Source organism: Streptomyces humi (assembly GCF_001005085.2).
Taxonomy (GTDB): Bacteria; Actinomycetota; Actinomycetes; order Streptomycetales; family Streptomycetaceae; genus Streptomyces; species Streptomyces humi.
Genome location: NZ_LBMU02000108.1, coordinates 1 through 55,928, shown reverse-complemented (window position 1 = coordinate 55,928; position 55,928 = coordinate 1). Strand labels below are relative to the sequence as shown.

General features: G+C 69.1%; 52 protein-coding genes and 8 pseudogenes (1 of these 60 running past the window's edge). 30 read left to right on the top strand and 30 right to left on the bottom strand.

The genetic code is table 11. The features are described from left to right. Positions 1-1,974 carry the 5' portion of a Helicase associated domain protein gene (locus tag AAW13_RS39755; protein WP_046730763.1) on the bottom strand. 501 nt of this gene lie to the left of the window's left edge, so only the first 1,974 of its 2,475 coding nucleotides appear in the window; its start codon is at positions 1,972-1,974; its stop codon lies beyond the left edge, outside the window. A gap of 101 nt (positions 1,975-2,075) precedes the next feature. Next, entirely contained in the window at positions 2,076-2,756 is a 681-nt protein-coding gene (locus AAW13_RS39750; RefSeq protein ID WP_052768607.1) for a GntR family transcriptional regulator, read from the bottom strand. Positions 2,757-3,417: 661 nt separating this feature from the next. Between AAW13_RS39750 and AAW13_RS47240 the strand changes: the two are divergent. After that, a pseudogene (locus AAW13_RS47240) lies at positions 3,418-3,665 on the top strand (MFS transporter); the annotation flags it as partial. A 339-nt stretch (positions 3,666-4,004) separates the two neighbouring features. Here AAW13_RS47240 and AAW13_RS39740 read toward each other — a convergent pair. From AAW13_RS39740 to AAW13_RS39730, 3 genes are all read right to left on the bottom strand, one after another. Continuing rightward, positions 4,005-5,297, bottom strand: a complete 1,293-nt coding sequence (locus tag AAW13_RS39740) for an amidohydrolase family protein (RefSeq protein ID WP_046730762.1) — start codon at positions 5,295-5,297, stop codon at positions 4,005-4,007. Between the two features lie 77 nt (positions 5,298-5,374). Then, positions 5,375-6,199, bottom strand: coding sequence for an amino acid permease (locus AAW13_RS39735; RefSeq protein ID WP_079179151.1), 825 nt, complete (start codon positions 6,197-6,199; stop codon positions 5,375-5,377). Positions 6,200-6,350: 151 nt separating this feature from the next. Continuing rightward, positions 6,351-7,535 carry a trans-sulfuration enzyme family protein gene (locus AAW13_RS39730; RefSeq protein WP_046730761.1) on the bottom strand — a complete coding sequence of 395 codons (1,185 nt, stop codon included), beginning with the start codon at positions 7,533-7,535 and terminating at the stop codon, positions 6,351-6,353. Positions 7,536-7,689: 154 nt separating this feature from the next. Here AAW13_RS39730 and AAW13_RS39725 point away from each other — a divergent pair, with 154 nt between their 5' ends. Beyond that, positions 7,690-8,133 (top strand): Lrp/AsnC family transcriptional regulator, encoded by a 444-nt coding sequence (locus AAW13_RS39725; RefSeq protein ID WP_046730760.1) that lies wholly within the window; start codon positions 7,690-7,692, stop codon positions 8,131-8,133. A gap of 103 nt (positions 8,134-8,236) precedes the next feature. Here the strand turns inward: AAW13_RS39725 and AAW13_RS39720 are convergent, their stop codons facing one another. The 7 genes from AAW13_RS39720 to AAW13_RS39690 all read right to left on the bottom strand — a co-directional run bounded on the left by AAW13_RS39720 (position 8,237) and on the right by AAW13_RS39690 (position 16,775). After that, complete coding sequence (locus AAW13_RS39720; protein ID WP_240528872.1) at positions 8,237-9,058, bottom strand: PhzF family phenazine biosynthesis protein; 822 nt, start codon at positions 9,056-9,058, stop codon at positions 8,237-8,239. Positions 9,059-9,340: 282 nt separating this feature from the next. Then, a complete protein-coding gene (locus AAW13_RS39715; RefSeq protein WP_046730758.1) occupies positions 9,341-10,960 on the bottom strand; it encodes an amidohydrolase in 1,620 nt (539 codons plus the stop codon). Between the two features lie 234 nt (positions 10,961-11,194). Next, positions 11,195-12,151 carry an RNA polymerase sigma factor gene (locus AAW13_RS39710; RefSeq protein ID WP_046730757.1) on the bottom strand — a complete coding sequence of 319 codons (957 nt, stop codon included), beginning with the start codon at positions 12,149-12,151 and terminating at the stop codon, positions 11,195-11,197. 99 nt (positions 12,152-12,250) lie between these two features. Next, on the bottom strand, positions 12,251-13,606 hold the full coding sequence (locus AAW13_RS39705) for a carotenoid oxygenase family protein (protein WP_046730756.1): 1,356 nt from the start codon (positions 13,604-13,606) through the stop codon (positions 12,251-12,253). After that, complete coding sequence (locus tag AAW13_RS39700; RefSeq protein ID WP_046730755.1) at positions 13,603-14,301, bottom strand: alpha/beta hydrolase; 699 nt, start codon at positions 14,299-14,301, stop codon at positions 13,603-13,605. Before AAW13_RS39700 ends, AAW13_RS39705 begins: the two co-directional genes overlap by 4 nt. A 43-nt stretch (positions 14,302-14,344) precedes the next feature. Beyond that, the gene (locus AAW13_RS39695) at positions 14,345-14,926 is read right to left on the bottom strand and encodes a hypothetical protein (protein WP_046730754.1); all 582 of its coding nucleotides are present in this window, start codon (positions 14,924-14,926) and stop codon (positions 14,345-14,347) included. A 388-nt stretch (positions 14,927-15,314) separates the two neighbouring features. Then, entirely contained in the window at positions 15,315-16,775 is a 1,461-nt protein-coding gene (locus AAW13_RS39690; protein WP_046730753.1) for a carboxylesterase/lipase family protein, read from the bottom strand. A 116-nt stretch (positions 16,776-16,891) separates the two neighbouring features. Between AAW13_RS39690 and AAW13_RS39685 the strand changes: the two genes are divergently transcribed. The 8 genes and pseudogenes from AAW13_RS39685 to AAW13_RS39645 all read left to right on the top strand — a co-directional run bounded on the left by AAW13_RS39685 (position 16,892) and on the right by AAW13_RS39645 (position 22,436). Then, positions 16,892-17,869, top strand: coding sequence for an Lrp/AsnC family transcriptional regulator (locus tag AAW13_RS39685; RefSeq protein WP_046730752.1), 978 nt, complete (start codon positions 16,892-16,894; stop codon positions 17,867-17,869). A gap of 191 nt (positions 17,870-18,060) precedes the next feature. After that, complete coding sequence (locus tag AAW13_RS47710) at positions 18,061-18,447, top strand: transposase (RefSeq protein ID WP_338059081.1); 387 nt, start codon at positions 18,061-18,063, stop codon at positions 18,445-18,447. 250 nt (positions 18,448-18,697) lie between these two features. Continuing rightward, entirely contained in the window at positions 18,698-19,135 is a 438-nt protein-coding gene (locus AAW13_RS39670; protein WP_071659839.1) for an ankyrin repeat domain-containing protein, read from the top strand. A 213-nt stretch (positions 19,136-19,348) separates the two neighbouring features. Continuing rightward, on the top strand, positions 19,349-19,471 hold the full coding sequence (locus AAW13_RS47555) for a hypothetical protein (protein ID WP_276207637.1): 123 nt from the start codon (positions 19,349-19,351) through the stop codon (positions 19,469-19,471). 99 nt (positions 19,472-19,570) lie between these two features. Continuing rightward, the gene (locus AAW13_RS39660) at positions 19,571-20,743 is read left to right on the top strand and encodes an MFS transporter (RefSeq protein ID WP_143145080.1); all 1,173 of its coding nucleotides are present in this window, start codon (positions 19,571-19,573) and stop codon (positions 20,741-20,743) included. 110 nt (positions 20,744-20,853) lie between these two features. After that, positions 20,854-21,213 (top strand): annotated as a pseudogene (locus tag AAW13_RS39655) (ATP-binding protein); the annotation flags it as partial. Between the two features lie 129 nt (positions 21,214-21,342). Beyond that, positions 21,343-21,912 carry a hypothetical protein gene (locus AAW13_RS39650; protein ID WP_046730749.1) on the top strand — a complete coding sequence of 190 codons (570 nt, stop codon included), beginning with the start codon at positions 21,343-21,345 and terminating at the stop codon, positions 21,910-21,912. 335 nt (positions 21,913-22,247) lie between these two features. Further along, the gene (locus AAW13_RS39645; RefSeq protein WP_338059080.1) at positions 22,248-22,436 is read left to right on the top strand and encodes a hypothetical protein; all 189 of its coding nucleotides are present in this window, start codon (positions 22,248-22,250) and stop codon (positions 22,434-22,436) included. An 8-nt stretch (positions 22,437-22,444) separates the two neighbouring features. Here the strand turns inward: AAW13_RS39645 and AAW13_RS39640 are convergent, their stop codons facing one another. Then, positions 22,445-24,004, bottom strand: coding sequence for an ISL3 family transposase (locus AAW13_RS39640; protein ID WP_240528875.1), 1,560 nt, complete (start codon positions 24,002-24,004; stop codon positions 22,445-22,447). A 435-nt stretch (positions 24,005-24,439) separates the two neighbouring features. Beyond that, positions 24,440-24,619, bottom strand: a pseudogene (locus tag AAW13_RS44460) (IS5/IS1182 family transposase); the annotation flags it as partial. 90 nt (positions 24,620-24,709) lie between these two features. On the opposite strand from AAW13_RS44460, the pseudogene AAW13_RS39630 reads away from it, so the two are divergent. Next, positions 24,710-25,647, top strand: a pseudogene (locus AAW13_RS39630) (MerR family transcriptional regulator). A gap of 59 nt (positions 25,648-25,706) precedes the next feature. Here AAW13_RS39630 and AAW13_RS39625 read toward each other — a convergent pair. Both AAW13_RS39625 and AAW13_RS39620 read right to left on the bottom strand, forming a co-directional pair. After that, positions 25,707-26,204, bottom strand: coding sequence for an HAD domain-containing protein (locus AAW13_RS39625; protein WP_046730747.1), 498 nt, complete (start codon positions 26,202-26,204; stop codon positions 25,707-25,709). Beyond that, positions 26,201-27,455, bottom strand: a pseudogene (locus tag AAW13_RS39620) (IS256 family transposase). Before AAW13_RS39620 ends, AAW13_RS39625 begins: the two are co-directional and overlap by 4 nt. A gap of 174 nt (positions 27,456-27,629) precedes the next feature. Here AAW13_RS39620 and AAW13_RS39615 point away from each other — a divergent pair. The 4 genes and pseudogenes from AAW13_RS39615 (at position 27,630) to AAW13_RS45675 (ending at position 30,826) form a co-directional block, all read left to right on the top strand. Further along, positions 27,630-28,193, top strand: a complete 564-nt coding sequence (locus AAW13_RS39615; RefSeq protein WP_079179148.1) for a GNAT family N-acetyltransferase — start codon at positions 27,630-27,632, stop codon at positions 28,191-28,193. Further along, positions 28,190-28,787 (top strand): annotated as a pseudogene (locus AAW13_RS39610) (transcriptional regulator). The gene AAW13_RS39615 and the pseudogene AAW13_RS39610 overlap by 4 nt, the downstream one beginning before the upstream one ends. Positions 28,788-29,901: 1,114 nt before the next feature. Continuing rightward, positions 29,902-30,258 carry a hypothetical protein gene (locus AAW13_RS39605; RefSeq protein WP_240528871.1) on the top strand — a complete coding sequence of 119 codons (357 nt, stop codon included), beginning with the start codon at positions 29,902-29,904 and terminating at the stop codon, positions 30,256-30,258. 76 nt (positions 30,259-30,334) lie between these two features. Further along, positions 30,335-30,826: a hypothetical protein gene (locus AAW13_RS45675; RefSeq protein ID WP_143145079.1), complete on the top strand. Its 492-nt coding sequence runs from the start codon at positions 30,335-30,337 to the stop codon at positions 30,824-30,826. A gap of 329 nt (positions 30,827-31,155) precedes the next feature. Here the strand turns inward: AAW13_RS45675 and AAW13_RS39595 are convergent, their stop codons facing one another. After that, a complete protein-coding gene (locus tag AAW13_RS39595) occupies positions 31,156-32,082 on the bottom strand; it encodes a LysR family transcriptional regulator (RefSeq protein ID WP_046730745.1) in 927 nt (308 codons plus the stop codon). Between the two features lie 945 nt (positions 32,083-33,027). Between AAW13_RS39595 and AAW13_RS39590 the strand changes: the two genes are divergently transcribed. Together AAW13_RS39590 and AAW13_RS39585 are read left to right on the top strand one after the other, a co-directional pair. Next, positions 33,028-33,747, top strand: coding sequence for a hypothetical protein (locus tag AAW13_RS39590; protein ID WP_143145078.1), 720 nt, complete (start codon positions 33,028-33,030; stop codon positions 33,745-33,747). 31 nt (positions 33,748-33,778) lie between these two features. After that, positions 33,779-34,051, top strand: coding sequence for a hypothetical protein (locus AAW13_RS39585; protein WP_143145077.1), 273 nt, complete (start codon positions 33,779-33,781; stop codon positions 34,049-34,051). Between the two features lie 179 nt (positions 34,052-34,230). Here the strand turns inward: AAW13_RS39585 and AAW13_RS47225 are convergent. Together AAW13_RS47225 and AAW13_RS39575 are read right to left on the bottom strand one after the other, a co-directional pair. Then, a pseudogene (locus AAW13_RS47225) lies at positions 34,231-34,885 on the bottom strand (NF041680 family putative transposase); the annotation flags it as partial. 483 nt (positions 34,886-35,368) lie between these two features. Next, complete coding sequence (locus AAW13_RS39575) at positions 35,369-35,809, bottom strand: MarR family winged helix-turn-helix transcriptional regulator (protein WP_476756035.1); 441 nt, start codon at positions 35,807-35,809, stop codon at positions 35,369-35,371. A 79-nt stretch (positions 35,810-35,888) separates the two neighbouring features. Between AAW13_RS39575 and AAW13_RS39570 the strand changes: the two genes are divergently transcribed. From AAW13_RS39570 to AAW13_RS39560, 3 genes are all read left to right on the top strand, one after another. Further along, positions 35,889-36,668 carry an oxidoreductase gene (locus tag AAW13_RS39570; RefSeq protein ID WP_046730743.1) on the top strand — a complete coding sequence of 260 codons (780 nt, stop codon included), beginning with the start codon at positions 35,889-35,891 and terminating at the stop codon, positions 36,666-36,668. A gap of 71 nt (positions 36,669-36,739) precedes the next feature. Further along, positions 36,740-37,195 carry an SRPBCC family protein gene (locus AAW13_RS39565; RefSeq protein WP_046730742.1) on the top strand — a complete coding sequence of 152 codons (456 nt, stop codon included), beginning with the start codon at positions 36,740-36,742 and terminating at the stop codon, positions 37,193-37,195. Positions 37,196-37,303: 108 nt separating this feature from the next. Beyond that, entirely contained in the window at positions 37,304-38,194 is an 891-nt protein-coding gene (locus AAW13_RS39560; RefSeq protein WP_046730741.1) for an MBL fold metallo-hydrolase, read from the top strand. A gap of 259 nt (positions 38,195-38,453) precedes the next feature. Here AAW13_RS39560 and AAW13_RS39555 read toward each other — a convergent pair. After that, positions 38,454-38,988: pseudogene (locus AAW13_RS39555) on the bottom strand (IS701 family transposase); the annotation flags it as partial. A gap of 181 nt (positions 38,989-39,169) precedes the next feature. Then, positions 39,170-39,649: an SRPBCC family protein gene (locus AAW13_RS39550; RefSeq protein WP_046730740.1), complete on the bottom strand. Its 480-nt coding sequence runs from the start codon at positions 39,647-39,649 to the stop codon at positions 39,170-39,172. 97 nt (positions 39,650-39,746) lie between these two features. Between AAW13_RS39550 and AAW13_RS39545 the strand changes: the two genes are divergently transcribed. Then, positions 39,747-40,454 carry a TetR/AcrR family transcriptional regulator gene (locus tag AAW13_RS39545; RefSeq protein WP_046730739.1) on the top strand — a complete coding sequence of 236 codons (708 nt, stop codon included), beginning with the start codon at positions 39,747-39,749 and terminating at the stop codon, positions 40,452-40,454. A 170-nt stretch (positions 40,455-40,624) separates the two neighbouring features. On the opposite strand, the gene AAW13_RS39540 is transcribed toward AAW13_RS39545, so the two are convergent. After that, positions 40,625-41,236, bottom strand: coding sequence for an RBBP9/YdeN family alpha/beta hydrolase (locus AAW13_RS39540; RefSeq protein WP_052768603.1), 612 nt, complete (start codon positions 41,234-41,236; stop codon positions 40,625-40,627). Between the two features lie 239 nt (positions 41,237-41,475). On the opposite strand from AAW13_RS39540, the gene AAW13_RS47910 reads away from it, so the two are divergent. Next, a complete protein-coding gene (locus tag AAW13_RS47910) occupies positions 41,476-41,838 on the top strand; it encodes a transposase (RefSeq protein ID WP_420855521.1) in 363 nt (120 codons plus the stop codon). A gap of 55 nt (positions 41,839-41,893) precedes the next feature. After that, positions 41,894-42,289: an IS3 family transposase gene (locus AAW13_RS47905; protein ID WP_420855520.1), complete on the top strand. Its 396-nt coding sequence runs from the start codon at positions 41,894-41,896 to the stop codon at positions 42,287-42,289. On the opposite strand, the gene AAW13_RS39525 is transcribed toward AAW13_RS47905, so the two are convergent. Together AAW13_RS39525 and AAW13_RS39520 are read right to left on the bottom strand one after the other, a co-directional pair. Further along, positions 42,228-43,247 carry an aldo/keto reductase gene (locus AAW13_RS39525; protein WP_046730737.1) on the bottom strand — a complete coding sequence of 340 codons (1,020 nt, stop codon included), beginning with the start codon at positions 43,245-43,247 and terminating at the stop codon, positions 42,228-42,230. The two genes, AAW13_RS47905 and AAW13_RS39525, sit on opposite strands and share 62 nt — an antisense overlap. A gap of 27 nt (positions 43,248-43,274) precedes the next feature. Continuing rightward, the gene (locus AAW13_RS39520) at positions 43,275-44,171 is read right to left on the bottom strand and encodes a helix-turn-helix transcriptional regulator (RefSeq protein WP_046730736.1); all 897 of its coding nucleotides are present in this window, start codon (positions 44,169-44,171) and stop codon (positions 43,275-43,277) included. A 282-nt stretch (positions 44,172-44,453) separates the two neighbouring features. Between AAW13_RS39520 and AAW13_RS39515 the strand changes: the two genes are divergently transcribed. From AAW13_RS39515 to AAW13_RS39495, 5 genes are read left to right on the top strand one after another with little or no spacing between them, the layout of a single operon-like run. Further along, entirely contained in the window at positions 44,454-45,959 is a 1,506-nt protein-coding gene (locus AAW13_RS39515; RefSeq protein WP_206306359.1) for an MFS transporter, read from the top strand. 11 nt (positions 45,960-45,970) lie between these two features. Next, the gene (locus tag AAW13_RS39510) at positions 45,971-46,855 is read left to right on the top strand and encodes an aldo/keto reductase (protein ID WP_046730735.1); all 885 of its coding nucleotides are present in this window, start codon (positions 45,971-45,973) and stop codon (positions 46,853-46,855) included. 33 nt (positions 46,856-46,888) lie between these two features. Further along, entirely contained in the window at positions 46,889-47,956 is a 1,068-nt protein-coding gene (locus tag AAW13_RS39505; protein WP_046730734.1) for an NAD(P)-dependent alcohol dehydrogenase, read from the top strand. Beyond that, complete coding sequence (locus tag AAW13_RS39500; RefSeq protein WP_046730733.1) at positions 47,953-48,747, top strand: NAD(P)H-binding protein; 795 nt, start codon at positions 47,953-47,955, stop codon at positions 48,745-48,747. The genes AAW13_RS39505 and AAW13_RS39500 overlap by 4 nt, the downstream gene beginning before the upstream one ends. A 10-nt stretch (positions 48,748-48,757) precedes the next feature. Further along, positions 48,758-49,804, top strand: a complete 1,047-nt coding sequence (locus AAW13_RS39495) for a zinc-binding dehydrogenase (RefSeq protein WP_046730732.1) — start codon at positions 48,758-48,760, stop codon at positions 49,802-49,804. A 70-nt stretch (positions 49,805-49,874) separates the two neighbouring features. On the opposite strand, the gene AAW13_RS39490 is transcribed toward AAW13_RS39495, so the two are convergent. The 3 genes from AAW13_RS39490 to AAW13_RS39480 all read right to left on the bottom strand — a co-directional run bounded on the left by AAW13_RS39490 (position 49,875) and on the right by AAW13_RS39480 (position 51,799). Next, complete coding sequence (locus AAW13_RS39490; protein WP_276207638.1) at positions 49,875-50,273, bottom strand: nuclear transport factor 2 family protein; 399 nt, start codon at positions 50,271-50,273, stop codon at positions 49,875-49,877. After that, positions 50,245-50,853, bottom strand: coding sequence for a nucleotidyltransferase domain-containing protein (locus AAW13_RS39485; RefSeq protein WP_107483518.1), 609 nt, complete (start codon positions 50,851-50,853; stop codon positions 50,245-50,247). Before AAW13_RS39485 ends, AAW13_RS39490 begins: the two co-directional genes overlap by 29 nt. 70 nt (positions 50,854-50,923) lie before the next feature. Further along, on the bottom strand, positions 50,924-51,799 hold the full coding sequence (locus AAW13_RS39480) for a GNAT family N-acetyltransferase (RefSeq protein ID WP_046730729.1): 876 nt from the start codon (positions 51,797-51,799) through the stop codon (positions 50,924-50,926). Positions 51,800-52,315: 516 nt separating this feature from the next. On the opposite strand from AAW13_RS39480, the gene AAW13_RS39475 reads away from it, so the two are divergent. Continuing rightward, entirely contained in the window at positions 52,316-52,651 is a 336-nt protein-coding gene (locus AAW13_RS39475) for a YnfA family protein (protein WP_046730728.1), read from the top strand. Positions 52,652-52,665: 14 nt separating this feature from the next. On the opposite strand, the gene AAW13_RS39470 is transcribed toward AAW13_RS39475, so the two are convergent. From AAW13_RS39470 to AAW13_RS39460, 3 genes are all read right to left on the bottom strand, one after another. Further along, on the bottom strand, positions 52,666-53,448 hold the full coding sequence (locus AAW13_RS39470; protein ID WP_046730727.1) for a sulfite exporter TauE/SafE family protein: 783 nt from the start codon (positions 53,446-53,448) through the stop codon (positions 52,666-52,668). A gap of 79 nt (positions 53,449-53,527) precedes the next feature. Further along, positions 53,528-54,244 (bottom strand): cation efflux transmembrane domain-containing protein, encoded by a 717-nt coding sequence (locus AAW13_RS39465; protein ID WP_046730726.1) that lies wholly within the window; start codon positions 54,242-54,244, stop codon positions 53,528-53,530. Continuing rightward, positions 54,244-54,579 carry an ArsR/SmtB family transcription factor gene (locus tag AAW13_RS39460; RefSeq protein ID WP_046730725.1) on the bottom strand — a complete coding sequence of 112 codons (336 nt, stop codon included), beginning with the start codon at positions 54,577-54,579 and terminating at the stop codon, positions 54,244-54,246. Before AAW13_RS39460 ends, AAW13_RS39465 begins: the two co-directional genes overlap by 1 nt. 108 nt (positions 54,580-54,687) lie before the next feature. Between AAW13_RS39460 and AAW13_RS39455 the strand changes: the two genes are divergently transcribed. Continuing rightward, positions 54,688-55,050, top strand: coding sequence for a hypothetical protein (locus AAW13_RS39455; protein ID WP_046730724.1), 363 nt, complete (start codon positions 54,688-54,690; stop codon positions 55,048-55,050). Positions 55,051-55,928 lie beyond the last annotated feature (878 nt).

The window sequence follows — 55,928 nt, the reverse complement described above, 5'->3', positions numbered from 1 at the left end:
CCCGGTGTAAGGGATGCCCGTTTCCCCGCTGTCCCGCCGTCCGGCGTTCTCAGCCGCCTTCCGGGCCGCAGCACGCTGGTTCTTGACCCAGGTCCCGATGGGGAAGCCGTCCCACACCGCGCTGGTGGGCGGGAGCAGATGCCCGTGCGCCTCGGCGTAGGCGCGGGCGACGGCGAGCCCGGCCTCCCACGCGGACGCCTGCACCGACCACACCATGCCGAGCGCCTCCAGCTCGCGCACCCGCGCGGCTTCCAGCGTCCCGGCCGCGTAGTACCGACGCTGATCCGCCACCCACACCCCCAGCGGATGCCCGCCCGCCGCGCCCCAGCCCTCCGGGGACACGTACGTGTAGGGCACGCGCAGCTCGGCGTCGCCGCTCTCGCGCAGCCACCGCGCGGCCACCTCGATGCCGCGCCGCCAGTACGCCTTCTCGGGGTCGATGACCCGCAGCCGGACGAACTGGGCGAGTGCGGCGGGGTCGCGTTCCTCGCTGAACCTGAGCACCCCGGCCGCCGCCGCGCCGACCGGGATGACGTCCTCCTGGTCGGCGTCCTCGAGGTCGGCGTCCTGCTCCTGCTCGTGGTCCTGGTAGTCGCCGGGCTGGGGGCGGGCGTTGCGGATGCGGGGGTCGGCGAGGGCTTCGATGGTGTCCGCGTCGTGCGCCTGCAAGGCGCCCAGGATCTTGCTGAGGGTGCCGTACGCGTCCGAGGTGAGCAGTTCGTTCGCGTCCTCGTCCGCACCGAGGAACACCGGGACGATCAGCGTGGCCAGCTTCCCGACCCCGGGCCGCATCCGCAGCGCACGCCCGACCATCTGCACGATGTCCACCATCGAGCCCCGGGCATCGGCGAACAGAACGGCATCGCACTCCGCGGTGTCGACACCCTCGCCGAGGACCCGCACCGAGGAGAGCACCCGCAACTCGGCGCGCACGTCCGAGCCGCTCAGGAAGTCGGAGGCGAACTCCTCCAGCACGCTGTGGCGATGGGCGGGGGCATGCTCGCCGTACAGCCAGTCCGACCACACCCGTGCGGCCGGCGGGAAGGCCTCGGGGGCGTCCTCGGCGAGCCGGCCCGCCGTCACGGGCACGGCCGCCGCCATCGCCTCTGCCTCGCCGACCCGGCTGTGGAAGGACAGCACTCGCCGGAACCGCTCCTCCACCGCGGCCCGCATGAGCCCGGTCTGCACGGCCGCCAGCCGCGCCCCGCGTACCACGTCGGACCCGGTGGCCTCGGTGGTGAGGGCGGCGTGGAGGTCGGGGTCACGGATGTCCAGACACAGCACCTGGTACGGCGCCACCAAACCCAGCCGGATCGCCTCGGACAGCTTCAGTTTGTACGCGACCGGTCCGAACACGGGGGAGTCCTCGTCCATGGACGCCACCAGCCGAGGCCGGTCCCCATCGGCCTCCCACACCCGGGCGGTGGCGGTCATGTACAGCCGCCGCACGGCGGGAACCTGGGTCTGGTCGTGCACGGCCGCCCACGGCTTCAGCCCGTCACCACTCACCCGGTGCGCCTCGTCCACCACCATCAGGTCCCACACCCCGAGCCCGGCCGCATGAGCCCGCTGGAGCGTGCCCATGCCGACCGACGCGTAGGTCGCGAACACGGTGACCACCTCCGGCCCCGCCGTCCACGCGATCAGTTCGTCAGGGTCGGTCGTGCACGGCACACCCTGGCTGTCCGCGCCGCGCAGCGAGCAGACACCGATCATCGCGCCGCGCCGCCCGCCCGCCCGCCACGCGCCGGCCATCTGCAACAGCAGGTCCAGCGTCGGGACCAGGACCAGCACCCGCCGCGCGGACAGACGGTCGGCGGCCGCCACCCCGATCAGGGTCTTCCCGGACCCGGTCGCGGCGACGACCTGCGTACGCAGACCCTCGGGCGGGATGCCCTGACCGGGTCGCTCGGAGAGGTGGCGCAGCACCGCGTCGACGGCTTCGACTTGATGCGGGCGAAGAGCGACGGCCACGATGAAATCCTCCTGGTCTGTGAGCTCGGGTGACTGCTGCGCACGGGCGGCCGTGCGCGGACAAGTGGACGGCCGCCCCGCTGGGCTGAACAGGGCCGGGGCTAGGACGGCGGGCCGTCCGGGTCGCGCGGCTCACCGCGCTCGGGCCAGATCCGCAGGACGACGTCCTCATCGGCCGGTGCCGGGCCCGCTGACAGTGCGATGCCGGGCTGTCCGGCGGGGCGCCGGCCGCCGTCCCGGAGGATCGCGCGGGCGGACTCGATCAGGTGCCGGTCGGCGTCGGTCACGCCACGCGCCACGAGGCGGCGGGCGGCCGACAGGAACGCCTCGCTCATCCACCGCAGGACGTGCCGATCGAGCACGGTCAGGACGCCGACGTCGAGCCGGCGGGCCGGCAGGGTCTCGTCGTCTTCCCGCACCGCCCCCCGGCGCGGGCTGCCGCCGATGGGAAGGGCCGGCGGGTCCAGCTCGTCGGAGCCGAACTCCTGGCCTGCGAGCGTCCGGCAGACGGAGGCCGCCGCCATGACGTCGAGCACCGGGTTCCGTTCGGCGGGGCTCGGGCGGGAGGTGGCGTAGGTGCCGCTGCCCGGCGCGGTCCGGATGAGGCCGGCGGTCGCGAGCCTGGCCAGCGCCGCGGCGGCGGTGCCGGACGACACCCCGTAGGACTGTGCCAACCTGGCCTGGGACGGAAGCCGTTCCCCGTCGCGGATGGCCCCCTGGTGGATGGCGACGGCGAGGTCCCCGGCGATCAGGCCGGGGGAGTTCCCGGTGGATACGGTCATGGATCAAACCTAGCGCAGACCTGTCAAAAAAAATGACAGCCTGCCCGTCCCGTCCCGTCGCCAGCCGGACAGGACTCCGGCAACGCCCTCGGCAGCTCGAATACTTTCGGACAGGACCTATCCGGGTGGCCGGTTCGTGGTGCATGGTGTGCGAACGGGCACCGAGCCAATCCCCCAGGTGAGGGCCCTGATGGGCCCTGCCGTCCCACCTCGTGACGGCGAGGCCCGCCGCCCCTCCCGCCCTCCCCACGGGAGGGTCTGCGGCTGCCCGCGCACGACCCACCGACACGGCCTGAGGCTCGAACGACAGTCAGGACGGAGGGCTGTAGGCCCGCGGCCGGATCCGCCGTCACGAGTCCCTCCGCCGCCACCGCCATCACCCCCACCACGCGCGGTACTCCCTGCCGCTGCCGCCCACACCGCTGGACCCGCGCAGGGTGCGTGCCGCCCACAACGGCCCCACGCTTCGAGGCCCTTCAGCGGGTATCGGATACGCAGTTCTGCCTGGCAGTGCGTTCGGCTCGCCCGTCGGCGAAGCGCCGGGCTACAGCAGCCTCATTTCGCGACCGCGTGGCGCGAGCGCCCCACTCTTGATGCTCCTGGCCCTCACCACCACCCTCGCTCTCGGTGCCGCCGAGTACTCCAGCTGTAGATCGCGATCTTGCTGGTCGGGGCTGGTCCGCGAACAGGTGCGGCCACTGGTGATCATCGGTTGTTCGGCTCCACCGACCTGGCGGGCCTGCCCAGCGCCCTGTTCACCGCCGGCTCGGCGCTCGCCGCCGTCACCCCATCGGCCGCATCTCCCAGGCCCGGGGCCGCCGGCCCGGCCTCGCCGCGGGATACCTGACCGGCGCCGTCGGCAGCGCCGGTGTCATCGCCACCGATCCCGCCGCACCGCTCGACCTGCCCGCCTGGTGCCACATGACCGGACACGAGTACCTCGGGCGGCCCGTCTCGGGCACCGACCGACCGGCCGGTGTACGCGTTGCGGATCGCCGCCGACGCGTGCCCCACCCGCTCGGACGCGCCATGGCGGCGGGCCGAACCTCCGGGTGGACGGGGGAGTTGTCGGCAGTAAACCCCTTCGCGTTCACCGTGAACTACCACGACGACATGACCGACCTGGAAATGAGTTCTCGGCACCAGTGCGCCCCCGCAGCAGGAGCGCTGGTGCGCGCCGCGTCCACGCCTCGGCCCCCATGGGTGTGGACGCAGGCGGGACGCAATGATCCTCGACCCCGAGTGCGCCTACTCTGCTACCGGCTCAGGGCGCCAGGTGCCGTCGAGTGGGATGCCGGCGGCGGCTGCGATCCGGGTACGGGAATCGAGAAGTCGGGCCCGCAGCGCCTTCAGGTCGACGTCCATGAGGGTGCCGCCGCGTTTGACCACGCGTCCGGTGACGAGGACGGTGTCGACCAGGCCGGGGTGGCCGGCGCTGACGATGGTGGCGGCCGGGTCGGTGACCGGGAAGACGGTCAGGTCGTCGGCGCGTAGCAGGATGATGTCGGCGTCCTTGCCGGGGGTGATGCTGCCCGTCCGGGCGTCGAGTCCGCATGAGGCGGCGGCGTCGATGGTGCTGAAGGCGAGCAGGTCGCGGGAGCGCAGGCCACCGTCGAGGCCGCGTTGCACGGCGAAGGCGGTGCGCATGGCGGAGAACATGTCGCCGCCGGCGGAGGGGACGTCGTCGATGGACAGCGTCGGGCGCAGGCCGGCAGCCAGCGCGCGGCCGGTCATGGGGAGTCCGAAGCCCATCTTCAGCTCGACGTCAGGGCTGATCGACAGGGAGCTGCCCGCGTCGGCGAGCATCCGCAGCTCGTCGTCGCTGAGCCCGTTGCCGTGTACGAAGGCGGTGGTGTCCCGCAGCAGGCCGTGCTCGCGCAGGTCGGCGACAGCCCCGGCTGTGATGTCGACGTGCAGACTGGTGCGCAGGCCGAGTTCGGCGGCCAGTTTCAGCTCGTGGGTGACGGTGTCCATGCTGGTGGCCTCGGGGCCGCGCAGCCCCCACGCCATGGTGACCGGGCCGTCCCCGGTCAAGGTGGCGCGGACGCGGCGGATGGCGCTGTCGACGGGGTCGGTGGTGCCCCAGCCGGCGCCGAGGCAGAAAATCGACCGGCCGGGCGCGTCGCGCAGCGCGGCGACGGCGGCGTCCTCGTGCTCGGGGGTCTGCGCGACGTGGTACCAGTCCAGCATCGTGGTCACGCCGGAGTGCAGTGCCTCCAGGCGGCCGAGGAGGGTGCCCGCGTAGACGTCCTCGGGCCGGTAGTGGGGTTTGACGGTGCCATGCATGGCCACCGCCCACTCCGCGAACGTCCAGTCCGCGCCGACTCCTCGGAACGCGGTCTGCCAGGTGTGGCGGTGGTTGTCGACGAAGCCGGGCATGACGATCCGGTCGGTCGCGTCGATCACCTCGGCGTCCGGCGCGTCGATCTGTGCGGCGACCTCGACGATCACGCCGTCCTCGATGAGCACGTCACCGCGGGCGAGATCGCCGACAGCCGGGTCCATGCTGACCACGGCGCCGCCAGTGAGCAGGGTTTTCATCGGATGCACTCCTTCACGGACTTTTTCGGATGGGGCGAGACCGTGGTGTGACGGCGGCCGGCGCAGATGGACGCCGTTCAAGTGGTCATTGCTTTCTGCCGCAGGTAACCGACGGGGGAGAGCGCCAGGGCCGGGCCGCCGGTGAAGTACAGCTGCACACGGGTGTCGCCCTCGCGGGCCATGAGGGCCAGGACCCACATCTTCAGCCGCCGGCAGCTGAGCAGGACCGCGATGAAGCCGAAGGTGGAGGAGGCGATCACCGCGCGCCGCGGAACTCCGCCGGAGACCTTGCCGAGAGCTTTCGGGCTCTGTCCGCGGGCGGTCAGGGAGCAGGCCATGTGGGAGGAGCCGTAGATATTGGCGTTCATCGCGGACAGCAGGGCGACGAGCACGATGGCGTTCATGAGCCGGCCGGCGGCGGGGATGTCGAGGTGGTGGAGGACCGCCACGCAGGGGCCGCTGGTGGTGACGGCGGGGTCGCTCCACGGGATCAGCGTGACGATGACCAGCATGGACCCGACGTAGAACACGCCGATCCGCCACATCGCGGTGCGCACGGCCTCGGCGACGCCGCGGACCCAGGTCCCGATCGCCCGTTCGGCGTGCACCGAGAACGATCCGGAGGCCGGATCGGCTGCCGACATCTCGCCGAGCATGCGCATCACCAGCATGACGAGCACGCCGGACAGGGCGTAGGCGAGGACGATCGACGGTCCGGCGGCCGCGATGCCGGCGCCGGAGCCGACGAACAGACCCACGCCCATGACCCCGCCGAGGGCGATCATCGACAGGTGGCGCTGCTTGAGCCCCCGCGCGAGCGGGGCGCCGCCGCCGGGTGCGTCACCTCGGATTCGTGGGCGAACGCAGCGTCGGGGAGGCCGAAGGTTTTGCAGGTGGGACATGAGCATGCACCTCTTCGTTGAGCCGCTGGACTCGCAAGGGCCGGTTGCGGCCTGACCCGCACCGGTCACGAGTGGAGGCACGGGCGGGTGGCGTCGACGCAGCACGCGGTCGGCGCACTGGCAGTGGTTCAGGCGCTGCATTGGTAGTGGTTCAGGCGCTCGCCGCCGTGGCGTTTACGGCGTCGGCGGCGGCCAGCGCGTCGGCCACCAGGTCGGCGGTGTCCTCGGTGCCCGCGGCCAGCCGGACGAGGCCCAGCGGAACCGACTCGGCAATCTGGTCCTCGCTGAGCATGCCGCGCCACATGGACGCCGGGTGCACGGCCAGGGATTCCACGCCGCCGAGGCTGGCCGAGCGCAGGGAGTAGCGCAGCTTGCCGAGGAACGCGTCGGCCGTCCCGAAGCCGCCGGTGAACTCGATGCCGAGCACTCCGCCGAAGCCGCTCATCTGACTGGCTGCCAGCTTGTGCTGCGGGTGGGACGGCAGGCCGGGGTAGTGCACACTCGCCACGGCGGGATGCCCGCTGAGTGCCTCGGCGAGGGCCAGGCCGTTGGCGTTGTGCCGTGGCACGCGCAGGGGCAGGGTGCGAATGCCGCGCAGCAGCAGCCAGGCGTCGATGGGGCCGAGGGTGGCGCCGGTGAGCAGGCCGACGTCCCAGATCCGGTTCAGGAGTTCGGCGGGTCCCGCGATCACGCCGGCGGAGACGTCGGAGTGGCCGTTGAGGTACTTGGTCGCGCTGTGCCAGACGAGGTCGATGCCGAGGTCCGCGGGCCGCTGGTTGAGCGGGGTGGCGAAGGTGTTGTCCGCCATGGTCAGCACGTCGTGCGCGCGGGCCAGGTCGGCGACGGCGCGCAGGTCGGTGATTTGCAGCAACGGGTTGCTCGGCGTCTCCACCAGGATCAGGCGGGTCTGGGGGGTCAGCGCCTTCGCGAACGCTTCCGGGTCGGTCTGGTCGACCTGGGTGGTGGACACGCCGAGGCGCGGGAGCAGGTTCATCAGCACCGAGCCGGTGCCGCCGTAGGTGGACCTCTGCCCGATGACATGGTCACCGGCGGAGACCGTGGCGAGGACGGCGGTGGTGAGCGCTGCCATCCCGGACGCGGTGACGATGGCCGACTCGGTGTCCTCCAGCTCCGCGACGACGGCCGCTACCTGCGCGTGGTTGGGGTTGCCGAAACGGGTGTAGAAGTCCTTGCCGCGCGGTTCGACGGCGCCGCGCGCGAACGTCTCGCCGTTCTCGGCCCAGAACGTCGCCGTCTGGTAGATGGGCGGCGCCACCGCGCGAGTGGGATGGATACCGCGATCGGCGTGGACGGCAGTGGTGCTCTTGCCCGGCATGGCCTGCCCTTCCATGGATATCGGTCACGACCCCATGAAGCGTGACTGACCATCTCTCGAATATGGATGGGGCATGGCAATTTTGGCAGCAAATTGCGCTGAACGAAGGTGCATGATTGTGGTACCGAGCTGCGGGGCGCAATAATCTGCCGCTATGGATGAGGTGGATAGGTTGATCCTGGCTGAGCTCGAAAAGAACGGCCGGATCAGCAACAACGAGCTGGCCGCCCGGGTCGGGCTGTCGCCGTCACCCTGCCTGCGCAGGGTGCGCCAGCTGGAGGAAGCCGGGGTCATCCGCGGCTACCGGGCGCTGATCGACCCCGCCGCGGTGGGCCGCAGCCTGCGGGTGTTCGCCGGGGTGCGCTTGATGCGGCACACCCGGGCCGACGTGGTCGCGTTCGAGCGCGGGATCACGCAGCTTCCCGAGGTGGTCGCCTGTCACCACATCACCGGCAACTTCGACTACCTGCTCCAGGTCGAGGTCGCCGACCTGCCCGCCTACGAGGACTTCCACGCCAACCAGCTGGCCGCCCTGCCCGCCGTGGCCACGGTGACCAGCTACGTCACCATGAAGACGCTCTCCCCCGACATCACGTGACGGCCTCGTCCCGGCGCCGGAGGGCTGGCGCACGGACCACTGGGTGTCTGTGCTCCGGCACCTGCGCTGGAGCGCAGAAGTGAGTTACCCGGTGGTGGCGGCTTCAGATGGTGATGCTGCCGCGGATGCAGACGGTGGCGGCGCCGCTGACCCGGACCGTGCCGTCGGGATCGGCGGCGATCTCGATGCTGGCGGCCCGCCCAAGACGCGCGCCCTGGGAGACACGGTAGGCGGAGGGCGCTGCGCCGGTGGCGGTGAGCCACTGGCCGACGCCGGCGTTCATGCTGCCGCACGCGGGGTCCTCGGGGACACCGGCGCGGGGGGCGAAGGTGCGCATCTCGAAGTGGTGCTCGGATCCCTCGGGGTGGGCCCCGATCGCCCCGACCATCGCGGTCGGGATGAGGGACAGGTCGGGTTCGAGGTCGAGGACCTCCTTGGCGGTGGCCAGCTGGATCACAGCCCAGCCGGGCCCGTTGTCCACCCACTGGTGGGCCAGGACCCGCTCCCGCGTGATGCCGAACGCGGCCACGATCCGTTCCAGGTAGGCGTCGTCGAGTGCGCCGTCGCGGACCCGCGGCGGGGCGGTGAAGGACAGCGTGTCCTCGCCGCGTCGCACGGTGACCAGGCCGGCGGCGCACTCCTGCACGATGTGATCGGCGTGCCGCGGGCTGCCGCCGCCGTCCAACCAGGCGCGCGCGGACCCGAGGGTGGGGTGCCCGGCGAACGGCAGTTCGCCCTGGGGTGTGAAGATCCGCAGCCGGTAGTCCGCCTCCGGCGTCGTCGGGGGCAGGACGAACGTGGTCTCCGACAGGTTCGTCCAGCGCGCCAGGCCCTGCATGTCCTCGTCCGTCAGATCCGTCCCGTCCAGGACGACCGCGACCGGGTTGCCGCGATACGGGGTCGTGGAGAACACGTCGACCTGCACGAACGAGCGAGTACGCGGCATAGTCATCGGCGGCCTTTCGAACAGCGGCGGAAGCGGACCTGTGTCCGCCCGCCCGACTGCGGGAGCAGGTCCATCCCAGCGGGGCCCGCGCGGACAGGACAGGGCCAGTCACCAAAGAGTGGACCGAACGGCCGGGACCGGAGGGCGGCGTACAGCGCTCGTACCGCCCTGAGCTCTGCGGCTTGACCGGATTGGCAGTACGGGCACCGGGGCGCCCCCTCCGTTCCCGTGCCAGGTGGAAGGGGCGGGCACCACCGGCAGTTACTGCGCGTCGGAAGCTGCGACCAGAAGGCCGCCGACGAAGGTGTGAGTGGGGGTGAGGTCGCGAAGGGCGCCGCTAGGGCAGTGGGCGGGATCCTGGTCCCAGACGGTGAGGTCGGCGAGGCGGCCGGGGGTGAGGGCGCCGCGCAGACCCTCCTCACCGTTCAGACGCGCGGCGTTGCGGGTGTGCAGTGTGACCGCTTCGTCGTAACTGATCGCGTGCTCGGGGCCCTTGACGCCGATGACGGTCTGCCGCGTCGTCATGCCCCACACCGAGCGCATCGCACCGAACTGGCCGACCGGGAAGTCGGATCCCGCGCTGACCTGGGCGCCCAGGTCGATCCAGCCGCGGGCCGGGAAGAGGCGGGCGACACGTTCCGGGCCCCAGAAGGTCTCCTCGACCTCGGCGGTGTCGTGCAGCAGCGGCTGCTGGATGGTGACGGGGATGCCGAGGGCGACGGCGCGGGCGCGCTGTTCGGGGCCGGCGAGGCCGCCGTGCTCCATGACCAGGGTGCCGGCGGGCAGGCCGGGGTTGCGCTCAAGGACGCGTTCGTAGACGTCGAGGAGGGTGCGGACCGCGCGGTCGCCGTAGGCGTGGGTGCCGACCCGCCAGCCGCGCCGGACCACCGCCTCGACCGCCTCGACCATCGCGTCCGGTTCCCAGATCAGCATGCCGGAGAAGGAGTGGTCGCAGGCGTACGGCTCCTCGGTGGCCCCGGCCTCCAGGCCGCCGTCGAGGCCGAACTTCACCCCCCAGACCGACAGCCACGGGTCGGATTCGTCACGCCACTGTTCCATGGTGTCGAGCAGGTCCTCGACCTGGGCCGCGCTGGTCATGCCGAGTGCCGAGATCAGTGCCCGTACCCGGGTGTGGAGGGCGCCCTCCTTGCTGGCGGCCAGGTACACGGCGTAGTCCTCGGGGGTCACCGCGCAGTCCCGGACGGTGCCGATGCCGGTGGCGGCGTACTCGCGGGAGGCCAGGCGAAGCCCCTCGATGCGCTGGTCCCGGTCGGGGGCCGGGACGAGGTGTTCCACAAGGTGCAGGGCGTTGTCGACGAGACGGCCGTCCAGCTTGCCGTCGGCGTCCCGGCCGATGGTGCCGCCGGGCGGTACCGGGGTGTCCTCGGTGATGCCGGCCAGGCGCAGCGCGTAGTGGTTGACGACGTCGTTGTGGCCGCCGCGCTTGACCAGGACGGGGTGCCTGTCGGTGGCCGTGTTGAGTTCGGCCGCGGTGGGCATGCGGCGCTCGGCGAGGTTGAGTTCCTGCCAGTTGGTGGTGGTACGGATCCACTCGCCCTCAGGGGTGACGGCGGCACGCTGCCGGATCAGGTCCAGGAACTCGGGGATGGTACGGGCCTGGTGGACGGGTACGTCCTGGGCGCCGAGCCCGGCGAAGACGAGGTGGGTGTGGGTGTCGTCGAAGGCGGGCAGTACGGTGGCGCCGGGCAGGTCGTGGACCTCGGTGCCCGCGCCCACCAGGTGGTCCAGGCCGTGCGGGTCGGCGGACACGGCCATGATCCGGTCGCCGCGCACGGCCAGCGCCCGCTGCGTGTCCTGACCGGGTACCAGGGTGTGCACTGCGCCGGCACGGATCAGCAGGTCGGCTGGGCGGTCGGTCATCGTCTTCTCCCTCTGTTCGCAGCGGTTTGGACGGTCTCGCTGACAAGACAGTTGTACGAACTGATCCGCGATTCGCCGTCATGCTCGGTTCTGTAGAGCAGAGAACACGTCACATGCCAGGCCGATAGTGCAGATCGTGCGCCAGACGCCAGACGCCAGACGCCAGACGCCAGACGGATGGACGCGTGGCGCAGCCGCTTGGCTGTGCCGCAGCGTGCCTCCTGACGCGGCCCCTCATCGCCGCGGCCCGGGGAAGACCACGCGGAGGGTCTGGACCCGCCGGTTCCGGCGGAGCATGAGCCAGGCGAGGGTCGGCGGGCAGGGGTCGGTGCCGCCGACGGGGTTGATGACGTCCATTTCCCAGATGGTGACGGTACGGCTGGCCACCACATGGCGCAGATGCTGGGTCACGCCCTTCTCGCGGTTCCTTCGCATGGCCGGGATGGGATGGCAGCGTTCGCCCGGCGTGCTCAGGACTCCGACCAGTTCGGTCTCCGCCGGCCACAGCTCCAGGATCTCCCTGGGCTGACGGCCGCGCCGGGCGCCCTCCAGCGTGGCCTCGGCCTCCTGCCGGCTGTCCTCGGTGAGCCGGGAGGCGTCGTCGTGCACGTGTGTGGCGGTGTCGAGCAAGACCTGGGCGAGCTTGGCCCGGGCCTGGTTGAGTCGGCTGCGCACCGTACCGACCGGGATCTCGCAGGCGTAGGCGATCTCCTGGTAGGAGGTGATGCCGCTGAAGTGGCGCAGCATCAGCACCAACCGCAGCGGCTCGGGCAGTTGCTCCAGCGCGTCCCAGATCCAGTCGCGCATCGCGTGCTGGTCAAGGATCCGCTCCGTATGTGAGAGGCGCGGGGGATACGACGGCCCGACCAGGTGCGCGTGCACGTGGTCGAGACCGTCGAGGCCAGGTGTCTCCCGGCCGGCACGCAGTCGCATGCGGGAGCTGTTGCGGACGATCGCCCGGAGCCAGGCGCCCACGGCTGCGGGGTCGCGTACGTCGCTGATGCGACGCAGCGCGGTCAGCGCGGCGTCCTGCACCGCGTCCTCGGCGTCGGGGCCGTAGCCCAGCAGGCTCAGCGCCACCGCACGCATCGGCGCCTGGTGCCGGGCGAGCAGCAGACCGAGCGCCGCGGTCTCACCGGCCTGGGCCCTGCGGGTGAGTTCCTCGTCCGTGGGCGGGTCGATGGCTGTCATGGTGGGTGAACGCCTCCGTGGCGACGGGGTTCGCGCCAGCAGACTTCGGTCATTGCCGACCGAACCTTCTGGGCGTGCCTGTGATGCATCATGCTCCGGTCAGGGCAGCTCCGGCAGCCAGCTGCCGTGGAAACCGGCCGGGACGGGGTACGGCAGTTCGACCGTCGCCTGGAGGGCGAGCTCCCGGGCGTCGAGGACGAGCAGCTCGCCCGCCTGGCCGTGGTCGTCTGAGACCAGGGACAGCAGCCAGCCGTCGTCCTCGCCGGTGCCGTCGGCCGCCGGGACGAAGACCGCCTCGCCGGCATGGCGACTGCCGGGTGCGTTGTACAGATGCCGGGCGCCGGACTTGAGGTCGTGCTTGGCGATGCCGTCGCCGGAGACCGTGTACAGGTAGCGGTGAGGGTGCCCGGTCATGGCCTCGTTGTGGGTGGGGAACTCGGCTTCGTGATCGTCGAGTTGGGACTGGGTGACGCAGCCGGCAGCCGGGTCCAGGGTCCAGCGGTGCAGGACGGGAAGAACCACGCCCGTTTCGTGCAGCGTGGCCGGGCCGCCGGGCCCGGTGAGGCCGCCGAGGCCGGACCAGGCGTTGCGGAAGCCCGCGGGGCCGTGGCGTACCGCGTCCAGCACGATCCGGCCGTGGGTGTCCTCGTAGGCATTGCCCACGTGGAAGACGTAGCAGTCATCGATGTCGTACCACCGCACGTCCGTGCTGCCCGGCGTGCGGGACATGATCCCGATCCGGGCGCCGTACCCGTCGTCCCACCGGTAGGGCATGCCGCCGGGTCGGGCTCGGGCGGGGTCGAAGACGACGGGGAGGTCCAGCCACACGATGTGGTGCTCGGTGACGGCGAAGTCGTGCATCATCGTCGGCCCCGGCACCTCGACCGGCCGGCTGTCGAGCAGTTCGCCCTGCGCGGTGACCCGGTGATAGGTGAGGTACGGCGCGGCGAACCCGGTGCCGAACAGGTGCAGTTCGCCCGTGACCGGGTCCTGCTTGGGACGCGCGGTCATCGCCGTCCGCAGCCGCCCACCGAAGTCGTAGGGCCCGACGGTCTCCAGCTCGTCGGTGACCCAGTAGGGCAGGCCCACCTCACACAGGGCCAGGATCATGCCGGCGTGCCGGATCACGTGCGTGTTGGTGGGCGTGGCTGCCAGGTCGAGGGTGAGATTTCGGCGGATGAAAGGGTGCCCCGCCAGCTCCCGGGTGTGCACCCACCGATTGCGATACCACTCGGCGTGTCCGCCGCGCAGCCGGATGCCGTGCAGCATGCCGGAGCCGGTGAACCAGTGCCCGGGAACTTCCCCGGGCAGCGGGTTGGGGCCGTTGCGCAGATAGCGGCCGTCCAGTTCGGGCGGCAGCGAACCCCGCACCGTGAGACCGGCGGCCTCGCGCTCCTCCGGGACCGGCGCGAAGCGGCCCCGGAGGTGGCCAGGAAGGGATGTTCCTTCGGTCATGCCTGAGTTCCGGGCGATGCGGCCTTCTTGACCAGGGCGGCTACCTCGGCGGGCTTGGACACGTACACGGCGTGGCTGCCGCTCGTCTTGGTCACCGTCGCCCCGGCCCTTTCCGCCATGGCGTGCTGGGCCGGCGGCGGGATCATGCGGTCCTCGGTGGCGATCAGGTAGAAGCTCGGCCTGGTGCGCCAGGCTGGGTGGGTGACGGTTCCGCCCAGCGCTTCCACGCCCCAGGGGACCTGGGAGTCCGCCAGGAACCGGGCCTCGCCGGCGGGAAGGTCGGCGGCGAAGGAAGCGGCGAACTTCTCGCGGTCCAGGAAGAGATACCCGTCGCGGGGCGGCAGGATCGGCGGCACGGGCGCGCCGGGCGGCGGATCGGCGATCAGGGTGTTGACGGACTCGTCCCTGTCCGGCGCGAACGCCGTGACGTACACGAGCGCGCTCACCTTCTCGTGGTTGCCCGCCTCGGAGATCACCGCGCCGCCGTAGGAGTGGCCGACCAGTACGGTCGGGCCGTCCTGGGCGTCCAGGACCATCTTGGTGGCGGCGACATCGCCGTCCAGGGAGAGCGTCGGGTTCTGAACGACGGTGACGGCGTAGCCGTCGGCGGTCAGCAGGTCGTAGACCCCCTTCCAACCCGAACCGTCGACGAACCCGCCGTGGACCAGGACGACGTTCCTTGCTTCAGCACTCATGACCACGTACTCCTCTTGGACGGACGGCTGTTGCTTGGGCGGACTACTGCGGGACGGCCGTGGCCGGCACCTGGGCGGCCACCAGACGGGCTTGGGCGCGGGCGGGATAGACCTTCGTGAAGACGGCGGGGCCGACCAGGCCGACGACGTGGGCCGCGACGCCTACCCAGGCCGGGGCGTTGACCGCGCCCGCGACGAGCAGGCTGACACCGATGAACGTGAAGCCAGTGCCCCACGCGCTGGTGATGTGGTTGTTGACCCGGACGAACTCCGGCATGTCCCAGAACTCGCGTGGCGTCTGGCGCTTGGCGATGCCCAGCGTGAAGGGGCGGCGGATCGCCAGCGTCCCCCAGGCCGTGACGGCCAGCCAGGCGAAGGAGAGGACGTCGGTGTGGTGCGACAGGGACGCGTTCGGCTGCGCGACGGCCACGGCACCGACCACCATGAAGTACACGATGGTGCTGGCCTCCAGGATCAGCGCGTCGAGGTCGACCCCACGGCGGCGGTCCTGGAGCAGGAGCAGCAGCCCCGAGGCGAAGCCGCAGACCGCACCCCAGCGCCAGTCGACGAAGCCCGACACGAAGCCGGCGACGATCCAGGGGATGAATCCACGAAAATAACCCATTGGCCTTCCTTGTTGAGCGGGAACGAAGGTGTTTGACGCGGACTAGATGCAAGGCGGTCGAGGAAGTTCGACTCTCGACATGTGATGCCAGTCACGCTGGCTGACCGGGTTCCTCTCACGGCGACAACGCGATGGCCGGTGCCCTGCGGGTGCGGGACACCGGCCATCGCGTGGGCCTAAGTGGACGGCGGCAGTGTTGATTGGTCTTGACGTGCAGGGTCTCCCAGTGCCTCGCGGTACCCGGCATCACGACGAAGACGAGGAGCGCGATGGATGCCAGGGTGAACGGGAGCGGGCGCACCCACTGGTGGTGACCAACAGGGTGAGGAACTCGGCCCAGTGCGGCACGGTCGGATTGCGGAATATGCGCTTCCGGCCGTCTCTCCTCTCAGCCGAAGTGACGGATGCGGGCCGCGGTCGCCGGAGCGTAGGGCAGCCAGTCGCTGGTCGTTCCGGTGGTGACGAACCCCGCGACGGCGGCCGCGAATTCGTGGCCCAGGGCCGCGCGCTGCCTGTCGTTCACCCCGGCGAGGACGGGACTGCCGGAAGAAGCGTCGAAGGTGTTGAAGAGGAAGGGCAGTTCGGCGCAGTGGGTGGCGCCCAGGGCGTACGGGTCCTCGGCGGGGGCGTGGTCGAACTGGTAGACGTAGGTGGTGTTGCCGCCGGCCGCGTGGTGGTCGGCGATCTCCAGCGAGCCGTCCCGGAAGAGACCGTCGGTCTGCACGGCGGTGAAGATCTGCGCCGGTGCCGCGTGTTCGGCGAGGCGGGCGGCGTGGCGCTGGTAGACGTCCTGGGCGGCCTGCCGGCCGACCTGGGCGGTGAGGACGTCCAGGGCCCCGGTGGCGGTGAGGTCCTGGATGCGGGGATCGAAGGCGAAGAAGGCCGTCGCCTCGTCGCGGGTGGTGCCGATCAGCAGCTGCTTGCCCTCCAGCGCGCCGGCTGCGAGCGCCTGTTGCCGGGTGCGGGGCATGCCGGGGGCGCCGAGGACCGGATACATCGGCGGGGCCGCGTTGCCCGGAGTCGCGAGCTGGACGGAGAGCCGCCCGTAGGCGTCCAGCAGCCGCTCGGCCGACAGGGCGCGCAAGGCCTTCGCGATGTCGGTGCCGGCCGGGATGCCCAACAGGCGCAGGTAGCTGGCGGCGTTCTCGGCGGCCTGGTGCGCGTCCTGTGGTGCCAGGCCGAAGGGGCCGCTCTGGAGCAGCACCCGGGTGACGGACTCGTTCGTCGCGGGATCGAGGGCCAGCATCAGGGACGAGTAGGCCCCGGCAGACTGCCCGCCCACGGTGACGGTGCGCGCATCTCCGCCGAAGGAGGCGATGTTGCCCTGGACCCAGCGCAGCACGGCGGCCTGGTCCTGCGGTCCGACGTTGGCCGCACCGATCTCCGGGAGGTAGAGGTAACCCAACGGCCCCACCCGGTAGTTGGCGGTGACGACCACGATGTCACCCAGTGCGGCGAGACGGGCGCCGTCGTACCAGTCCCAGCCGCCGGAGCCGCTGGTGAAGCCGCCCCCGTGCCACCACACCAGAACCGGGCGGACCTCACCGTCCGCCACCGCCCGGCGCGGAGCGAAGACGTTGACGGTCAGGCTGCCGTCCTCGTCCCAGTCCGGCACGCGCACCCCCTGCACCTTCTCCAGCCGGGAGGCCGCCTGCGGCACGGACGGTCCGGCCGTCGCCGCATCCCGCACGTCCGTCCAGCCCGGGTGCGGCCGCGGCGGCGCGAAGCGCAGCTCGCCCACCGGCGACGCGGCGTACGGGATGCCCCGGAAGGAAACCGCCTCGCCCTCCACGATTCCCCTGACCTTGCCACGGTCGGTGTCCACGACCATCTGCTCGACACCGGTCATCGGGCTCACCTGCTCTCTCTCGTCCCGGTTGCTCCGAGACATTTCTAAGCGAACGTAAGTATCTGAGCCATAAATATCCAATCGGATCACGGAAACAAGACATAAGATCTCTGTTCATGGAGAAAACACGCCAGGAGTTGGACTCTACGGACAGTCGGATCGCGGCCGCGTTGCTGGCCGCCCCACGCGCTTCCTGGCGCACGGTCGGCCGCGTCCTGGGCATCTCGGAGCGCACCGTGGTACGCCGTGCGGCACCGCTGTACGGCGACGGGACCCTGCGGGCCACGGCCGTCCGCAACCCCGTGCACTTCCCCGACCTGATCCCGCTGGCCCTGCGCATCCGCTGCAAGCCCAACCGGATCAGCGCCATCGCCGCCACCCTCGCCCGACGCCCCGACACCATCTGGGTCGACGTCCTCGGCGGCGGGGACGAGATCTGCACCATCCTCTTCCTGGACGGCCCCGACGCACGCAACAACCTGCTGCTGCGCGACCTCCCCGCGACCCCCGCCGTGCAGTCCTGGACCTCACACGTCCTGCTCCGGGTCTTCCCGGCAGCCTTCGACTGGAGCGGCGGCTTGCTGACGGAACCCGAACTGACCGCTCTACGGCCGGACATGGCCACCGCAGCCGACCGGCCGCCCCTCCAGCCCGTTGACCACCAACTGATCACCGCACTGATCGAAGACGGGCGCGCCTCCTACACCGACCTCGCCCACCGCGCCGACACCACCCCCCTCACCGCCCGCCGCCGCCTGGAGGCCCTGGTCGCCGGCCAGATCCTGCGGCTCGCGACCGAGGTCGACCTCGCCCGGCTGGGCATCCGCACCGAGGCACTCCTGTGGATCGCCGTCGCTCCCGGCGGCCTGGAGGAAACCGGCCGGCAGCTCAGCCGCCACCCTCAGGTCCGCTTCGCCTCCGCCGTCACCGGCCCCGGGAACCTCCTCGTCGCCGTCGCGGCAGCCGACCTCAACGCCCTCTACCACTTCATCAGCGACACCATCGGCCCCCTCACCCACGTCACCAGCCTCGACGTCACCCCCATCCTGACCGGCGTCAAAAGGACCGGGCTCGTCCGGCCGGGCAGCCTCTGAGCCGAACACAAGCGGTCTCCGGTATCACCGTCGCCAGGCGACGACGCGTGACCCACCAGCCTTTGCGGTCAACCGGCGAGCCCGCCTCACGGTCTGGCTGCCGGCGCTGACGCCATCGGCGGTAACAGCCCTCGGCGCAGGGCCTTGCAAGCCCAGCAAGCCGTGGACAACGGACAAGCCCCAACCCTGATCTGGGATTTGAGTGTCGACTCCACGGTCTGTCGCGCACATCGGCACGCGGCCGGGGCCCGCTAGCAGGGCGACTTGCAGAAGAACCACCGGGCGGCATCCTCACCGAGCCCCATGATCACGGGCTGGGACGGTCACGCGGCGGATTCACCACCAAGCTGCACCTGGCCGTCGAACAAGTTCAGAAGCCCATGGCGATCGTGGTGACGACAGGACAGCGCGGGGACTCACCGCAGTTCGAACTCGTGCTGGAGAAGGTCCGCGGGCCCCGCATCGGGCCGGGTCGGTCCCGCGTCCGCCCCGACCGCGTGGTGGCCGACAAAGGCGTACGCTTCCCGCGGAAACCGCGCCTACCCGCGCCGACGCGGGATCCGCTGCATCATCCCTGACAAGGCCGGCCAAGCGCGCAACCGCCAGAAGCTCGGTTCCCGCGGCGGCCGGCCGCCGTACTTCGCCCCAGCCGACTACCGCGAGCGCCATGCAGTCGGAGTGCGGATCAACCGTCTCAAGGGACATCGCGCCGTCGCCACCCGGTACGACGACCTCGCCGTCCGCCACGAAGCTACTGTGCTGGTCGCGGCGATCAACGAATGGATATGAGTAGCTCCGGCGTACCCATGATCGATAGCTTCACCGGCTATGAAGCAGCGCAAGCAGAAGAAGCTCTCCCACCACCTCTTCGAAGCAGTGCTGGCAAGCGACGCCATGCGCACGAAGGCTCTGTTGCGCAGTGGAGCAGGTCCGGAGAGACGGAACAGTGACGGCACTACTCCGCTGTACCTGGCTTCGGTGCAGGGCGAGGTCGAGATAGCTCGTCTGCTCATGGAGGCCGGAGCCTCTCCCGACACCGAAAGCAGCGGCCTCGGCTCGGAGGGCACACCACTGTGCGCAGCCGCCTGCTGGGGGCACACCAAAACCATCCGGCAGTTGCTGGCACATGGTGCCGATCCCAACCTTCGCGAAGACCACGGCACAGGCAGATCCCCGCTGGACTGGGCGAACAACGGACCTCACCCGGACACTGCCGAGATCCTCCGGGCAGCGGGGGCGCAACCAACCCTGCACCCCGCTTCGTAGCCGACGCTACCTCAACGCTCCCGAAACGTTGGGACGCACGGATGTGGATGCGGAGACTGGCCCTGCTCGCCTCGACCGTTACGGCGCCCGCGTAGCCGCGGTCTCGGAGGTGAGCCGGGGGGTGCCCTCGACGTCTCCGTCGCCTACACCGCCGACGGTGGCGAGGATGGCGACCGGGCCGGTCCGCGGGCCGCACTGGCCGACAGCGAGCAGATGGTGACCCAGACCCTGGTCCTCGACCGGCTGAACACGGTGGAGCAGTGGCACGACGGCGCACAGCTCTTGCGGGACCCGATCGCCGAAGTCCGGCTCGCAGGAGTAGCTGCTGAGAGGTGATACTCCGTTGATACTGCTGACGGCGCTTGGTCGCGTTCTTTCAATACAGGCCTGGTGATGAGTGTGGGGTGGGGACGGTGGTGGGGACCGTATCGGCAGGTGTGGTCGGTGCAGGGGGCGGCCGGCTTCAGCTCGGTGGGCGCGCTGGCCCGGTTGCCGCAGGCGATGGCCGGTCTGGGTGCGGTCGTGATGATCACCGGCCTGGATGGTTCGTACACGGTGGCTGGCGCGGTCGCAGGGATGATCTCGTTCTCGCAGGGGCTGCTGGCGCCGCAGGTCAGCCGGCTCGCTGACCGGTTCGGCCAAACCCGGGTGGTGGCCCCGCAGGCCGTGGTGAACGTTGCGGCGTTGTGCGGCCTCGTCTTCGCGGCGTACCGGCATGCCGGGCCGGGAGTGCTGATCGGGTTCGGGGCACTGGTCGGCGTGTCGCTGCCGCAGATCGGGGCGTTGACCCGGGCCCGGTGGACAGCTTTGCTTCGCGACGATCGTCGCCTGGATACGGCGCTGGCGGTCGAGTCACTCATCGAGGAAGCGGTCTTTGTGATCGGTCCGGTGGTGGTCGTCGCGGCGGCGAGCAGCATGATGCCGGCGGCCGGGCTGCTCATCGCAGCCGTGCTGGTCGCCGTCGGATGCAGCCTATTGCTGGCGCAACGGGCCACTGAACCGCCCCCGCAGCCGGGAGCAGCGGCCGGTCACGCGTCTGCGGCCACCGCCCACGCGGGGTTGTGGGTGCTCATCGCCGTGTTCCTGGGCATCGGGGTGCTGTTCGGCTTCATCGAGGTCGGCGTCGTCGCGCTGACCCGCGAACACGACCGGCCCGGCGTGTCCGGGGTCATGCTGGCGCTGTGGGCCGCAGGCAGCCTGATCTCCGGGATTCTGTACGGCACCAACTCCTGGCACGCGGGCGCGGTCCGAAGGTTTGTGCTCGGTGTGGGAGCGATGGCGGCCGGAACCGTGCTGGTCGCCGGCTGCTCCGGCTCGCTGACGGCCACGACCGTGGCGCTGGTGGTTGCCGGCACTGCGAACGCACCCACGCTGATCACCGGCAATGCGCTGGTCGCCGTCGTGGTTTCGGCGCATGCGGTGACCGAGGCGTACACCTGGCTCGGTGTGAGCGTCTTCGCCGGCATCGCTGTCGGTGTCTCTGCCGGTGGTGTCCTTGTCGATGGGGCCGGTGGCGTCGCCGCCCTGTGGGCCGCGACCGGGGCCGGCATCGTCGCCGCGGTGGTTGCGGTCTCCGGCCGCCGCCGTCTGCATGCGCCCACTGAGTAGGTGCCTGTTTCTGAACCTCCGGCCGCCACCGGCTCGGTGGCGGCCATCAGGTGCTCCGCCCGCTTAGGGTCGGTGGCCACCTGCCGCCCCGCCTCGAAGCTCGGTTCAGCTCCGGCACCGGCAAAACCCACCTGCTGATCGGACTCGGGTCCGCCGCGGCGATGGCCGGCTTCCGGGTCCGCTACGCGCTCGCCGCCCGCCCGGTCAACGAACTCGTCCAGGCCGCCGACGAGAAACAGCCGACCAAGACGATCGCCCGCTACGGACGCGTCGACCTCCTTTGTATTGGTGAGCCGGGCTACCTCGAACTGGAGCGCCGCGGCGAGTCGTGAGGCTGGACCAAGACCTTCACCGACCCTCGGCTCTGCGCGGCAATCGTCGATCGGCTGACCTTCAACGGCACGATCATCGAGACCGGCACCGAGTCCTACCGAGTTGCCCAGACCAGGCCCAAGCAGCGGCGAGCCTAGCCGCCTGGAGCTCACTGCGGTCCCTGGCAGGCTGGGCGGAGCTCGCGCCCGGCGGCACCTGGCAGGCTGCTGGTCAGCGATCGACATGATGGGCGGTGGCAAGATCTCAGGTGTCTCCAAGGGGCGACTATGACGTTCAAGACCGAGGCCGATTCCGGGGTCGCCGATCGGGATGAGTGGTCCTATGCACCCGCGGTGGGCGCCGGACCGCTCCGGTTCGGCATGACCGTCGACGAAGTGGTCGAGGCGGCTCAGGTTCTCGGCCAGACAGTGGTCAGCGATTGCCCACGGGACCACACGATCTTCTCGCCGACTTGGAAGATCGAGGTCCGTCGCGGGGTGGCCCCTTCTCCGCCTGCCGTCACGGCCTACGTGAGCCAAGCTGTGGGGTTGTTCTGCATCGCAGCCGACGCCGTCCACGGCCCCCAGGTCGAGCACGGCATAATCTCGTTGGTCGGAAGGGACCTGCTGGAACTGGAAAGCGACGTGATCGCGCATGCAGAGGCAGTGGAGGGGCACTTTCGCTACACGCCCGAGGGATACGCAGGACCGGATGATCCCGGGGTCGTCATGCGCGGGCAACTCGTCGGGCAGGTTCTGCGATCGCGTCCGCTGTTCATGGTGACGCGCGACGGCGCCAATACCGAATGGGACTCGATGCCTTCGGAGGAGTACCGCCGCGGTCAGCCAACGACCTGACGTGGTGTGACTCGCGGAGAGGGGAAGAGATCGTCGGCTGGAGCCACGCGAGACCGGAAGCCGGGGCCGCGTCGAGCCGGAACAGAGACCCCTGGCACGACGACATGGGGCCGCCTGGAGTGCGAAAAGTGGGGCCAGTTCGGGGGTCTGGCACAAGTTCCGTGAGCCGGTTGCTGACCGTGACGTCAGTGGCATGTGTTGAGATGACGGGACTCTGTTCGCCGACTTGCCGGGAGATCGTCTCGATGTCTGCCGCGTATCCCTCCTTGACGCGAGCTCTGGCCGAGGCTCTGGTCGATGTCCTCTGGTTCGTCGAAGGCTGTGAAGACGAGCAAATGGATCCAGACGACGCCGTCAAGGTCCTGGAGGGCGTCGCCCACGTCGTCAGCAAGCTGTCACGTGAGCAGCAGGACGAGTTCCTCGGCCTACTCGCCGCCATGGCCCGCGAGGAGCCTGATCCGTCGCGGCGAGCGTTTCTGGAGGAGTTCCCGGACGGCTTCGGACTGGTGGAGGACGCGGTCTGACCACAGCCTCAGGAGAGCAGGACCCGTTTACGCAGCAGGCCGAAGCCGGCACGGCCGAACATCTGCCTCTTGAGCATCTTGATCCGGTTGACTGCTCCTTCGACCGGGCCAGAGTTCCAGTCGGTGGTCAGCCCGGCGGTCACCGCGTCGAGGTCGGTGTTCAGTCCGGCGGCGAAACTGCTGATGCCGGGCAGTTCGGCGTCGGTGGCCTCGGTGATCCAGTCGGGCAGGCGGTAGCCGCTGAGAGTGGTGAGCATCTCCGCGAACGAGCTGGTCAGTTCTGCGGCGGACGTGAGTTCCGGGCAGTGGTCGAGTACGGCCTTGCGGTGCAGTTTCTCCTCCTCGGTCAGGGTGGCGGGGTGGCGGGTGAGCCAGCCGGTCACCTGCCGTACCGACGGCGGTGGCGGTGCGGGGGTGAAGCCTTCCCGTTGCGGCAGGTCTCTCCGGATCCAGTCGCGGACGGTGGAGTAGTGGCCGCGGAATCCGCGTTCGGTGATCTCCCGGTGGAGATCCAGGATGGTCATGTTCCCGTCGGTTTCGGCCCAGCGCCCGGCCACGTAGGGCTTGAACGGGTCGAGTTTACTGGGGAGTTGACGCCTGCGGCCCTTGACCATGTCCTGCCAGCGGGCGGCGCGAGCGTATCTCTGCACGGTGTGCCGTCCCCAGCCCAGGTGGTGGGCGACGCCCCGCAGACTCATGCCCTGGGCGAGGAGATCGTGGACGAGGGCGTGGTGGGCGCGGGCCCTTTCGGCGAACTTGCCGGTCGGGTCACCTGTTTCGGCCTCCTGGCCAGGTGCCGTCTCGGCGGGCGTCTCCCATGCGGGCTCCGGTTCCGGGTTGATCGGCGGGAGGTCGCGCAGGCAGGAGCGGTGATCGGCGACGGTCTTCTCGACCGCGGAGGCGAGGTTCTGCCAGAGGTGGAACCGGTCCGCAACCTGGAGGGCCTGGGGTGCGGCGGTGTCGGCGGCCTCGGCGTAGGCGCCGGCGCGGTCGCGGCAGATGACCTCGATCTCCGGGTGGGCCGCGAGCCACGGGGCGAGGGTGGCGGCGTCACGTTCGGGCAGCAGATCGAGGACCCGGTGGGTCTCGGCATCGATCACGACCGTCCCGTAGACATGACCGCGCCGGAGCGCGAAGTCGTCCACGCCGACGACGCGAGGCTGCGTCGCTGCCGGGTCGGGCAGGTCCATCACCCGCCGCAGCAGCGTGGTGCGGCTGGTCGCGATGCCCATGACCCCGGCGAGGCGGGCACCGGCCCGGCCCGCCAGGGCCAGCCCGATCTCACTCATCGCCCGGCGCAGCCGCTCAGTGACCCGGCCATGGCGGCGGGTCAGCCCCGGCACCTGCTCCACGAACGTCCGCCGACCGCAGGCCGAGGCCGTGCAGAAGAACCGCCGGACCCGCAACGCGAGCTGTGCTTGTCGCCCTGCAGCCGGCAGATCTGCCGGAAACCGCAAGTAGGAGCTGTGCACCCGTTCCGTCCAGTGAGCGCAGTCGGGACAGGCAGCCCCGACAGGCGTGCACCGGGCCTCAACGCGTATCGCCTCGCCGTGCGCATCCATAGCCACGACGGCGACGCCGGGGACCGACGGGAACAACAACTCCTGCAGCCGGGACAACACCTCGTTCACGGCCACCGAATGTCGGCCGTACCACCGCACGAGGAACGATTTCAAGGCGACTTCCGCACCCACCACAAGAAGATCAACAACTACAAAGCGTGACCGGCTCACGAAACTTGTGCCAGACCCCAGTTCGGACCGATAATGCCGCCGCCTGAGCGTCGACTGGCGCGCCGAGCTGCTCGCCGACCTCGGCAACCCACCGGTACCGTCCATGCCGGACAACCGCTTCTGGGGGGTTCTGCGCAACCCCGACATCGACTCCCGCTCGTACGCGGCCCGTTACGCCCAGGACCAGGACCAGGACCAGCACTGATCCCAGCGACGGCTGAGTCGTTCGTGTGAGTGCTTCACCTGGTGAGACCGCGCAGGCCCTGGCTGTCAGCGCCGCGCAGCGAGCAGACGCCGCAAACTGAAACGCCTGGTCAGCCGGGGCATCCTCCTCGAAACCGAACTGGCTTGTTCGCCCGCCTCGAAGTAGTACTTCACCGCTCTGGGCGCAGGCATGGCGTGCGGCAGGAACTCCCACTGACAACCCGTGCGGTTCTGATAGAGGATCGCGTTGAGGCATTGTCAAGGCTTGTGGAGTGATCGGCCGTCGGCAAGGGATGGGCTTGAGTCTCCCCTAGGGGGAGACGCCAAGGCGGGGGCATGGACGGCGACACGCTCTACCCGATCGGCGAACTGGCCCGGCGGACCGGTCTGACGGTCAAGACCATCCGGTTCTACTCCGATCGCGGGATCGTGGTGCCGACGGACCGCAGCCCGGCCGGCTACCGCCTCTACAACATCGACGCCGTCGCGCGCCTGGACCTTGTGCGGACCCTGCGGGACCTGGGGCTGGACCTGGCCACGATCCGCAGGATCGTGGACCGGGAGCTCTCGCTTCCCGAGGTCGCTGCCACGCACGCTGAAGCCCTGGCCGTGCAGATCCGCGTCCTGCGCCTGCGGCATGCGGTGCTGACGGCGGTAGCAGAGCGCGGGCTCACTGCTGAGGAGACGGATCTCATGCACAAGCTGGCCCAGCTCTCCGAGGACGGACGCCGAGGTCTGATCGGGGATTTCCTCGATGCCGCCTTCGGCGGTCTCGGCGCCGACTCCGTGTTCGCGGGTGTCAGGCGCTCGATGACACCCGAGATACCCGACAACGCTGAGGCAGAGCAGGTTCGGGCATGGGTGGAGTGGGCCGAACTGGCCCTGGACCCGGATTTCCGCGCCAGCGTGCGGCGGACGGCCGAGGACCACGCGGCCGAACAGGCACAAGGCGACACCACGGTCCCGCGCCGCGACCTCGCCGCAGTCGTCCGTGACCAGGCCGGCCCCGCCCTGGCAGCGGGCATCGACCCGGCCTCGCGCCGGGCCGATCCGATCGTCGCGACGCTTGCGGCTCACTGTGCCCACGTCCTTGGCTGCCCCGACGACGCCGAGCTGCGCCGCCTGCTGCTGGCCCGGCTGGAGCGCGTGAGCGACCGCGCCGGGATCGGCACTTCCAGCTCCTCGCAGTGATCAATGGCTGGCCCGTCCCGCAGAGCCTGGCGCCGGCGTTCGACTGGGCCCTCCAGGCCGTCCGCGCGCGAGTGGAGCGCTAGTGGGCCGGGACCTTCGCCGTGGAGTAACTGTCAAATCCTGTGGATCATCGCGGAGAACCTCAAGCCAGCTGTAGCCATTGATCGAGGGCTGCGAAGTCCAGGTCGGTGAGGCCACGGGACGACGCGACGCGATGGAGGATCGCCTGTGCGGGGTGGTGGGTGGATACCCAGTCTCGGTCGGCGTCGGTGATCTCGTCGTCGACCCAGGCGAACGGGCGTCCATTCGCCCACGCGACGAGGGTTCGGGTCTTCCAGTGGAGCCCGAACCACTGGTCTTCGCGTTCGTGGGCGGCTGAGGGCTCTGGCCAGTTCACGACCGGCAGCTGCGGCAGGCCGAGCCGCGGTGCCAGCTCGATATTGGCCTCTTCTTCCCAGGTGGTGGCCCAGACCAGGTCGCACGGCAGCGCCGCGAGCCGCGGCCCGATCTGCGGGTCGAGCCGCGCCAGGTGCGAGTTCGATGCGGTGCCCGGCAGATCGCGCGGCGGGCCGTCACCGAACGGCAGGAGCGGCCCGTCGACGTCCAGGAAGAGGAGTGGACGGTTCCCGTGCCTGGTCATGCTGCGCTCACCTCGGGACGCTCGACGAGGTAGCCGTTCTGGAATGTGGCGCCGTTGCGGACGAGGGCGACGAGGTGGGGTGCGGTGATCGCGCGCCAGCGGGCCTGGGCGGACTCGGCGAGCTTGAACACCATGGCCAGGGCTGCTGCGGGGCTGCCAGCTCCGAGGGTGACCCGGCTCCTCAACTTGACGGTGCTGAAGGTGGATTCAATCGGGTTGGTCGTCGTGAGGTGGACCCAGTGTTCGGCGGGGAAGTCGTAGAACGCCAGGAGTTCGTCGGTCTCGTCGGTGACCTTCTTCACCGCCTTGGGCCACTTCGCGCCGTAGGCGCGGTCGACTTCCTTGACGGCCTTCTCGGCGTGGTCACGGTCTTCGGCGTTGTGGATCTCATGCAATGCCTTCTTCGCTCCGGGCTGGGCCGACTTCGGCAGGGCGTTGACCACGCTCCGGGTTTGGTGAACCCTGCACCTTTGGTGCCTGGCCTGCGGAAACACCTCCGTAAGAGCCCGCCACAGGTCCATCGCGCCGTCACCGACCACGAGTTCGGGGGCCTGCATGCCGCGCCGTCGGCAGTCCAGCAGGAGGTCGGCCCAGGACTCGGTGGACTCGCGCAGTCCTTCGGTGAGCGCGATGAGCTCCTTGCGGCCGTCGGTGCGCACTCCCATGAAGGACCAGGATGCAGGAGCGGGCCTGGCCGAGGCGGATCTTGGGGTGGACGCCGTCGGCCCACACGTAGACGCAGTCGGATTCCGACAGGTCGCGGGCTTGGAAGGTGGCGTGGTCATCGCTCCATTGCTTGGTCAGCCGGGTCACGGTGGCCGGCGAGAGCCCGGCCGAGCTGCCGAGGAACTGCTCCATGGCGGGCACGAAGTCGCCGGAGGACAGTCCGTGCAGGTGGAGCAGGGGAAGGACCTCGCTGATCTTCGGGGACTTCCGGCACCAGGGGGCCAGGATCTGCGACGAGAACCGCTCGCGCTCGCCCGTGGCGGCGTCGACGCGCTTGTCGTTCACGCGCGGCGCCTTGACCGGGACCGGGCCGGCGGCCGTGGTCACGGTGCGCTCGCGGTGGTGGCCGTTGCGGACCACCAGTCGGCGACCGGCTTCGTCACGATGGTCGGCCAACTCGACTATGTACTGGTTGACTTCGGCTTCCAGGGCTGCGGCGAGCATCCGCCGGGCGCCTTCACGGACGATGTCGTCCATCAAGGAGCCGGTCTCGGTGGTTCCGTCGTTGTTGACTACGCTGAGCACGGGCGTGCCTTCCCGACCCGCGCGCCAACGCTGGCCTACTCGATGACCAGAGGTCGATCACTCGGGAAGGTATGCTCTCCGCGTTCCGCGAGGCACCCCTCCCGAGGCCGATCCACAGGTCTTGAGCATTGCTCTTCGCCGTGAGGGCGGCACCCTGCCGCATACGATCGTCCGGTGAACGACACCGTCATCCTGCATGCGGGCGCGACGCCCTCCGCTCCCGCCCTCGTCCTTCGCCCCTGGTGCGTGGAGGACGTCGCTGGGCTCGTCGAAGTTTTCCGGGATCCCGCACTGCGCCACTGGACCAGTTCGGCCGTGGAAAACGAGGCCGATGCGATGCGGTGGGTGCGGGGCCAGGAGCGGGGCTGGGCAGCGGGGGACCGGTTCGGTTTCGCGGTTCTTGAAGCGCATCCCGATTCGGTCCACAGGCAGTTGGCGGGCCATGTGGTCCTCAAGGAAGCAGCCTCCGGCAAACCGTCGGCCGAGGTGGGCTGGACTGCGGCGCATGCCCGCGGGCGGGGTGTGGCGCCGCGCGCTTTGGAGGCTCTCACCGGCTGGGCCTTCGACGCCCTGAGGGCTGACGGGCTGGAGCGCCTGGAACTCCTGCACCAGGTGGACAACCTGGCTTCCTGCCGCGTGGCGTACAAGAGCCGGTACGTCCTCGACACAGTTCTGCCCGCGGCGCCGCCCTCGTTTCCCCGCGAGGGTCATCTGCACATACGGCACAGGGATACCTGAGATCCATTCCTCTTCTTTTCGGACCGGTTAAGGGCCACGAACCCGTCGCCCGCCAGCTCGACTCGCTGGGTACGTCGCCACCCCGATCACCGCCCGGCGCGGCCTGCTCGCCCGCCTGCACTACCTCACCTGATCCGACCGCGCCCGCGCCGCCGCCCGCCATGCCGGCCTGACCGCGACGCCTCGCACGATCCGGGCTGGCTCGCCGGCACCCGCTCACCCTCCCGCGCCAGCCTCGCCACGATCGAACAGGCCTACCGCGCGGTGCGGCGCGAGAACGGCGCCCGCTACCTCCTGGCCCGCCTCAACCGCCAGAGCCGCGGCACCCGCGTGGAGTTCCACCCGCTGAACCAGTCCCAGGTCATCCGCCCGCACCAGTGGTCGGTGGAGTACCGGACGCTGAACGTGCGGCAGTGGGACCGGATCGTCGCCGCCTGGGCCGCCGACGATGACGACGCCCTCGACACCGCTTGGGTTGATGACACCTTGGTCGACCTCGGCTCCCACTGGTGCCAGTACGAGTACGTCACAACATTGGATTCGCCCCATGACTTTGGGCACCGCAAAAGACGCGCTCGAAAATCCACCCGCTGACCGGTAATGAAAAACATCGCTGCCCCGGCACACGTCGGAGGTGCAGTGCATTTACGCCGACAAAGGAGAGAAGCCATGACGGAGACAGCCTGAGAAACCGACGACGGCAGCGCACTTTCAGCGCCACTCTCTTACCTGCGCGTGGACCGTTTTGCGCTGCCTGAAAATCGCCAAAGCCGAAGCGCTTGCCGCGAAATTCCATCCCTACTGGCAGGAAGCCAGTAGGGTGACTCCGCAGAAAATCCGCATTTCCCTCGGACTGCTCTACGTCGTTCGGAAGAGGCTCCGCACACGGCACGCCGCCGACTCGACCGTTCTCGGTACCGGGACGACACAGACGACGCCGTACTCACCGAGGTCTGGCGCGACGGTCAGCGTGCGCAGCCCGTCGCCGCGGCCGGGCCGTCAGGCGTGCCTGGTGCTGTTCGTGCCACAACGGCCCCATCTCAACGACGAGTTCAAAGATCACTGCCGGTGACAACTCGGTGGCCCGGTACTCCACCACAATCAACTCATGTGCCCTAGTCCCCATCATGCCAGTTCAACGAGCTACCCGGTGCACCGAGCCACGGCCAACCGTGCACAAGGTCGTCAGCCACTTCCTGCCATCGATATTGAGAAGCGGTAGGGAACACCTGTAGGTATATCAAAATTTCCTCATGGAATCGCGTCGAATCTCTGGGTAGCCTTCGGTGTATCCGGTGGTCTTTCCGTGATCCGCAGTGCTGTCACGAAATGGCCGGTGAACTGAAGGTGCGGCTCGATCTGGAGCGTAATTGGAAGAGCTTACACCCGGGCTGGTGCCCGTTGCATAGGTTAATCCGGAGGATAGAGACCAGGACGGGTAAAGATGCCGGAGGGAGAAGTAGTCGGGCCGTTCAGTTTCCAGGCCAAGCGGCATACCCTTATGCCTTCTCCCTCCCGCCTGCAAGGAAAGTCTACGTGAAGCAGAAACCCATTCGAATGGCGGCAGCTACCGCGATGACTGCTGTAATTCTCGGCGTCGCCGCGCCAGTCGCAAGCAGTCGAGACTCACCGTGACAGGGCGGCGGCTTCGCAGGCAGCGGAGTCGTTGCGGCCGACTGCTGGCGATGTCCGCGACCTCATCTCCCGCATGCGGGTAGACGGTGCGGACACCGAACAGATTCGAGAATTCGAGCAGTACGCGAAGCAGCTTGAGAACCCCGACGCACACGAGGTGGCCGAGCGGATCCTGGGGTCGGGAACGATCATTCGCAAGCTGATCGTCGGCGGCCTGCGCCGCGGTGGCGTGTGGGCTGGCAAGATCGTCGGCAAGCTCCACAAGAAGAGCGGGGCCTTCCTCAAGCGCAACGGCGGCAAGGTCGCCGACGCGGTTGAGGGCGTCGAAAGCTGGAGCGAGACTGCTCTGACCATCGCCCTGGTCAAGGCCGGTGTTCCAGCTGACATCGCCAAGGAACTCGCGATGGCCATCATGATGATCGCTGTCTGAGACTGTTGATTTCGCGGGCGGCATACCGGCCGGTCCGGGTGTCGGCCGCCCTTCTCCTGTACGAAGGAGGTGCGTCGTGGAGCCTCAGCGGCCCGATGAACCGACCTGGGCCTCTCTGTCGATGTCTGAGAAGGTGTCTGCGGCCCTTGGCATGACGGGCCTGGGGATCGTCATCCTCGGCGCCTTAGCCATGATGCTGCTGGCGGGCGTTATGGCTGTCGCCTTTCTCTTCAGCAACTTGATCGAAGCTGACAGCACCAGCTCTCTCATTTGGGCAGTCCTGCTATGCCTTCCCTGTGGTCTGATCGCGAGCGTATTCACCACTCCCGTGCGCCTTGCACTGGGCCTGGCATGTATTTCCGGCAGGTCCAAACGCCGTGCGGACATGGCCACATCCGCAACTACGACCTTTCTGGGGGCGTTGCTCGTTGAATCCTTCACTCCCGGGCTCCACGTAGAGCATCCTTGGCTTCCAGCGCCACTGTCCACACTGTTGGTTGCTCTTACCAATCTGGTGATCAATCGTGTCGAGCGCCGTAATGGCCGCCGAAACGGCGACGCACGTTGAGGACGACCTTCCGGCAGCCTAGCCCGAAGCCGGCCAGGTGGACGAGGCGCCCGGTCGGCCAAAAACTCAAACTCAGGGTGCCCTCGACTCGTCCATGACGTGCATAGCGGACGAGAGCACCCCGAAGGTACGAGCCATATCTCCATGATCTCGAACCAGTACTGTTCGTCATAAGCGGTTGGTATTTCACGGCATCAGCATCGAACCGGCCCGCGCAGACGAACGACATCCCGCCCCCGGTCAGGGACATCGGGGGTGGGCCATTCACTTTGCTAGACGTTGAACATTCCATCACCAGGAACGCCCCGACAGTAGAGCCAACCAGACACTCAGTGTGGTGACGTGCGCGGCTGGCTCCCGTTCTTTTCTGCGGCTTGCCGGACGAAGACGGCGAGGAGATCGCGTGCTGCCTTGGGTAGTGCACACGAGCGTCGGTGTTGGATTGCTGTGCGGACCTCGGTGATGTCGTCTGCCAATCTGCGATGTGTGATTGCGCCGCTGCGCTCCAGTGGATCGCCGACCACGCTGTAGTCGGGCAGCACGGCGGCGCCCAGGCCCTCGGCCACCATCAGCTTGCTCATTTCGGCGCCGTCGGTCGAGTACGAGAAGTGTGGCGTGCGGCCACTTAGCAGCCGATGCACGTATCGGTGCATGATGTAGCCGGCTCGCATCACGATCAGGGGCTCGGTCAGCAGATCGGTGACGGTAACGGCTTCCAGCGCAGCCAAGGGACTATCCGGGCGTATGCAGATGACCGGTTGGCCGCGCACCAGGTCGGTGGTGTGCAGGTCGGCCGGAAGATCGTCGCCGTGAAGGTAGCTGACCAGCCCGAGATCCAACGAGCCCTCTTTGAGGCCCTGGTGGATGACGGCCTGATGTTCGGTGACTACCTCCACCTGCCTTTGCGGGTGGGCCGCACGGAACTCGCGGACGGCCGGCAGGAGCAGAGGCACAGTGGCAGCGTTGACTGTGCCAAGTCGCACCACGCGGCTGACGTAATGCTGTGTGTCGGCCGATCGGCGCAACCGGTCGACAGCCTCTAGTACTTCTGTGATGTGCGGGAGCAGCTTGCGCCCTTCGTCGCTGATCTTCGCCCCGGATCGTCTGCGCTCCAGCAGCTCCACCCCTAGCTCCCGTTCCAGGTTGCGGACCGACTCGCTCAGGGCGGGTTGAGACAGGTGCATGTCCTCCGCCGCGCGGCGCAGCGACCCCAGTCGAATGACCGTCGCAAAGTATTCCAACTGTTCCACGCGCACGATGGTTCCCTTTCACTGTCACCGAACCCGACGACTTTAGCCGCCGACGAGGTAGTGAAAGGTTGTGCCTATCACCACCTCGGTTATTCCTTGTCGACCGCATGAGCCGCTGCATGTAAAGTACACGAAGCGGCCCGAGGGATTTGCGATGCTGGCAACAAGCTTTTGTTGCAGGGAGATGACGGGTAATTAAAACTTCTTGCGTATCCGCGCCTTTTCGGCCTCGCGCAATTATTCGCCACCTTAACTCATCGTGACGTGAAGTGACGCCCAACAAATTAAGGCCAGTACTCCATCTGTCGTTCGTCAAGTAATTCGCCAATGATTGAGCATCATGGAAAACGTGTGCAGGAAACTGTCGTGTGGCGGCATCTGCTTCCGCAGATCTGACGGAATTTCTGGATGCGTAGAAGCACCCTGCGGAGGGTTACCACTTGAGCAACGCTCAGCCAAGGCAGGCACTCGGGGGACGCCTGGGACATACCTGCTGGCCTGGAAGCCGTCGGCAACGGGCATCATGCCGGGTCCTCTTCGCCCACGGATTTTCGTGCTGGTACGAGGCTGCGGGACACCACCTTGCAGCTCGTCTGCATACCGCGCGACACACCTGTGGTGACGGGTCGCTCAACCCCCGCAGGGACAGATCCTGCACGGGTACTGCCGCGACGCGCGCATCCGCACCCTGCACGCCCCTCCGTATAGGTGCTGCGCAGCGACCATCTGCCCTCTACCGCCACATGTGCCGTTCATGCACCCCGAATCACCTATCGCTCAACGCAACAGATCAAAGGATGTCCGGTGTTAAGAAGTACCGCTGACCGCCACCGTACGGCGCTTCCGGAGCTTGCCACTCTGACCGCTGCCGCCCTCCTGCTTACTGCCGGACAAGCACATGCCGCAACACGCCAGATAGCAAGCACTCCGCCGCCCCAAACCCTCCTGAGCGTGCCTGCCGCAGGTTCTGGCCAGCTCACCGTGGCCGGTTCGCACGGTGGTCAGGTTGGCATCGGCCTTCCGGGCTCACCGCAGACCCGCCCCGACACCTACCCCGACGGTACGGTGATGTATACAGATCCGAACGCCACCACTGACGTCGCTGTGCACACCTCTCACAGCGGAGTGGTGAGCGCCCTGGTCATCCTCAAAAACGCCGGGGCCGCCACGGAATATCGCTTCCCGCTCAACTTGCCCCAGGGCAGCAGCGCGGTACCCACTGACGACGGTGGAATAACCATCTTCGACAAGGCGGGCCAGACCGTCGGATCGTTCGCCCCGCCCTGGGCGACCGACGCGAATGGTGAGCCGGTGAAAACGAGCTACCGCTCGGACGGCGGCGACCTCGTTCAGACCATCCAGGTCGATGAGAGCACCACATACCCGGTCATCGCTGATCCTGCCTGGTGGGACACGGTCAAGGACATAGGGGGCGGCATGGTCGAAGATACCTGGAACTCCATGAAGTGTGGAGCCGCACTCGGCGCGGCCTTCGTCCCAGGTACGAAGGCATACAAGCTGATCAAGGCAGCCGGCGGCATCAAGAAAATCCTCACTGTCCTGGCCAGTGTGGACACCAAGAAGGGAGCCCTGTCCGCACTTGGCTCAGGAGGATCTAGCCTGTTCGGAATCAAAGCGATCAAGAAGGCATGCTTCGACGACCTCCAATAGCCCGGTACACAAAGCGGCCCAAGGAGGTCACATGAACACGCTTCCTACCAAATCTGCTTCGCGACGCCCCGTCCCCCTGCGGGGAGCGGCGATGATGGCGCTCGGATACGCCGTCCTCTACCTACCGTTGATCTATGTCCTTGACCGGCAGATCAGCGCCGCATGGCTAGCGGGCCCAGCACTCGGCATCGCCATCGTGACGTTCATTGCTGACTGGAAAGGCATCGGGGACAAACTCTGGTTCATCCGATCGCTGACCCTCGTCATCGTCACAGTCGCCGTCATCGCCAGCATGCTCTCCTGACGCTGCACGCCTCGATCCGCGTGGCGATTCCGGTGAATTTCCTCAACAGGCAGCCCGTCAGGGCGGGAAGGGATCTCTAGGCGGTCGAGGCCGACTACCCTGCTTGCCCAGGGTCATCGGCAACGCCGCATCCCGCACCACAACCTCGCGCCCGGCCACATCGGCGATCAGCTTGATGCTTATGGTCTGTTCTGGTTGCCTTTGGTGTTGGTCTCGGATCGTATGGCCGTTTTGCCCACGTCGTAGTGGGTGGCGGGGTGTCGGTTCTTCGGGCCGGGCGGTCGGCCGGGGCCGGGCCGGGTGGGTTTCGGTGCACGGGCCGGGCAAAGCAAGTTGGGGCGGAGGTTCCTGAACCCCCGGCGGGCCCGGGCGGGGGTGAGGCGGCCGGACTCGGCCGGCTTCTCCCATTGGTGGCGGAAGTTCTCGGCCAGCGGCCGGGCGAAGCGGAGTTGAGGATGCGCTGCGGTAATCAGCCAGGTCCACCGGTCCGCCGTCTCGGGTGTGCGGAGCTTCGGGCGGGTCCAGCCCAGCGTCTGCTCGATCATCCGGAAGGTGTGCTCCAGATCGAAGCCTGCGCAAGAACGCCAGCCAGTGCAGGTCGGCGTCCTCACCCGACAGGCCGGTGGCCGACGTCCACAACCAGGCGGGGAATGGGTCGTGGCCGCCGGGCAGGCGGTCAACCTCAAGTCGGATCAACGTGCCCTCGACGACAGGGAGTTCGCCGGTGTGGTCGATCCATGCGGAGCGCGTGGTCAGCCTCGGGTGAATGCGGTCCCAGGCCATCGTGCGGGCGATGCCGTAGCGGTCGGTGACCTGCGCGGTCTTCGCGTCCGGAAACGTGCGCCACGGTGCGGCCGAGCGCATCAGATCGAGCGAGGCTGACGATCGGTCGCGGACCTCGTCGACTGCACCATCCATACGGCGAATACTCAGAGTGATCGCGGCACTGCCCATGGCGTCCCCCAGCGCGGGCCGGAGTGAACAGGCTGACCAGGCAGTCTCACGTCCGTGGCCGAACGGCCACGGACTGGCCATAGCCCCTGAGATTCGGCCACGGATTCTGAGATCCCACAGCTGAAAGGGCTCGGGGCGTGCGAGGTAGGTCTGTGATGCCCCGGAGTATCTGGTCCGGCGCGATCAGCTTCGGTCTGGTCAGTTCTCTGAACCAGGCCGACCCCAGGGCTGAAACCGTCGCGCCGGTGAGTCCCTACTGACGCGCCGCACTGCAATGCCGGTGTCTGGGCTCCCGTAGTCACGGGTCTCCCAGCAAAGCCCTCGCACCGCACACCGCTGTGGGCAACCCGCAGTTCGACGCCGTCAGGCCTGGAGGACTGCATCGCGGAACAGGGCCCGCTTGAGCAGGCCCTCCAGCGCGTCCTGCTCGTCCTGTGTCAGGCCGGCGAACAGGGGTTCCTCAGCCAGAACCTTCAGTAGCTGTTCGCGCAGTTCGATGCCCTCGGGGGTCAGGACAAGCTGCTTGGCCCGGCGGTCGGTGGGGTGGGGACGGCGCTCTATCAGCCGCAGGCTCTCCAGCTTGTCGATGACGACGGTGGCATTGGACGGTTCGCAGCTCATCCGGCCGGCCAGCTCGCGCATGGTCATCGGGCCGGTCATCTCGCGCAGGGCCGAGGCCTGGGCGACGGTCAGACCCAGCGGCGTCACCCAGTCACGCATGCGGGCGGCGCTCTGCATGTCCAGGTCGTGCACCAGCTTGCCCAGCTCCCACTGCGCTTCCGCCTGCTCCTGTGTCATCGCCATAGCCCCAGGCTAGCAAACTGCTTCAACCCATGGTAGATATGACTTGAAGTATTAAACCCATATGTATTCAGGGAGCCTCATGAACCTCAACCTCACGGGCAAGACCGCCGTCGTCACCGGCGCCAGCCGGGGCATCGGACTGGCCACCGTCCGGACCCTGATCGACGAAGGCGTCCGCGTCGTGGGCGCCGCCCGTACCATCACGCCCGAGCTGAAGGAGACCGGCGCCCACGCTGTGTCGGCGGACCTGAGCACCGCGGAAGGCGTCGCCGCCCTCATCGACACGGCTCTGGTCGAACTGGGCGGCATAGACCTGCTGGTGAACAACGTGGGAGGCGGCGACGAGGCCGTCATGGGTTTCCTCGACGCCGGCGACACTCAGTGGACCAGCATGTTCGACATCAACGTGCTCGCCACCGTCCGCGCCACGCGCGCGGCCCTGCCCAGCCTGATCGAGCGTCGTGGGGCGGTCGTCAACGTCTCCTCCGCCGTCGCCAGGATGCCCGCGGGCGTTCCGGCCAGCTACAGCGCGGTCAAGGCGGCGGTCACCGCGCTCGGCAAGTCCCTGGCCGAGGAGTTCGGTCCCCAGGGTGTGCGCGTGAACACCGTTTCCCCGGGCCTGGTACGCACCACCGTCTACGAGGACGCCAACGGGCCTGTCGCCCAGCTGGCCGCCGCGGCGGGTGTCAGCCTCGCCGAGTTCGTCCAGCAGATCGCGAAGTCGCAGAACATCACGACCGGCCGTATGAGCGAAGCCGAGGAGGTCGCGGCTCTGGTCGCGTTCCTGCTGTCCGACGTGGCCGGAAACATCACGGGCGCTGACTACGTCATCGACGGCGGCACCATCAAGACGGTCTGAACCGTCCGTCAAGCCCGCCGCGGCGGCACACGGAATCCAGCACCTCAAGCCACAAATACGGAGTTCGGACCATGACTCACATCGTTGCCGCGTCCGCCGAGCGCACCATCGACGCGCCCGCGGACAAGGTCTACGGGTACCTGGCGGACACGCAGCTTCACTCCCGGTTCCTGCCGCCCCCCTTCTACGACTTCCACATCGAGGAGAACGGCGTGGGCGCGGCCGACGCTGTCTGGTACAAGATCGACTTCGCTGGAGGTGTCCGGGAACTGCGGATGCAGGTCACCGAGCCGGAGCCGGGCCGAACGCTGGTCCACACCGACACAGGCGGCTCCGGCCTCGTCACGACGTTCACCGTGACCCCGCACGGCGAACGGGCCCGGGTGAACATCACCTCCCGCTTCGCCGGCGAAAGCGGCGTCGCCGGGTTCGTCGAGCGGATCATCGCGCCGCGCAGGCTGCACCGCGTCTACGTGAAGGAACTCGCCCGCCTCGACGCCTACGCCCGCGAGCACCGCGCCGCATGACTGCGGCACGCCGACTGGACCGGAGCCCGGGGCCTGACGGCTTGCGAGACGGTCCGCACCAGCTATCAGTCATCAGCCATCTGTCATCAAGGGAAGAGGAGTTCAACCATGAAGATGCTCACCTTCAAGGCCACGACCCACGCGGCGGAGTCTGCCCGTATCGGCGCGCCGATCAGCGCGGTGGCCATGGAGTCCGTGATCGACGAGCCGGGGCCTGTCGAGGTCAGGACGATCGGCGCGGACTGGGAGGCCCCGATCACAGGGCTCCTCAACATCAAGCACCCCAAGGCCGTCGCGGCGGGGATCAACGACCACAAGGAGCCCATCAAGATCTACGCCCACGTCGTGCGGCACCCCACACACGGGTTCTTCCTCGTCGACACGGGCGTTTCGCAACGGCTGGTGGACGACCCGGTCGGCGTCGGGGTCGGCATGATGCTGAGAAAGTACGGGGGCATCGAGAAGATGCGCCCTCAGCAGAGCACCGCGGAGATCATTGAAGCGGAGGGAGTCCCCTTGGGCGGGGTCTTCATGACCCATCTCCACCTCGATCACGTCTCCGGGCTCCCGGACGTTCCCAAGGACGTCCCCATCTACACCGGCGCCAACGAGGCGGAGGCGTCGCTCTTCCTGAACCTGTTCGCCCAGGGCACGAACAACCACCTCCTGGCCGGCCGGCCACCGCTTCAGGAACTCCAGTTCACGAAGGACGCGGGCGGACGGCTCGAAGGTGTCAACGACGTGTTCGGCGACGGCTCGTTCTTCGCGATCCTCACCCCCGGGCACACCACCGGACACGTGTCCTACCTCGCCCGCACCGCGGCGGGTCCGGTGCTCATGACCGGGGACGTCAGCCACACGCGCTGGGGCTGGGACAACGGCGTCGAGCCCGGTACCTACATGCAGGAGCGCGAACCCAGCATCAAGAGCCTGCTCGCCTTGAAGGCGCTCAGCGAGCGTCACCCGAACATGATCGTGAGGCTGGGTCATCAGGAGTAGGCAGCACAGCCCAGGCGACTCACAACGCCGGTGTCGAGCCCCCCATTAGCTGATCGGGGGCTCGACATCCGTCCACCCCCCGAATCCAGCAGGGCGAACGGTGCACTCGCCAGGCCGGTGACGAGGGCTCCTCACTCGGCGGCAGCGGTGAAGTGCCGTCCCCGGTCGGCGATGTTGTGAAAGGTCGGAATGCCGAGGTCCACGACGGTGCTCCGACGGATTCGTTCGGCGTCCAGCTGGCGAGCTTGTCCTGGGCTGCGGCGAGGCGAGGCCAGGCGTCGAGGAACCGGCTGATCATGTGGGCGGCCAGTTCCGGCTTGGTCGCGAAGACGGTGTCCTCGCCCAGGCCCGCGGCCCGGCAGCGGTCGGCGTCGCACGTCCACGACCGCGGGATGTACAGCTCGCGGTCGACCGCCGTGTGTCCGCGCCCTCCCGCGTGGACGAGGTGGACCGCGACCCGGGCGTTCTCGATCCGGCCGGCGGTGTCCGGTGTACTGGCGCTGGACACCGACGGTGTGCGTGCCGTTCTTCACGTCCCGGTCTCGTCGACTACGAGCACCGCATCGTCGTCGCGCAATGCTCCCGGTCGTACTCGCGCACGTCATCTCGCACCCGGTCGGCATCCCACCTGACCCGGCCGCGCAGGTGCTGCATACCGTCCGGACTCGCCTCCCCGGCCCACTCGGCAATGATCAGCAGGTCTCGCGCGGCAGGTCCGCCGCAAGTCCCCGCACCAGGTTTCTCACCCGGCGCCGGGGTCCGACCCGTGCGAACCGACCCGCTGTCCGGCCCATCAGGGCCTCGAACGACTCCTGCCGGCGGGCAGGGACTGCGCTGTGGCCCGCGGCCACCGCATGATCTTCCATCTTCACACTCCGAAGGTCAGCGGTGGCCGCCTTGGTCTCTCGGCCCCCTGTCGCAGCTCGGTGAAGATCCGGCCTTCGTCCTCACCTGATGGCGGGCGCGATCAGAGAGTCAGGGCTTGGGCTTGAGGGTGCTTCCGGGGCGGAGTTCGCCGTCCTCGTCCAGATTGTTCAGCACGGCGGACAGGCCGGTGCGCAGCATCTTCCGCCGGACGTGGCCCAGGATCTGGGTCATCAGGAGCCCGCCCGCACCAGTGAAGCCCGTGTGGTCGTAGGTGAACCGCGTTCCTGTGCCATGGGGCTCGATGCGGTAGGCGACCTCGATGGTCCCGCCGCCGCCATGGTCGGTCCATGAGTAGCGCAGCAGCCGGGGTTCGTCCACCTCCAGTACGACGCAGTCGACGATGCCGCTCCAGCCGGGCTTGGGCTTGGCGATGAACTGGAACCGGGCGCCGACGGCGGTGGTGAATCCTTCTGGGCGTGCCCCGGCCCCGGTGGCTGTCCACAGCGGTATGAGCCGGGGATCAGTGACGGCGTGCCAGACCCTGGTGGGGGAGTGCGGGTAGTCGCGGACGATGTGGATGGCGCTCATGGGGCTCCCGAAGCGGTGCGCAGCGAAAACTGGAATGTACAGCCACTGAAAATTTACAGTAGCAGTAAATATTCTGCCGCTGCACTACTCTGTCGTCATGAGCACGGTGGACTGGACGGCATGGCGTCCGCGGACCGCGGCGCCCGAGGCCGAAGGGCTGCGGGAGCAGAAGAAGCGTTTGTTGCGGCAACGCCTGTCCGATGCCGCGACCGAGATGTTCCTGGAGCGCGGCTTCGACGCCGTCCGCGTATCGGAGATCGCCCAGGTGTGCGGAGTCTCGGAGAAGACCGTCTTCAACTACTTCCCCACCAAGGAATCACTCATCCTGGACCAAGGCGAGACCACGATGGCCGCCTTGAGCGCAGGCCTGGCTGACACGAACCACTCCGCGGTCGAAGCGGTGTTGCGGATCCTCTCCGATGAGCTGCGAGCCATGACCTCCTGGATCGCCGCGCAAGACGACTCCAAGCAGGCTGCCGCCATGATCAGGCGCTTCGGCGCACTGATCAGGTCCACGCCCTCACTACGGTCCTACCACCGGGACATGACCGACGGGCTTGTCACCGCCGCAGCCGAAGCGCTGGCCCAGCGCGCCCACAGCAGCCCGGACGACCCGGAATCGCAGATCGCAGCAACAGCCCTGGTCGGACTGTGGTCCATCCAGTTCCAAAGCCTTGGGAAACATCTGGACGGCGTCCGCACCGCGACGCAGGTTCATGAGGCAGTGACCGCCGACGTCCGCCGCGCGGCCAAGCTCATCGACACCGGCCTGACCTCATTCGAAGGCACCGCTGCGATCCGCTGATGGTGCTCAGCCACAGATCGCGTGCGGAACCCGGCAAGATCACGACCTGTGTCCACCGCAGCCCTTTCTCCGACAGTCAGGACCCCGGCTGACGCGGCTCTGGCACTCACCCGTCTGAGACGTGATCAGGCGTCAGTTGACGGTGCAGATGCCTCCGGGCCCCGCTGCGCTCACGGCCCGGTGACGGCCGACACCGGCGTCTGTTGGCGCAGGCACCAGTCGAGCGCGGCGGGCCAAGGGCCGTATCCGTCTGCGGGGGTGATGTGGCCGGCGGCGGGAAGGACATCGCAGTCCAGGCCGAGCGCGGCGCTCCACGTGCATGGATCTGCGGGCGCGTAGGGATCGGTCGCCGACACGACCACATGCGGCGGCTTGGCCGACGCAGCGGCCAGGAGCTCACGGTCGATGTGCTCAAGCTTGAACTCTTCATTGCCGTTGGCCACGGTGAAGGCCTGGTCACCCAGCGGGGAGACCAGCAGCACCCGGGTGACCCGCAGTTCCTCCGGCAGGGTCTGGGCGGCGCGCAGCCACAGGGCGCAGCCCAGGGAGTGGCACACCACGACCCTTTCCTGGTCGCCGAGTTGGGCCAGTTCGGCGTGCAGGAGATCGATCCAGTCGCCCACCGACGGCTGCTCGGGTGCGGGGAACTGCGGATACAGCACCTGCTCGCCCCGTTGTCGCAGAGCCTCGGTCAGCCACCACAGCCAGTGCTGCCGGGGGCGACGGTGCAGCACGCCGTGCACCATGAGGAAGCGCCGCGCCGGTGAAGGCGAGCTGGGCATGCCAGTCATCTGTCTCCTTCACCCTGGCCTTGATCTTCAGGTTGTGGTGACCGTGCACGGCCACTGTACGGATCCATCGAGGATCCTCGACCCCTGGCATGGCTGCTGACCAGCCCCCAAGAGTGGAAATGCCCGCAGGGGCACGAAGATTGGCCGCCAGGCCGTCGGCTGCCTGGGCAGACTGCCCGGCAACCCGTCGAGCCGCTTACTGAGCTGTACTGAGATTTGTGGAGTCCCTGATGTCAGGCTTACGGTCCTGGCGAAGGAAATCCACCGGCACCGTGGCTGTATCCCGTGTACCTCGTGAATACCCCGACGAGCTCCGCGAGCGCGCGCTCCGTGAGGTCCGCACCGCCGGCAGGCCCGTCGCCCACGTCGCGAAGGACCTGGGCATCCACAAGGAGGCCCTGCGCGGCCGGGTCCGCCAGGCCGGGGCCGACCGTGGCGAGGGCGACGACCGGCTGACCACCGCCGAGCAGGACGAGCTCGAAGAACTCCGCAAAGGAAGTGGCGGAGTTGAGGCGGGCGAACGAGATCCTCAAAGCCGCCTCGGTGTTTTCTGCCCAGGAGATCGACCTTCCCCGGCGAGGCCGAGCAGGTGATCGCCCGCCCGCGTGACAGAGGTCTCGGGGCCATCCCGTCTGCCGGGTCCTCGAACTGTCGCCGTCGACGTACTTCGCCCGCAAGAAACGGCCGAAGCCGGCCCGCCGGCTCCGCGACGAACAGCTGATGCCGCTGATCGAGGAGATCCATGCGGAGCCGGGGCGCACGTATGGCGCTCGTCGGATCACCCGCGCGCTTCGGCGCAAGGGTCACGAGGTGGCCCGCTGCACCGTCGAGCGGCTGATGGCCGAGTTGGGCCCCGAGGGCGTGATCCGTGGCCGGCGGCGCCGCACCACGGTTCCAAAGCCGTCGGCGCCCTGGTCGCCGGACCTGGCCGACCGCGTTGGTGCTCCGATCGGCCGCCGTCGACCGGCCGAGCCGACTGATGTCAGCGGCGCCGCTGGTCGGCACGCAGCTCGAAGTCGCCGTAGCTGTTGTCGACCGGGTTGACCGTGACGCCAGGGGCGACGATCTCGTCAATGGCGTCGAGGACGTCGGAGGACGGGGTGATGTCGGCAGCGGGCAGGAACGCCTCCAACTGCTCCATGGTGCGAGGTCCGATGATCGCCGAGGTGACACCGGGGTGGTTGATGACGAAGGCGACGGCGAGTTCGATCAGGGAGACGCCGGCCTTCTCCGCCAGGACAGCGAGCTGTTCTACGGCGTCGAGCTTGCGCTGGTTGGCGGGGGTGCTCATGTCGAAGCGGGCCTGGGGGCGGGCGGCCGAAGCCGGCCCCTCGGCGGCGTTCTTGCGGTAGCGGCCCGAGAGCCAGCCGCCGGAGAGCGGGCTGTAGGTGAGGGTGCCCATGCCGTGGCGGCGAACGGTGGGCAGCACGTCCTCCTCGATGCCGCGGACGAGGACCGAGTAGGGCGGCTGCTCGGTGACGAAGCGCTCCAGGTTCCGCTCGCGCGAGGTCCACTGGGCTTCGACGATCTGCGAGCCGGAGTAGGAAGAGGAGCCGATGTAGCGGACCTTGCCCTGGCGGACGAGATCGGTGAGGGCGCCGAGGGTCTCGGAGACGTCGGTGTCGGGGCTGGGGCGGTGGACCTGGTAGAGGTCGATGTGGTCGGTGCCGAGCCGCCGCAAGGAGCTCTCGACCGCGCGAATGACCCAGCGGCGCGAGCCGCCCCGCTGGTTGGGGTCGTTCTGGTCCATGGGCATGAAGAACTTGGTGGCCAGGAAGACGTTCTCGCGACGACCTTGGAGCGCCTTGCCGACGATCTCCTCCGAGACGCCCGCGGAGTAGACGTCGGCGGTGTCGACGAAGTTGATGCCCGCGTCGAGGGCGCGGTGGATGATCCGGATCGAGTCGGTCTTGTCTTCGTTGCCCCAGGGGCCGAACATCATCGCGCCCAGGCACAGCGGGCTGACCTGGACGCCGGTACGGCCCAGCGGTCGGTACTGCATGGAGGGGTTCTCCTCTTCCGTGAGGGGTCAGTCGTTGCCGGAGGGCACGACCGTGCCGGTGGTCGTCCAGCTCGCGAGCAGGTTCAGGGCCTGCTGTTCCGGGGAGTCCGGCTCGGGTGTGTAGAAGTTGAGGCGCAGGCCGGGGTCCGAGGGCAGTTCCATCGCCTCGTAGGGCAGTGCGAGATCGCCGACGAGCGGGTGGTGGAGGTTCTTCATACCGGAACGGTGGAACTTCACGTCGTGGCGTGCCCACCTTTGGGCGAAGTCGCCGCTGCGGGTGGTCAGTTCGCCGATCAGGTCGGTGAGGGCCTTGTCGTGGGGCGCGCGGCCTGTCTCGGTGCGCAGGAAGGCGACGGCGTCGTCGGCGCCCTTGTCCCAGTCGACCCAGAAGTCCTGGCTGGCGGGGTCGAGGAACAGAAAGCGGGCGCTGTTGACCGGCCCGCGCTGCGCGAACAGCGGTGAGTCGAACAGCGGCGCGTACAGCGCCCGGCCCAGGGCGTTGGCGGCGACGATGTCGAAGCGGGCGTTGCGGACGAACGCCGGTACGCCGGTCATCGAGTCGAGCAGCCGCAGGATCGTCGGCCGGACGCGCGAGGAGGTCACCGCCGGCCGCCGCCCGGACGGGCTGGCAGCGCGGGCCAGATCGTAGAGGTGGGTGCGTTCGGCCTCGTTGAGGTGCAGGGCGCGCGCGAGGGCTTCGAGGACCGAGTCGGAGGCTCCGGCGAGGTTGCCGCGCTCCAGGCGGACGTAGTAATCCACGCTCATGCCGGCCAGCAGGGCGACCTCTTCGCGTCGCAGGCCCGCGACGCGGCGGTTTCCGCCGTAGACCGGCAGTCCGGCCTGCTCTGGGGTGATTCTGGCCCGCCGGGTGCTGAGGAACTCCCGCACCTCGGCGGCCACGTCCTTCTTGGTGTGGTCGGTCATGCTCATTTCCTGGTGTGGGTGCCCGGCTCTGACCGGGCTGGTCGCGTCGGTCACCGGGTCGGACCTGACCTCGAGCAGAGGGGCACGGAGCACTCCTCCCGGTCGGTCTGCGTGGTGTGCCGGCTCATCCACGGTAGGTCGGCCTGGAGGGGCCTGCGAGGTACTGCCAGTACCTGGAAGAGCAGTGACTCCCACTGCCTCCTCAAGGTGCCGTTACCTGGAAGACGCCACAGACTGGCGGCCCGGGATCGGGCCGCACTCCCGATCGACGCGAGGAAGACCGTGCGCACAGCAGCCACCCACGACATCGGCGACGCCCCCGCCGGGCCGGTCAGCGACTCGAGCCGTCCGGGCGGCCCGAGCGGCCACAGGACCACCGCCCCGCGCCGCCAGGCGCAGCGTGCCTCCGGGGGCCCGGTGCGTTCGACGCTGATCCTGGCGATCATCTGCATCAGCTACTTCATGGTCATCCTGGACAACTCGATCGTGTTCACCGGGCTGCCGCAGATCCGCTTGGACATGGGTTTCTCCGAGACGGGCCTGTCGTGGATCACCAACGCCTACGTCCTGGTCTTCGGCGGGCTGCTGCTCCTGGGAGCGCGCGCCGGTGATCTCTTCGGGCACCGCAAGGTCTTCCTGTACTCCCTGGTGGTCTTCTCGCTGGCCTCGCTGCTGGTGGGCGCCGCACAGAGCGCCTGGTGGCTGATCGCGGCCCGGGCGCTCCAGGGCGTCGGCGCCGCCGTTCTGGCCCCGTCCGCGCTCTCCCTGCTCACGCGCAGCTTCGCGGAGGGCAAGGCCCGCAACCGGGCCATGGCCGCCTACAGCGCAGTGGCCGGCCTCGGCGCGGCGTTCGGGCTGGTCGTCGGAGGTCTGGTCGCGGACCTGATCTCGTGGAGGGCCGGTTTCTTCCTGAACGTCCCCATCGGCATAGTGATGATGATGCTGGCGGTGCGGTTCCTGCCCGAGACCGAGCTTCGCGGCGGCCGGTTCGACGTGGCCGGGGCCCTGCTGGCGACGCTGGGGTCGACCGCTCTGGTACTGGGCATCGTCGACGCGGCCGACCACGGATGGACTGCACCGGCCACCCTGCTCCCGCTCGCAGCGGGCGCGGTGCTGCTGGCCTTGTTCGTAGGGGTGGAGCGACGGGCCGCGCACCCGATCGTGCCGCTGCGTCTGTTCGCGAGCCGCGAGCGGTCCGGCGCCTACGCCACCCGGATGCTCTACATGGGCGCGATGATCGGGTTCTTCTTCTTCACCGCGCAGTTCGTGCAGAGCGTTTACGGCTGGACGCCTCTGCGGGCCGGCCTGGCCTTCCTGCCGATGACGCTGGTCAACTTCGTCTTCGCCATCCGCGTGCCCCGGCTGCTGGAACGGTTCGGCAGGCCGTGGGTACTCGCCGCGGGGGTCGTGCTGACGGCCGTGGGCATGGCCTGGCTGAGCCGTTTGGACCTGTACACCCCCTACCTGACCGGTGTGGCGCTGCCCATGATGGTCATCGGTGCCGGCCAGGGCCTGGCGCTGGCCCCGATGACCTCCAGCGGCGTCGACGGCGTCGCCCCTGAGGACGCGGGGGCCGGCTCCGGGCTGGTCAACACCGTGCACCAGATCGGCAGCGCACTGGCCCTGAGCATCCTGACGGCCGTGGCCGCCACCGTCTCCACCGGTCACGCGGCCGCCGACATCGCGGCCCGCTCCGCCACCGCGCTGACGGGCTCGGCCGTCCTGCTCGCGCTGGCGGTCGTCGCCGTCCTCACCCTGATCGTGCCCGCCCGGGCGTCCCGCAAGTAAAGGAGTACGTGATGCAGACCCTCACCCTCAACAACGGTGTCGAGATGCCCGCCCTCGGCCTCGGCGTCTTCCAGAGCTCGCCCGACGAGACGATCGCCGCGGTCACGGCCGCGCTGGAGCTCGGCTACCGGCACATCGACACCGCCGCCGCCTACGGCAACGAGCGCGAGGTCGGCCAGGCCATCCGCAACTCGGGCGTCCCGCGCGAGGAGATCTTCGTCGAGACCAAGATCTGGATCAGCGACTACGGCTACGACGAGACCCTGCACGGCTTCGACAAGAGCGCCGCCAAGCTCGGCGTCGACCAGATCGACCTGCTGATCCTGCACCAGGCGCTGCCGTCCGAGTTCGACAAGACCCTCGACGCCTACCGTGCCCTGGAAAAGCTCCTGGCCGACGGCAAGGTCCGCGCCATCGGCGTCAGCAACTTCATGGCCGACCACCTGACCACGCTGCTCGATGCGATGTCCGTCGTGCCGGCGGTCAACCAACTGGAGATCCACCCCTACTTCCAGCAGCGCTCCGTTCTCGACTTCGACACCGCCCACGGCATCCTCAACCAGGCGTGGTCCCCCATCGGAGGGATCACCTTCTACCCGGGCTACGGCGAGGACCGCCGAAGCGTCCTTCAGGACCCGGCCGTCACTGCCATCGCCGAGAAGCACGGCAAGAGCCCCGCCCAGGTCCTGCTGCGCTGGGGCCTGAAGCAGGGCCGCTCGGTCATCCCCAAGTCCACCCGGCGCGAGCGGATCGCCGAGAACATCGACGTCTTCGACTTCGAGCTCACGGCAGACGAACTCACCGCGCTGGACGCACTGGAGACCGGCCGGCGCGGCGGCCCTGAGCCCGAGAACGTCACCCTCGCCGCCTACGGCCGCGCCATCCCCGAAGCCTGACCTTCCCCGTACGACCTGCAAGAAGGAACCACAGTGCCCACCACCGTCCATGCCTTCGGCGCCCACGAGGCCGGCCGGCCGCTCGTCCCCGTCACCATCGAGCGCCGCGGCGTCGGCCCCCACGACGTCCGGCTCGACATCCTGTACTGCGGGATCTGCCACTCCGACATGAACTTCGTCGACGGCTCTTTCGGCCCGCTCCCGGTCAGCCCGCTCGTGCCCGGCCACGAAATCGTCGGCCGTGTCACCGAAACCGGCTCCGAAGTCACGCGCCACCAGGTCGGCGACCTGGTCGGCATCGGCTGCATGGCCAACTCCTGCCGCGAGTGCGAGAACTGCCGGGCCGGGCAGGAGCAGTACTGCCTGAACGGCCACACCCTCGTCTTCGGCAGCCCCGACCCCGCCCATCCCGGCGCCCACACCCAGGGCGGCTACTCCGAGGCGATCGTCGCCCCGGAGGATTTTGTCGTCCGCGTGCCCGAGACCCTCGACCCCGCCGCCGCGGCTCCCCTGCTGTGCGCGGGCATCACCGTCTACGCGCCGCTCAAGCGGTTCGCTGCCGGTCCCGGGACCAAGGTCGCGGTCGTCGGCCTCGGCGGCCTGGGCCACCTCGGCGTGAAGATGGCCAAGGCCATGGGCGCTGACGTCACCGTGCTGTCCCGGTCGGACAGCAAGCGCGAAGCCGCCGCGGCCCTCGGCGCCGACCACTACGCCGCGACCGGCGACGGCACCGCCTTCACCGAGCTTGCCAACACCTTCGGTCTCATCCTCAACACCGTCAGCGCGCCCATCAATCTGGCGGACTACCTGGGCCTTCTCCGTCTGCACGGCACCATGATCAGCGTGGGCGTCACCACGCAGCCGATGCCACTGGACGTCTTCCCCCTGCTCCAGAACGGGCGCTCCTACGCCGGCTCCCTGTTCGGCGGTATCGCCGAGACGCAGGAGATGCTCGACTTCGCCGCCGAGCACAAGGTCACCGCCGACATCGAGCTGATCGGCGCCCAAGACATCAACACCGCCTACGAGCGGATCAACGCCTCCGACGTCCGCTACCGGTTCGTGATCGACGGCTCGACCTTCAAGGGGCTGACGGCATGACGCGGCTAACCCGTCCGAGCATCAACCGCGTCCTGGTCATCGGCGGGACGGGCAGCATCGGCCGCCTCGTCGCCGCCCGCCTGCTCGAGCTGGGTCGCCTGCCGCGCGTGCTCAGCCGCGACCCCGACCGCGCCCGGCGGTCGCTGCCCGATGGCGTCGAGGTGGTGGCAGGCGAACTGGCCGATCAGCCGGCCGTGCGCGTCGCCGTCGCTGGCGTCGACGCCGTCGTGATGACCCACGGAGCGCCCTACGGGTCCGGCGACTACGCCGCGGTCGACTACGGCGCCGTGCCCGCGGTACTCGACGCGCTGGACGGACATCGCGTGCCCGTGGTGCTGATGAGTTCGATCGGGGTCACGGCGGCCGGCGGGCAGTCGCGGGAACTGCTGGAGTGGAAGCGACGCGGTGAGCGGCTCCTGCGGGCCGGCGAACTGCCGTACACGATCGTCCGGCCCGGCTGGTTCGACGCCGGCAGCACCTCCCACCAGGCGGTGGACCTGCGCCAGGGCGACCAGATCGAGTACGGGCCCGTCCGCCGCGACCACGTAGCCGAGACGATCGTCCAAGCCCTGCTGACCCCGTCCGCGACGGGGAGGACCGTGGAGGTCTTCTCGGCCGACGGGCCGGCCCTCGTCGACTGGCCGACCGCGTTCCAAGCCGCCGAAGCCGACCGGCCGGGCGACCTCGACGGCGCCCGCGACCGGCCCGGACCACGACCGCAGGCAGAACCCGAACGTGTCCGCGCCGACCTGCGCCGCCACGCCCACACCCCCCTGACACCCGACATCTGAGGAGACAGCCATGAAGGCAGCCATCTTCCGGGGCGAGAAGCGCATCGAGCTCGGCCATCGCCCCGACCCCACCGTCCAGCAGCCGACCGACGCCGTCGTCCGCGTCGTGCGCGGCTGCGTCTGCGGCTCCGACCTCTGGTACTACCGCGGCATCAACCCCCACAAGGTGGGCAGCATCGGCCACGAGTACGTCGGCGTCGTCGAGGCGGTCGGTGAGGACGTGAGGAACCTGGCCGTCGGCGACTTCGTCATCGCCCCCTTCACCTACAACGACGGCACCTGCCCCGCCTGCCAGGCCGGGTTCGAATCCAACTGCGAACACGGAGGAGCCTTCGGCGACGGCGAGAGCGACGGCGGCCAGGGCGAGAAGGTCCGCGCACCCTACGCCGACACAACCCTCGTGAAGGTCCCTGCACCGGCCGACGGGTTCACCGACGCCCAGCTCGCCTCCTTCACCGCACTCTCCGACGTCATGTGCACCGGCTACCACGCCGCCGCGAGCGCAGGCGTGAAGGAAGGCGACACCGTCGCCGTCGTCGGTGACGGCGCGGTCGGCCTCTCCGCCGTGCTGGCCGCCAAACTCCTCGGCGCCGGCCGGATCATCGCGCTCAGCCGCCACGCCGACCGGCAGGCTCTCGCGAAGGAGTTCGGCGCCACCGACATCGTCGCCGAACGCGGCGACGACGCCGTCACGGCCGTCCTCAGTCTCACCGACGGCGCCGGCGTCGACGTCGCGCTCGAATGCGTCGGCACCGACCAGTCCGTCGAGACGGCCGCCGGCATCGTCCGCGCCGGCGGCATGATCGGCGCCGTCGGCGTCCCGCTCTACGAGAAGTTCGAGTACAAGACCCTCTTCTGGAAGAACGTCGGTATCAAGGGCGGCGTCGCCCCCGCCCGCCGCTACATCCCCGAACTGCTGCCCCACATCCTGGACGGAACAATCAACCCCGGACTCGTCTTCAACTACTCCACCGACCTCGACCACGTCGCCGACGCCTACGCCGCCATGGACGAGCGCCGCGCGATCAAGTCGCTCCTCACGGTCAGCCAGCCGTGAATCCGGTCCCCTGCACCAGTTCGGTCCAGGGGAAGACCAGGTCAGGCACCCGCGAGACCGGTGGCGTAGGTCACCAGGTGGTGGCGACGGTCCGCTGCGCGACCCACACATCGCCGTGACGGTCGTATTCGGTGGCCAGACGCAGGCGCCAGTTGGCGCGGGTGCCGTACACAGCGGCATCGGTCAGGGCCGGGGCCGTCAAGCGGGCCGTGCCGTCGTCATCGATGTCGAACGCGGTGGCCTTCACCTCGATGAAGTGGTAGACGAACCGCCCCTGACACATCTGCGCCAGCCACTCCGCCTTCGGCTGCACGTATCCGGTCATGTGGCTGAGGGTGAAGTCCTCCGCGAGCAAGCCTTCGAGAGTTGTGGTGTCCCCTTCGACCATGGCGTCCAGGTAGGCGCGGTGGGCCTCCCTGAGGCCCGTGGGGGCCGTTGCATCACCGAAGGTTCTCGCACCAGGGAAGATCTCCGTATGCTCGGATGATGGCAGTCACCAGCCATTCTCGCTGCCGTGCATCGAGCGCCGGCAATGCGGCGCGGAAGTCCTCTTCGTCCTTCGGCCGGGGTTGGTGGGCTTTGTAGTAGAGCTGGACCTCTGGCGCCAAGTAGGGAACGCCTTCTGGCGAGCGCGTGCCCAATAGGTCGATGGGGCGCCTGACCTGGGCACATCGTCTGGAAATCCAGTCCCGACCCTCCGCCTCATCGAGCATGATCTGGATCTGCCAGGGTTCCGAAGGGCCGGGACGGCACCAGACGTCGTGGACCTCGGCGGACAATATCTCTCCGGGCTCCCACGGCCTGAGAGTCCCGGGCGGATCCGCTGCCCACCACTCCCATGCAGGCAGCAGCAGCTGAACGACGCGTTGGTCGCGCCGCAGCAACAGGACATCGAGATCGCTGTGCTCTCGGAACGAGTAGCCGACCGCGAGCTCGATGGCGTGACCCCCGGCAACCCACCAGGGGACACCGACCGATGAGAACAGCGTCGCCACATCGGCCAGGGGAGCTGGCTCCCAGGGACCCCACGGCGTCTCGGTGCGTGTCACTGGGCGAGGGTACTGCTGCAAGATCATTCACGGAATTGCGGACAGAGCCAATGTCGTCGACACCTGCTTCTCAGCTGGTTTCTGGTGTGGCGTGGGTGAAGTCGTACGCAGCCCAGTCGGTGATCCTGCGGTATCCGAGGCGTTGGTAGAGAGCATTGCTGGTGGGGTTGTCCGCGTTCGTGTAGAGCACGACTTCTGTGGCTCCTGCGGCGCGCGCGGCCCGGCTCACCTCTGCGGTGACGCCGGCTGCGTAGCCGCGTCCGCGGAGATGGGCTGGGGTGTAGACGGGATCCACCCGGACCATGCCGGCGACCATCGGGTTCACGCCTGCCATGGAGACGGGGGTGCCGTCCGGGGTCTCCCAGAAGGTGTAGCTCTTCTCGGCGAAGCGGGTGCTGGCCCAGGATGAGGCGTTGATGGTGACGGTCTCGCCGAGGTCGGCAGCGAGCCCACGGCACCAGCGCACGAGACGGTCGTGGTCCCGCTCGCCCACCGGGCGACTGTGGCCGTCTGGGTGCGGGTTCGGAGGGGTGAGGGTGTCGAGGCGGTAGAGGTGCATCCGGACGCGGAGTGTGGGCGTCGCGCCGGTGTGCCGCTGCCAGGCTTCGGCGAATGCGGTGGCGGTGTCGTGGTCCGCGGTGACACCTGCGAGGGTGTGGCCGAGGCCGGTCAGATAGACGGCGAGGGCGTCGGCACGCTCGGGGGAGAGTGCCGTGAGGGTCAGCCGGCGGGTCGGCGGGCGGTAGAAGATCGCTTGTGTCTCGCCCGCCGACTCCAGTCGGCCGAAGAGGACGGCTCCTGGGATGAACCCGCCCGGCTGGGACTGCCACTTTTCCAGTGTGGTGAGCGGCGTGTTGTGCAGAGCGGGGCACGAGCGGAGAAAGTCTCCGGCGCGGGCGAGGAAGTCGTCGATGTCTTCGGTGAGGTGCCAGGCATCCGGAAGCATGGTTCATGATCCCGGATGTACTGGACTTCTGGAGCGGGCACCTGCTGAGCGGCGGCGGCACCTTGCCGGCTTTGGCTGTCTCCGGGGAATGGCCGGCCGCCCGCCTGCGTTATGGGCAGCGTGGTTGTGGAGGGGACTGTGTCCCCGGGCCTCACCTATTGCCCATGAGGAAGTTCGTTCGGCTGAAGCCTCATGGAGCCTTTCGCCGCGTAGGCGACCGCCCTTCACGACCACGCACACGTCAGTGGCCCGACCCGGATCTCCCGGGGCGGGCCGCCTTCACGTCTTGGTGTGCCGGCTACCAGCGCACCCCGAGCTGGTCGAGGTCGGCGCGGCGCTGTGGGCTGAGCTTCGTGGCCCTTTTGCGGACGACTTCCGGCTCCACCTCGACGGCGCTCATCTCCACTTGGAGGTGCGCGTGCCGGCCGACGGTGCCGGGCTGCTGACCCCGGCCGCCTGACCGCGCGCTCCTTCTCCTGCCCTGCCCGCTTCCCCCTGCTCCGGAGAGTCCCCGCCGTGCTCGTCGCCCGCTCCATCGCCCTGTTCGTCGTCGCCGCGCTGTTCGAGATCAGGGGTGCCTGGCTGGTCTGGCAGGGCGTCCGCGAGCACAAGGGCTGGATCTGGATCGGCGCCGGCGTCATCGCGCTCGGCCTGTACGGGGTGGTCGCCACCTTCCAGTCCGACGACAACTTCGGGCGCATCCTCGCCGCGTACGGGGGGATCTTCGTGGCCGGGTCGATCGCCTGGGGCATGGTGGCCGACGGCTACCGCCCCGACCGCTTCGACGTGATCGGCGTCCTGGTCTGCCTCGCGGGGATGGCGGTCATCATGTACGCCCCGCGAGGCCACTGACCGGCCGCCCGGGCTCAGTTCAGGGCCTGGGCGGCGTACAGCGCGCCGAGGGCGGCGGCGAGAGCGCCGAGCAGGAGCCGCAGCGCGGTCTCGGGCAGGTGAGGCTGGAGCCGGGCGCCGAGGTAGCCGCCGATCAGACCGCCCGCACCGCAGGCCAGCCCCAGCCACCAGTCGGGGGCCACAGGTCCGGGGCTCGCCAGGGCCAGCACCGCGTAGGCGGCGGCTCCGGCGACGGAGGTGGTGAAGGTCGTAGCGAGGGTGGCTGGTGCGATGCGGGCCATGGGCAGGCCGCGCGCGGCGAGGACGGGCCCGAGCAGTGAGCCGCCGCCGATCCCGTAGATCCCGCCGACCACTCCGACCGTCAGGGCGAGGACCGCGAGGGCGAGCGACGACGGTTCGGCCGTGTCCGGCCGGCGCCGGGCGGGGCGCAGGGTGCGCCAGCACAGCCAGCTGCCGAGCGGCAGGAGGAAGGCGGCGACCAAGAGTCGGAAGACGCCGGGGCCGGGGAGGGCGAAGACGCGAATGGCGGCGCCGACCAGGACGCCGGGCAGTGTCCAGGTGACCAGGCGCCGGGCCAGAGTGCCGCGTAAGGCGCCGTCGCGGCGGTAGCGCCACAGGGCGCCGGGCCCGGCCACCACGTTGAACAGCAGGTTCGTCGGGGTGACCGCCGGGCTCGGCACGCCGAGGACGCTGAGCTGAACGGGGAGGAGGAAGACCGCTCCGGACACGCCGACCGGAGCGGTTAGCGTCGAGATCAGCAGGCCGGCCGCGAACCCGGCCCAGATCGTCCACTCCACCGCTGCCCCCGCCGCTTCGTGATTGCCCGGCCAGTATCGGCGGGCCAGGCCGCCGAGCTGCGGACCGGCAACATGATGTTCACGAGCAGCGGGTGCAGCCTGGCGTGCAGCCGCACGGGTCTGCCTCGGCCGCGGCAGCCCCGGCGGGTGCCGCCTGGGCGGTGGGTGCGCAGCAGCCGTTGCCCTGCCAGGCGTCGCGGCCTTCCTTGACGGCGATGGCGGCGATGACCAGAGCGGCGATCGGGTCGGCCCAGGACCATCCGAGGGTGGCGTTGAGGACCAGGCCGACCAGGAGGACGGCGGAGAGGTAGGTGCACAGCAGGGTCTGCTTGGAGTCGGCGACCGCGGAGGCGGAGCCGAGCTCGCGGCCCGCGCGCCGCTGCGCGGCGGAGAGGAACGGCATGATCGCCAGGGACAGGGCGGCGATGACGATGCCGGGGATCGAGCGGTCGGCCTCGCTGGTGCCGGCGAGCGCGCGGACGGCGTCGAAGGTGATGTAGGCGGCCAGCGCGAAGAAGGATACGGCGATGATCCGCAGGGTGGACTTCTCGCGGGCGTCGCGCACGGCGTGGTCGCGGGCGGAGAACTGCCAGGCGACCGCCGCGGCGGAGGACACCTCGATCACGGAGTCCAGCCCGAAGCCGACCAGCGCGGTCGAGGAGGCGATCGTGCCAGCGGTAAGGGCGACGACCGCCTCGATGACGTTGTAGGTGATGGTCGCGGCGACCAGCAGCCGGATGCGCCGGGCGAGCGCGTCGCGGCGGGCCGGGGACGGGCCGAGGGATATCGCGGCCATCAGCAGCAGTCCTTCGTGGCGGCGTCCGGGCACGTCTGGTCGGACTCGACCGCCACCACGGCGGCCAGCAGGTGCTCCAGGGCGTGGCCGAGGCGTTCGTCGGCGAGCTCGTAGCGGGTGCGGCGCCCGTCCGGGGCGGTGACGACGAGGCCGCAGTCGCGCAGGCAGGCCAGGTGGTTGGACAGCCGGGTGCGGGAGACGCCGAGCGTGTCGGCGAGCTCGGCCGGGTAGGCCGGGGCCTGGCGCAACGCGAGGAGGATGCGGCAGCGGATCGGGTCGGCGAGCGCGCGGCCGAAGCGGGCCAGCACGTCGATGTCGGAGGCAACGGTCAGCACCCCATGACAGTACAGCAAATCGTGAATTCACTTAAGCGTGGATTATCGTCGCCGAATCTGGTGGACCTACGATCGGGGCACTGACCAGCAGGGAGAGGGCTGAGGAACGTGACGGGCGACGAGCAGGACCTGGCCGAAGCGCAGAGGGCGCACTGGCAGAGCACGTACGCCGTCCACCCGGGCATGTACGGCGCCGAGCCGTCGGCACCGGCCGTCCACGCCGCGGCCGCCTTGCGGGTCGCCGGCGCGCGCGACGTCCTCGAACTCGGCGCCGGCCACGGCCGCGACGCCCTGTACTTCGCCCGCCGGGGATTCACCGTCTGGGAGCACGGCGGCTTCGCCGTCCACTTCTTCGACCGGGCCGTCGTCGACTCCCTCGCCGAGGGCTGGAGCCTGGACGAGGTCCACGCCTTCGAGGAGGGCGACCTGCCCCGCCGCCTGTGGCGCGTTACCCAGACCCGGCCGCGATGACCACCCGCCCCGCGCCCGCCCCCGACATCGTCAGATTTTGCGAGTTCCTGCGAAGATTCCACAGGAGCGGCCGGGGGAGCCGCGTCCCCCGGTCGACCTGCTGAGATGCGCGTTCTCAGGTTGTCGACGGCCGTCCAGAACCCGCGCGTACTCCACTACCGTGGCCGGCTTGTGGTGCATGGTCTGCGGACGGGCGCGACCCAATCCCCCCAGGTGAGGGCCCCTTGTTGCGCCCTGTCGTTTGGTGCCCCTTGTGACGGCGGGACCCGCCCCCTCACGGCTCCCCAAAGGGAGGCTGGGAACCCTTGCGGGGGCGGGCGGCCTTGCGTCAGAGCCTTCGCGCACCGGACAGCGAACAGCCCCGCCGAACAATGGAGGCTGTTCTACCGCGGGATGACAACCCCTCCGCGCGGTGCCGGGGCGGCACGAACAGCGACTCAGGGTGGCTGCTCGGCTCCTGCCCCGACCATAGCGAGCACCCATGGCCATCCTCCGGCCGCACGCCCGCAGTTCACACGCACGAGGGATGGCGCTCCCGGGCTCGCACAGCAACAGCCGCCATGAGGCGCGCGGCGGTACCCGACCGCAAGACAGACCGGGCGGATGCGATGGCCCCGGCCTGTGAGGGAAGACCAGGGGCCACCTGCCACGCAAGACGCCACCGAACCGCGGCCCCCGTCCCACTCCTGCGAACACAAGGGACGGCGGCACCGCCGGTGCACGCGTGCCGCTCTGTCCAACGCACGGGAGCCCACCAAGTCACTGCGCTGTCAACCAGACAGGTCACGGACGAATGCCAGGGGCCGGGGAAGGACTCGTTCGACCTCCCCAGGTCACGGGCCTTTCCCATGGTCCTGGCGGACAGGGCCTACTCGTCC

Excerpts from the sequence above, each read along its gene's own strand:
- AAW13_RS39750 (WP_052768607.1), bottom strand. The coding sequence starts at position 2,756 with ATGACCGTATCCACCGGGAACTCCCCCGGCCTGATCGCCGGGGACCTC.
- AAW13_RS39740 (WP_046730762.1), bottom strand. The coding sequence starts at position 5,297 with ATGAAAACCCTGCTCACTGGCGGCGCCGTGGTCAGCATGGACCCGGCT.
- AAW13_RS39735 (WP_079179151.1), bottom strand. The coding sequence starts at position 6,199 with ATGTCCCACCTGCAAAACCTTCGGCCTCCCCGACGCTGCGTTCGCCCA.
- AAW13_RS39730 (WP_046730761.1), bottom strand. The coding sequence starts at position 7,535 with ATGCCGGGCAAGAGCACCACTGCCGTCCACGCCGATCGCGGTATCCAT.
- AAW13_RS39725 (WP_046730760.1), top strand. The coding sequence starts at position 7,690 with ATGGATGAGGTGGATAGGTTGATCCTGGCTGAGCTCGAAAAGAACGGC.
- AAW13_RS39715 (WP_046730758.1), bottom strand. The coding sequence starts at position 10,960 with ATGACCGACCGCCCAGCCGACCTGCTGATCCGTGCCGGCGCAGTGCAC.
- AAW13_RS39710 (WP_046730757.1), bottom strand. The coding sequence starts at position 12,151 with ATGACAGCCATCGACCCGCCCACGGACGAGGAACTCACCCGCAGGGCC.
- AAW13_RS39705 (WP_046730756.1), bottom strand. The coding sequence starts at position 13,606 with ATGACCGAAGGAACATCCCTTCCTGGCCACCTCCGGGGCCGCTTCGCG.
- AAW13_RS39700 (WP_046730755.1), bottom strand. The coding sequence starts at position 14,301 with ATGAGTGCTGAAGCAAGGAACGTCGTCCTGGTCCACGGCGGGTTCGTC.
- AAW13_RS39695 (WP_046730754.1), bottom strand. The coding sequence starts at position 14,926 with ATGGGTTATTTTCGTGGATTCATCCCCTGGATCGTCGCCGGCTTCGTG.
- AAW13_RS39690 (WP_046730753.1), bottom strand. The coding sequence starts at position 16,775 with ATGACCGGTGTCGAGCAGATGGTCGTGGACACCGACCGTGGCAAGGTC.
- AAW13_RS39685 (WP_046730752.1), top strand. The coding sequence starts at position 16,892 with ATGGAGAAAACACGCCAGGAGTTGGACTCTACGGACAGTCGGATCGCG.
- AAW13_RS39670 (WP_071659839.1), top strand. The coding sequence starts at position 18,698 with ATGAAGCAGCGCAAGCAGAAGAAGCTCTCCCACCACCTCTTCGAAGCA.
- AAW13_RS47555 (WP_276207637.1), top strand. The coding sequence starts at position 19,349 with ATGGTGACCCAGACCCTGGTCCTCGACCGGCTGAACACGGTGGAGCAG.
- AAW13_RS39650 (WP_046730749.1), top strand. The coding sequence starts at position 21,343 with ATGACGTTCAAGACCGAGGCCGATTCCGGGGTCGCCGATCGGGATGAG.
- AAW13_RS39645 (WP_338059080.1), top strand. The coding sequence starts at position 22,248 with ATGGATCCAGACGACGCCGTCAAGGTCCTGGAGGGCGTCGCCCACGTC.
- AAW13_RS39625 (WP_046730747.1), bottom strand. The coding sequence starts at position 26,204 with ATGACCAGGCACGGGAACCGTCCACTCCTCTTCCTGGACGTCGACGGG.
- AAW13_RS39605 (WP_240528871.1), top strand. The coding sequence starts at position 29,902 with ATGCGGGTAGACGGTGCGGACACCGAACAGATTCGAGAATTCGAGCAG.
- AAW13_RS39585 (WP_143145077.1), top strand. The coding sequence starts at position 33,779 with ATGAACACGCTTCCTACCAAATCTGCTTCGCGACGCCCCGTCCCCCTG.
- AAW13_RS39575 (WP_476756035.1), bottom strand. The coding sequence starts at position 35,809 with ATGGCGATGACACAGGAGCAGGCGGAAGCGCAGTGGGAGCTGGGCAAG.
- AAW13_RS39570 (WP_046730743.1), top strand. The coding sequence starts at position 35,889 with ATGAACCTCAACCTCACGGGCAAGACCGCCGTCGTCACCGGCGCCAGC.
- AAW13_RS39565 (WP_046730742.1), top strand. The coding sequence starts at position 36,740 with ATGACTCACATCGTTGCCGCGTCCGCCGAGCGCACCATCGACGCGCCC.
- AAW13_RS39560 (WP_046730741.1), top strand. The coding sequence starts at position 37,304 with ATGAAGATGCTCACCTTCAAGGCCACGACCCACGCGGCGGAGTCTGCC.
- AAW13_RS39550 (WP_046730740.1), bottom strand. The coding sequence starts at position 39,649 with ATGAGCGCCATCCACATCGTCCGCGACTACCCGCACTCCCCCACCAGG.
- AAW13_RS39545 (WP_046730739.1), top strand. The coding sequence starts at position 39,747 with ATGAGCACGGTGGACTGGACGGCATGGCGTCCGCGGACCGCGGCGCCC.
- AAW13_RS39540 (WP_052768603.1), bottom strand. The coding sequence starts at position 41,236 with ATGCCCAGCTCGCCTTCACCGGCGCGGCGCTTCCTCATGGTGCACGGC.
- AAW13_RS47910 (WP_420855521.1), top strand. The coding sequence starts at position 41,476 with ATGTCAGGCTTACGGTCCTGGCGAAGGAAATCCACCGGCACCGTGGCT.
- AAW13_RS39525 (WP_046730737.1), bottom strand. The coding sequence starts at position 43,247 with ATGCAGTACCGACCGCTGGGCCGTACCGGCGTCCAGGTCAGCCCGCTG.
- AAW13_RS39520 (WP_046730736.1), bottom strand. The coding sequence starts at position 44,171 with ATGACCGACCACACCAAGAAGGACGTGGCCGCCGAGGTGCGGGAGTTC.
- AAW13_RS39510 (WP_046730735.1), top strand. The coding sequence starts at position 45,971 with ATGCAGACCCTCACCCTCAACAACGGTGTCGAGATGCCCGCCCTCGGC.
- AAW13_RS39500 (WP_046730733.1), top strand. The coding sequence starts at position 47,953 with ATGACGCGGCTAACCCGTCCGAGCATCAACCGCGTCCTGGTCATCGGC.
- AAW13_RS39495 (WP_046730732.1), top strand. The coding sequence starts at position 48,758 with ATGAAGGCAGCCATCTTCCGGGGCGAGAAGCGCATCGAGCTCGGCCAT.
- AAW13_RS39480 (WP_046730729.1), bottom strand. The coding sequence starts at position 51,799 with ATGCTTCCGGATGCCTGGCACCTCACCGAAGACATCGACGACTTCCTC.
- AAW13_RS39465 (WP_046730726.1), bottom strand. The coding sequence starts at position 54,244 with ATGGCCGCGATATCCCTCGGCCCGTCCCCGGCCCGCCGCGACGCGCTC.